Annotated in this window: 59 protein-coding genes (1 of these 59 only partly in view); 26 read left to right on the top strand and 33 right to left on the bottom strand. The window is 51.8% G+C overall.

Going from position 1 to position 54,936, the window contains the following annotated elements; genetic code table 11:
* Together PsAD46_RS21205 and PsAD46_RS21200 are read right to left on the bottom strand one after the other, a co-directional pair.
* Positions 1–466 carry the 5' portion of a glycerophosphodiester phosphodiesterase family protein gene (locus PsAD46_RS21205; protein WP_063307815.1) on the bottom strand. 302 nt of this gene lie to the left of the window's left edge, so the window shows 466 of its 768 coding nt (coding positions 1–466); the start codon lies at positions 464–466; its stop codon lies off the left edge, out of view.
* A 59-nt stretch (positions 467–525) separates the two neighbouring features.
* Entirely contained in the window at positions 526–993 is a 468-nt protein-coding gene (locus tag PsAD46_RS21200; RefSeq protein ID WP_063304126.1) for a RidA family protein, read from the bottom strand.
* Between the two features lie 306 nt (positions 994–1,299).
* Here PsAD46_RS21200 and PsAD46_RS21195 point away from each other — a divergent pair, with 306 nt between their 5' ends.
* Complete coding sequence (locus PsAD46_RS21195; protein WP_159096806.1) at positions 1,300–2,229, top strand: DUF1849 family protein; 930 nt, start codon at positions 1,300–1,302, stop codon at positions 2,227–2,229.
* A 1-nt stretch (position 2,230) separates the two neighbouring features.
* Here the strand turns inward: PsAD46_RS21195 and PsAD46_RS21190 are convergent, their stop codons facing one another.
* From PsAD46_RS21190 to PsAD46_RS21175, 4 genes are read right to left on the bottom strand one after another with little or no spacing between them, the layout of a single operon-like run.
* Positions 2,231–3,529 (bottom strand): DNA polymerase IV, encoded by a 1,299-nt coding sequence (locus PsAD46_RS21190; RefSeq protein ID WP_063291720.1) that lies wholly within the window; start codon positions 3,527–3,529, stop codon positions 2,231–2,233.
* A 55-nt stretch (positions 3,530–3,584) separates the two neighbouring features.
* On the bottom strand, positions 3,585–4,004 hold the full coding sequence (locus PsAD46_RS21185; RefSeq protein WP_063291719.1) for a hypothetical protein: 420 nt from the start codon (positions 4,002–4,004) through the stop codon (positions 3,585–3,587).
* Between the two features lie 46 nt (positions 4,005–4,050).
* Positions 4,051–4,731, bottom strand: a complete 681-nt coding sequence (locus PsAD46_RS21180) for a hypothetical protein (protein ID WP_063307814.1) — start codon at positions 4,729–4,731, stop codon at positions 4,051–4,053.
* On the bottom strand, positions 4,718–5,023 hold the full coding sequence (locus PsAD46_RS21175) for a DUF3572 domain-containing protein (RefSeq protein WP_057463369.1): 306 nt from the start codon (positions 5,021–5,023) through the stop codon (positions 4,718–4,720). The genes PsAD46_RS21180 and PsAD46_RS21175 overlap by 14 nt, the downstream gene beginning before the upstream one ends.
* 153 nt (positions 5,024–5,176) lie before the next feature.
* Here PsAD46_RS21175 and PsAD46_RS21170 point away from each other — a divergent pair, with 153 nt between their 5' ends.
* Positions 5,177–5,548 (top strand): response regulator, encoded by a 372-nt coding sequence (locus PsAD46_RS21170; RefSeq protein ID WP_057463368.1) that lies wholly within the window; start codon positions 5,177–5,179, stop codon positions 5,546–5,548.
* A 994-nt stretch (positions 5,549–6,542) separates the two neighbouring features.
* Here the strand turns inward: PsAD46_RS21170 and rpmG are convergent.
* From rpmG to topA, 6 genes are all read right to left on the bottom strand, one after another.
* Entirely contained in the window at positions 6,543–6,710 is a 168-nt protein-coding gene (gene rpmG / locus PsAD46_RS21165) for a 50S ribosomal protein L33 (protein ID WP_008552972.1), read from the bottom strand.
* 165 nt (positions 6,711–6,875) lie between these two features.
* The gene (locus PsAD46_RS21160) at positions 6,876–8,057 is read right to left on the bottom strand and encodes an MFS transporter (protein ID WP_063307813.1); all 1,182 of its coding nucleotides are present in this window, start codon (positions 8,055–8,057) and stop codon (positions 6,876–6,878) included.
* Between the two features lie 224 nt (positions 8,058–8,281).
* Positions 8,282–9,043, bottom strand: coding sequence for a hypothetical protein (locus tag PsAD46_RS21155; protein ID WP_063291716.1), 762 nt, complete (start codon positions 9,041–9,043; stop codon positions 8,282–8,284).
* 3 nt (positions 9,044–9,046) lie between these two features.
* The gene (locus tag PsAD46_RS21150) at positions 9,047–9,463 is read right to left on the bottom strand and encodes a DUF983 domain-containing protein (RefSeq protein WP_057463365.1); all 417 of its coding nucleotides are present in this window, start codon (positions 9,461–9,463) and stop codon (positions 9,047–9,049) included.
* A 49-nt stretch (positions 9,464–9,512) separates the two neighbouring features.
* The gene (rnr, locus tag PsAD46_RS21145; RefSeq protein ID WP_063307812.1) at positions 9,513–11,780 is read right to left on the bottom strand and encodes a ribonuclease R; all 2,268 of its coding nucleotides are present in this window, start codon (positions 11,778–11,780) and stop codon (positions 9,513–9,515) included.
* A gap of 141 nt (positions 11,781–11,921) precedes the next feature.
* A complete protein-coding gene (topA, locus tag PsAD46_RS21140; protein ID WP_063307811.1) occupies positions 11,922–14,717 on the bottom strand; it encodes a type I DNA topoisomerase in 2,796 nt (931 codons plus the stop codon).
* Positions 14,718–15,102: 385 nt separating this feature from the next.
* Here topA and PsAD46_RS28200 point away from each other — a divergent pair, with 385 nt between their 5' ends.
* Positions 15,103–15,240: a hypothetical protein gene (locus PsAD46_RS28200; RefSeq protein WP_193776983.1), complete on the top strand. Its 138-nt coding sequence runs from the start codon at positions 15,103–15,105 to the stop codon at positions 15,238–15,240.
* A 12-nt stretch (positions 15,241–15,252) separates the two neighbouring features.
* Here PsAD46_RS28200 and dprA read toward each other — a convergent pair whose 3' ends face one another.
* The 4 genes from dprA to PsAD46_RS21120 form a co-directional block, all read right to left on the bottom strand.
* Complete coding sequence (gene dprA, locus PsAD46_RS21135; RefSeq protein ID WP_063307810.1) at positions 15,253–16,446, bottom strand: DNA-processing protein DprA; 1,194 nt, start codon at positions 16,444–16,446, stop codon at positions 15,253–15,255.
* Between the two features lie 5 nt (positions 16,447–16,451).
* Positions 16,452–17,069, bottom strand: a complete 618-nt coding sequence (plsY, locus tag PsAD46_RS21130) for a glycerol-3-phosphate 1-O-acyltransferase PlsY (RefSeq protein WP_063289430.1) — start codon at positions 17,067–17,069, stop codon at positions 16,452–16,454.
* A gap of 126 nt (positions 17,070–17,195) precedes the next feature.
* The gene (locus PsAD46_RS21125; RefSeq protein ID WP_063307809.1) at positions 17,196–18,497 is read right to left on the bottom strand and encodes a dihydroorotase; all 1,302 of its coding nucleotides are present in this window, start codon (positions 18,495–18,497) and stop codon (positions 17,196–17,198) included.
* 11 nt (positions 18,498–18,508) lie between these two features.
* Positions 18,509–19,468 carry an aspartate carbamoyltransferase catalytic subunit gene (locus PsAD46_RS21120; protein WP_082596876.1) on the bottom strand — a complete coding sequence of 320 codons (960 nt, stop codon included), beginning with the start codon at positions 19,466–19,468 and terminating at the stop codon, positions 18,509–18,511.
* 134 nt (positions 19,469–19,602) lie between these two features.
* Here PsAD46_RS21120 and PsAD46_RS21115 point away from each other — a divergent pair, with 134 nt between their 5' ends.
* Positions 19,603–21,258, top strand: coding sequence for an acyl-CoA dehydrogenase family protein (locus PsAD46_RS21115; protein WP_084404504.1), 1,656 nt, complete (start codon positions 19,603–19,605; stop codon positions 21,256–21,258).
* Here the strand turns inward: PsAD46_RS21115 and PsAD46_RS21110 are convergent.
* Positions 21,243–22,181, bottom strand: a complete 939-nt coding sequence (locus PsAD46_RS21110; RefSeq protein ID WP_063291712.1) for an AEC family transporter — start codon at positions 22,179–22,181, stop codon at positions 21,243–21,245. The two genes, PsAD46_RS21115 and PsAD46_RS21110, sit on opposite strands and share 16 nt — an antisense overlap.
* Positions 22,182–22,349: 168 nt before the next feature.
* Positions 22,350–22,847 carry a Holliday junction resolvase RuvX gene (gene ruvX / locus PsAD46_RS21105; RefSeq protein WP_063291711.1) on the bottom strand — a complete coding sequence of 166 codons (498 nt, stop codon included), beginning with the start codon at positions 22,845–22,847 and terminating at the stop codon, positions 22,350–22,352.
* A gap of 145 nt (positions 22,848–22,992) precedes the next feature.
* Here ruvX and ung point away from each other — a divergent pair, with 145 nt between their 5' ends.
* Together ung and PsAD46_RS21095 are read left to right on the top strand one after the other, a co-directional pair.
* Positions 22,993–23,670, top strand: a complete 678-nt coding sequence (ung, locus tag PsAD46_RS21100; RefSeq protein ID WP_063291742.1) for a uracil-DNA glycosylase — start codon at positions 22,993–22,995, stop codon at positions 23,668–23,670.
* Between the two features lie 132 nt (positions 23,671–23,802).
* Positions 23,803–24,540 carry a metal-dependent hydrolase gene (locus PsAD46_RS21095; protein WP_063291710.1) on the top strand — a complete coding sequence of 246 codons (738 nt, stop codon included), beginning with the start codon at positions 23,803–23,805 and terminating at the stop codon, positions 24,538–24,540.
* A gap of 169 nt (positions 24,541–24,709) precedes the next feature.
* On the opposite strand, the gene PsAD46_RS21090 is transcribed toward PsAD46_RS21095, so the two are convergent.
* From PsAD46_RS21090 to PsAD46_RS21075, 4 genes are all read right to left on the bottom strand, one after another.
* The gene (locus PsAD46_RS21090; RefSeq protein ID WP_063291709.1) at positions 24,710–25,183 is read right to left on the bottom strand and encodes a YHS domain-containing (seleno)protein; all 474 of its coding nucleotides are present in this window, start codon (positions 25,181–25,183) and stop codon (positions 24,710–24,712) included.
* Between the two features lie 393 nt (positions 25,184–25,576).
* Positions 25,577–26,050: a YHS domain-containing (seleno)protein gene (locus PsAD46_RS21085; RefSeq protein ID WP_057463357.1), complete on the bottom strand. Its 474-nt coding sequence runs from the start codon at positions 26,048–26,050 to the stop codon at positions 25,577–25,579.
* A gap of 189 nt (positions 26,051–26,239) precedes the next feature.
* Positions 26,240–26,791: a helix-turn-helix domain-containing protein gene (locus tag PsAD46_RS21080; protein WP_063291708.1), complete on the bottom strand. Its 552-nt coding sequence runs from the start codon at positions 26,789–26,791 to the stop codon at positions 26,240–26,242.
* Entirely contained in the window at positions 26,791–27,756 is a 966-nt protein-coding gene (locus PsAD46_RS21075; RefSeq protein ID WP_063307808.1) for a helix-turn-helix domain-containing protein, read from the bottom strand. Before PsAD46_RS21075 ends, PsAD46_RS21080 begins: the two co-directional genes overlap by 1 nt.
* Before the next feature lie 81 nt (positions 27,757–27,837).
* Here PsAD46_RS21075 and PsAD46_RS21070 point away from each other — a divergent pair, with 81 nt between their 5' ends.
* The 3 genes from PsAD46_RS21070 to gatA all read left to right on the top strand — a co-directional run bounded on the left by PsAD46_RS21070 (position 27,838) and on the right by gatA (position 30,999).
* Positions 27,838–29,055, top strand: coding sequence for an MFS transporter (locus tag PsAD46_RS21070; protein WP_063291706.1), 1,218 nt, complete (start codon positions 27,838–27,840; stop codon positions 29,053–29,055).
* A gap of 147 nt (positions 29,056–29,202) precedes the next feature.
* Positions 29,203–29,490: an Asp-tRNA(Asn)/Glu-tRNA(Gln) amidotransferase subunit GatC gene (gatC, locus tag PsAD46_RS21065; RefSeq protein WP_057463353.1), complete on the top strand. Its 288-nt coding sequence runs from the start codon at positions 29,203–29,205 to the stop codon at positions 29,488–29,490.
* A 27-nt stretch (positions 29,491–29,517) separates the two neighbouring features.
* Entirely contained in the window at positions 29,518–30,999 is a 1,482-nt protein-coding gene (gatA, locus tag PsAD46_RS21060) for an Asp-tRNA(Asn)/Glu-tRNA(Gln) amidotransferase subunit GatA (protein WP_153040801.1), read from the top strand.
* Positions 31,000–31,119: 120 nt separating this feature from the next.
* Here the strand turns inward: gatA and PsAD46_RS21055 are convergent, their stop codons facing one another.
* The 3 genes from PsAD46_RS21055 to PsAD46_RS21045 all read right to left on the bottom strand — a co-directional run bounded on the left by PsAD46_RS21055 (position 31,120) and on the right by PsAD46_RS21045 (position 33,475).
* Complete coding sequence (locus tag PsAD46_RS21055; RefSeq protein WP_063291704.1) at positions 31,120–31,614, bottom strand: hypothetical protein; 495 nt, start codon at positions 31,612–31,614, stop codon at positions 31,120–31,122.
* 86 nt (positions 31,615–31,700) lie between these two features.
* Positions 31,701–32,174 carry a DUF2269 domain-containing protein gene (locus PsAD46_RS21050; RefSeq protein WP_063291703.1) on the bottom strand — a complete coding sequence of 158 codons (474 nt, stop codon included), beginning with the start codon at positions 32,172–32,174 and terminating at the stop codon, positions 31,701–31,703.
* Positions 32,171–33,475, bottom strand: a complete 1,305-nt coding sequence (locus PsAD46_RS21045; protein WP_063291741.1) for an SDR family oxidoreductase — start codon at positions 33,473–33,475, stop codon at positions 32,171–32,173. The genes PsAD46_RS21050 and PsAD46_RS21045 overlap by 4 nt, the downstream gene beginning before the upstream one ends.
* 338 nt (positions 33,476–33,813) lie before the next feature.
* Here PsAD46_RS21045 and PsAD46_RS21040 point away from each other — a divergent pair, with 338 nt between their 5' ends.
* The 4 genes from PsAD46_RS21040 (at position 33,814) to PsAD46_RS27980 (ending at position 38,162) form a co-directional block, all read left to right on the top strand.
* On the top strand, positions 33,814–34,491 hold the full coding sequence (locus tag PsAD46_RS21040) for a cysteine hydrolase (RefSeq protein ID WP_063307807.1): 678 nt from the start codon (positions 33,814–33,816) through the stop codon (positions 34,489–34,491).
* 327 nt (positions 34,492–34,818) lie between these two features.
* Positions 34,819–36,033 carry an NAD(P)/FAD-dependent oxidoreductase gene (locus PsAD46_RS21035; RefSeq protein ID WP_063307806.1) on the top strand — a complete coding sequence of 405 codons (1,215 nt, stop codon included), beginning with the start codon at positions 34,819–34,821 and terminating at the stop codon, positions 36,031–36,033.
* A gap of 91 nt (positions 36,034–36,124) precedes the next feature.
* Entirely contained in the window at positions 36,125–37,645 is a 1,521-nt protein-coding gene (locus PsAD46_RS21030) for a multicopper oxidase family protein (protein WP_063307805.1), read from the top strand.
* A 121-nt stretch (positions 37,646–37,766) separates the two neighbouring features.
* On the top strand, positions 37,767–38,162 hold the full coding sequence (locus tag PsAD46_RS27980) for a hypothetical protein (RefSeq protein ID WP_153040800.1): 396 nt from the start codon (positions 37,767–37,769) through the stop codon (positions 38,160–38,162).
* A gap of 102 nt (positions 38,163–38,264) precedes the next feature.
* On the opposite strand, the gene PsAD46_RS21025 is transcribed toward PsAD46_RS27980, so the two are convergent.
* The gene (locus PsAD46_RS21025; RefSeq protein ID WP_057463343.1) at positions 38,265–38,588 is read right to left on the bottom strand and encodes a metalloregulator ArsR/SmtB family transcription factor; all 324 of its coding nucleotides are present in this window, start codon (positions 38,586–38,588) and stop codon (positions 38,265–38,267) included.
* A gap of 36 nt (positions 38,589–38,624) precedes the next feature.
* Between PsAD46_RS21025 and PsAD46_RS21020 the strand changes: the two genes are divergently transcribed.
* On the top strand, positions 38,625–39,443 hold the full coding sequence (locus tag PsAD46_RS21020) for an alpha/beta hydrolase (protein WP_063307804.1): 819 nt from the start codon (positions 38,625–38,627) through the stop codon (positions 39,441–39,443).
* Between the two features lie 60 nt (positions 39,444–39,503).
* Here the strand turns inward: PsAD46_RS21020 and PsAD46_RS21015 are convergent, their stop codons facing one another.
* A complete protein-coding gene (locus tag PsAD46_RS21015) occupies positions 39,504–39,761 on the bottom strand; it encodes a YjhX family toxin (RefSeq protein ID WP_054667435.1) in 258 nt (85 codons plus the stop codon).
* Between the two features lie 425 nt (positions 39,762–40,186).
* Between PsAD46_RS21015 and PsAD46_RS21010 the strand changes: the two genes are divergently transcribed.
* The 3 genes from PsAD46_RS21010 to gatB all read left to right on the top strand — a co-directional run bounded on the left by PsAD46_RS21010 (position 40,187) and on the right by gatB (position 43,015).
* Complete coding sequence (locus tag PsAD46_RS21010) at positions 40,187–40,933, top strand: hypothetical protein (RefSeq protein ID WP_063291696.1); 747 nt, start codon at positions 40,187–40,189, stop codon at positions 40,931–40,933.
* Positions 40,934–40,997: 64 nt separating this feature from the next.
* On the top strand, positions 40,998–41,294 hold the full coding sequence (locus PsAD46_RS21005; RefSeq protein ID WP_057463341.1) for a hypothetical protein: 297 nt from the start codon (positions 40,998–41,000) through the stop codon (positions 41,292–41,294).
* A gap of 233 nt (positions 41,295–41,527) precedes the next feature.
* Positions 41,528–43,015 (top strand): Asp-tRNA(Asn)/Glu-tRNA(Gln) amidotransferase subunit GatB, encoded by a 1,488-nt coding sequence (gatB, locus tag PsAD46_RS21000; RefSeq protein WP_063300673.1) that lies wholly within the window; start codon positions 41,528–41,530, stop codon positions 43,013–43,015.
* 66 nt (positions 43,016–43,081) lie between these two features.
* On the opposite strand, the gene PsAD46_RS28460 is transcribed toward gatB, so the two are convergent.
* Together PsAD46_RS28460 and PsAD46_RS20995 are read right to left on the bottom strand one after the other, a co-directional pair.
* Complete coding sequence (locus tag PsAD46_RS28460; protein WP_208981964.1) at positions 43,082–43,342, bottom strand: hypothetical protein; 261 nt, start codon at positions 43,340–43,342, stop codon at positions 43,082–43,084.
* A gap of 3 nt (positions 43,343–43,345) precedes the next feature.
* Positions 43,346–44,197, bottom strand: a complete 852-nt coding sequence (locus PsAD46_RS20995; RefSeq protein WP_208981963.1) for a Gfo/Idh/MocA family oxidoreductase — start codon at positions 44,195–44,197, stop codon at positions 43,346–43,348.
* A gap of 532 nt (positions 44,198–44,729) precedes the next feature.
* On the opposite strand from PsAD46_RS20995, the gene PsAD46_RS20990 reads away from it, so the two are divergent.
* The 7 genes from PsAD46_RS20990 (at position 44,730) to PsAD46_RS20960 (ending at position 52,052) form a co-directional block, all read left to right on the top strand.
* Entirely contained in the window at positions 44,730–46,337 is a 1,608-nt protein-coding gene (locus PsAD46_RS20990) for a glucan biosynthesis protein (protein ID WP_063307803.1), read from the top strand.
* 5 nt (positions 46,338–46,342) lie between these two features.
* Entirely contained in the window at positions 46,343–46,546 is a 204-nt protein-coding gene (locus PsAD46_RS20985; RefSeq protein WP_063297864.1) for a hypothetical protein, read from the top strand.
* A 3-nt stretch (positions 46,547–46,549) separates the two neighbouring features.
* Positions 46,550–48,301 (top strand): glucans biosynthesis glucosyltransferase MdoH, encoded by a 1,752-nt coding sequence (gene mdoH, locus PsAD46_RS20980; RefSeq protein WP_063307802.1) that lies wholly within the window; start codon positions 46,550–46,552, stop codon positions 48,299–48,301.
* Positions 48,302–48,425: 124 nt separating this feature from the next.
* Positions 48,426–49,985: a glycosyltransferase family 39 protein gene (locus PsAD46_RS20975; RefSeq protein WP_063307829.1), complete on the top strand. Its 1,560-nt coding sequence runs from the start codon at positions 48,426–48,428 to the stop codon at positions 49,983–49,985.
* 18 nt (positions 49,986–50,003) lie between these two features.
* Positions 50,004–50,456, top strand: a complete 453-nt coding sequence (locus PsAD46_RS20970) for a GNAT family N-acetyltransferase (RefSeq protein WP_063307801.1) — start codon at positions 50,004–50,006, stop codon at positions 50,454–50,456.
* Between the two features lie 126 nt (positions 50,457–50,582).
* Positions 50,583–51,296: a glutathione S-transferase N-terminal domain-containing protein gene (locus PsAD46_RS20965; RefSeq protein WP_063307800.1), complete on the top strand. Its 714-nt coding sequence runs from the start codon at positions 50,583–50,585 to the stop codon at positions 51,294–51,296.
* Between the two features lie 213 nt (positions 51,297–51,509).
* The gene (locus tag PsAD46_RS20960) at positions 51,510–52,052 is read left to right on the top strand and encodes a TlpA disulfide reductase family protein (protein ID WP_208980809.1); all 543 of its coding nucleotides are present in this window, start codon (positions 51,510–51,512) and stop codon (positions 52,050–52,052) included.
* Positions 52,053–52,138: 86 nt separating this feature from the next.
* Here the strand turns inward: PsAD46_RS20960 and PsAD46_RS28455 are convergent, their stop codons facing one another.
* The 4 genes from PsAD46_RS28455 to PsAD46_RS20945 form a co-directional block, all read right to left on the bottom strand.
* Positions 52,139–52,276 (bottom strand): hypothetical protein, encoded by a 138-nt coding sequence (locus PsAD46_RS28455; protein ID WP_208981962.1) that lies wholly within the window; start codon positions 52,274–52,276, stop codon positions 52,139–52,141.
* A gap of 76 nt (positions 52,277–52,352) precedes the next feature.
* On the bottom strand, positions 52,353–52,775 hold the full coding sequence (locus PsAD46_RS28450) for a hypothetical protein (protein ID WP_208981961.1): 423 nt from the start codon (positions 52,773–52,775) through the stop codon (positions 52,353–52,355).
* A 259-nt stretch (positions 52,776–53,034) separates the two neighbouring features.
* A complete protein-coding gene (locus tag PsAD46_RS20950) occupies positions 53,035–53,475 on the bottom strand; it encodes a DUF2147 domain-containing protein (RefSeq protein ID WP_063291690.1) in 441 nt (146 codons plus the stop codon).
* A gap of 100 nt (positions 53,476–53,575) precedes the next feature.
* A complete protein-coding gene (locus PsAD46_RS20945; protein ID WP_244271769.1) occupies positions 53,576–53,935 on the bottom strand; it encodes a DUF2147 domain-containing protein in 360 nt (119 codons plus the stop codon).
* Between PsAD46_RS20945 and PsAD46_RS28685 the strand changes: the two genes are divergently transcribed.
* Entirely contained in the window at positions 53,871–54,038 is a 168-nt protein-coding gene (locus tag PsAD46_RS28685; protein WP_244272073.1) for a hypothetical protein, read from the top strand. The two genes, PsAD46_RS20945 and PsAD46_RS28685, sit on opposite strands and share 65 nt — an antisense overlap.
* Before the next feature lie 304 nt (positions 54,039–54,342).
* Positions 54,343–54,612, top strand: a complete 270-nt coding sequence (locus tag PsAD46_RS20940; protein WP_063291688.1) for a hypothetical protein — start codon at positions 54,343–54,345, stop codon at positions 54,610–54,612.
* Positions 54,613–54,936: the final 324 nt, after the last annotated feature.

Genomic DNA, 54,936 nt, shown 5'->3' with positions numbered 1-54,936 from the left:
CGACGTCCTTCATGGTCCGAAGCATCTTCGGGTCAAAGGATTTTATTGCTGCCGGACCTTTATAATCGCTGAGGATTGTGGCGATGGTTTTAATGAACTCATCCTGACCTTCTGTAAGGTTCAGGGTTTTGATTTCAATAACCAGCGGCACTTTGCCATCGACCAGGTCGAGCAGTTCTTGCAGGGTCCACATTGGATCAGTGGAGCCGCGCATGGAGAGCTTGCGCAGGTCAGCCAGATCGAAGTCGATGACTTTGCCTTCGCCGTGTGTCAGGCGCTCAAGGTTCGGGTCGTGAAATACAATGACCTGACCGTCTTTGGTTTCCTGAAGGTCGACTTCAATGGCGAAGTTGTTCTCAATCGCGGCTTTGACAGCAGACGGGGTGTTTTCAAGAATGCCTGCTTCTTTGTTATGGAAGCCGCGGTGAGCGATCGGGCGGGCGGTGAGCCAGGAGAGATCTTGCATGGATTATTCGAACTTGCTTCTTCAATAAATGGGAGGTGTTTTGTGTGATCAGAACACAATTAGTCAGCAACTTCGAAAATTGCTTCGATCTCAACTGCTGCGTTGAACGGGAGTGAACCAGCGCTGACAGCAGAGCGTGCGTGACGGCCAGCATCACCCATTGCGGCAACCATGAAGTCAGATGCGCCATTGATGACTTTTGGCTGGTCGCCGAAGTCGCCATTGGAGTTGACGAAGCCAACGATCTTGACGAGGCGGACGATTTGGGAGAGGTCACCGGTGGCAGCTTTTGCCTGTGCCAGCAGATTGATTGCGCAAAGACGTGCTGCTTCCACACCATCTTCGATGCTCAGGTCAGCGCCAACCTTGCCGGTTTTTGTGATCTTACCGTCCTGCATTGGCAGCTGGCCGGAGATGAAAAGCTGGTTTCCGGTTTTTACGAAAGGCACGTAATTGGCAGCAGGAGCAGCAGCTTCCGGCAGTGTGACACCAAGCTTTGCGAGGTTTTGCTGGATTGTATCAGACATTCGTTTTCCCTCCGGTCGGAATGTTCTTTTGCAATAAGTGATGCAAATCCACGAAAACTCAAGAGTTTATCTCTTCACGAAGCCGTGGTCTGCAAGGTGAGGCGCAGACTCACATTAGAATCACTATGGTTGCAAGAGTGCAGGGGGCGTTGTCTACGTGGGAAACGTGTATCTAATTTGAAAGATTTACCCTAGCACCGATTTCCTTGGTGGAATGTTTGCGTTGGCGGTGGCGTTTATGCACTCTTTGAGGCTGGAAGAGAGGCATGCCCACGTGTCTTTTGTTCCGACATGATCGGAGGTTTTATGCTGAAACTACGCTTGAGACATGGTCTTCGCGGGATTGCAGGTTCTTCCCTCTCTATGAGTTTTCTACTGTTTCCCTCGTTAGGCAGTGCTGCCGATCTTCAGCCTCACAAAGCCGTTTATGACATGCGATTGTCGAGCGCCCAAAATGGTGCGGACATTTCTGATGTGAACGGGCGCATGGTCTATGAGCTTTCCGGTTCTGCCTGTGATGGATTTACTGTGGACCTGCGTTTTGTGGTGATGAGTGTTGATGACGAGGGGCAGGAGACTATCACTGATCTGCGCAGCACCTACTTTGAAGCACCAGATAATTCTCAGCTTTCGTTTGCCTACAAAACCTTCATTGATGATTTTTTAGCCGAGCAAGCACAAGGTACAGCGGAGCATCAAAGCTCCAAAGTGGACGTGGATTTGAGCGGACCAGATGAGAAGACGCTGAGCTTTGATGGTTCCATCATGTTTCCGCTGCAGCATCTGCACAGCGTGATTGATGGTGCAGCTGGTGGGCAGCACTTTATGGTTTCCAAGCTGTATGATGGCAGTGTTACTGGTGAGCAGTTGTTTGAGGCCACCACTGTTGTTGGCCGTAAGCTGGCTGATCCTTTGGCGCAGCGTTCCGATCAGCTTTCCCTGCCGAATGCTTTGGGACATGCAGATGCCTGGCCGGTTTCTATCGCTTATTTCAATTTAAGCGATGGTGCGCGCGGTGAGCGGACACCGGACTATCAGCTACGGACAGTGCTTCATGAAAACGGCGTTACCAGAAGCATGAACCTGAATTACGGGGTGTTTGAGCTGGAAGGTGCTTTGGTTGAGCTGGACCTGAAGCCTATAGTGCATGTCAGCACATGTGGAAGCTCCGTGGCGCTGGAGGAAGAAGTGAGCGCACCGTTTGCAGGGGCGATCAAGAAAGAGCAGCTGCGGTAGCTCAGCGTTTGCTCGGTGATTTTATGGAGCGGCCAAGAGAGACGACTGAGCTGTCTTTGAATTTTCCACGCAAGGCATCCATTGCCCGTTCTGCTTTGGCACGTTTTTCGGCCTGTTCGTCCAGTAAGTCTTCCGGGTCGGCCTGATCTGCCGGGCCTAAATCTCCAATCCCTACGCCGATGAGGCGGAACCGCATTTTACCGTCGGCCACGTTGTGCAGCAGATCATCTGCTGTGCGGAAGATCTTGTCGGCCAGTTGGGTTGGATCATGAAGCATGCGCGAACGGGTGATGGTTTTGAAGTCGGCTGTTTTGAGTTTCAGCGTGACAGACCTGCCAGATTTTTCTGCCTTCTTGGTGCGGTAGGAGACTTTTTCAGTCAGTGCCCAAAGGCTTTTTGAAAGCTGAGTGACGTCAGAGACATCCGTGTTGAATGTGGTTTCGCCGCTGATGCTTTTTGCGCCTCTGTTTGAGGAGACGTGCCGGTCATCTTCCCCCTGACACAGTTTTGCAAGGCGCAAGCCCATGGCGCCGTATTTGCGCGCAAGGTCTGTCGGGTCTTTGAGTTGCAGCTGGCCGATGGTTTTGATGCCGTCCCGTTCCAGCTTGCCCTGAAACACCTTGCCAACGCCCCAGATGACGCTGGTTGGCTGTTTGGCAAGGAACTCTTTCTTTTCTGCATCCCCAATGACTGAAAAACCGCGGGGTTTGTCCAGGTCTGAGGCGATTTTGGCGAGGAACTTGTTGGGCGCGAGGCCGACGGAGACTGAGAGCCTGAGCTCTGTCTGGATCTTGTTCACGAACTGGACGAGTAGTTCTGCTGGTGTCGCGCCATGAAGTTTCTGCGTGCCGGAAAGGTCTAGAAAGGCTTCGTCAATGGACAAGGGTTCGACAAGCGGGGTGAGTTTTTCCATCTCTTCGCGAATTTGGCGGCCAACCTGAGAGTACAGTTCCATACGCGGTTTGATCACGACTGCGTCCGGGCAGGCATCGAGTGCTTTGAACATGGGCATAGCCGAGCGCACGCCGTAAATGCGGGCAATGTAGCATGCTGCGGAGACAACGCCGCGCTGGCCACCGCCGACAATGACAGGGCGATCTGCCAGCTCCGGGTTCTCACGCTTTTCGACGGAGGCATAAAATGCATCGCAGTCGATGTGAGCGATTTCGAGTGTATCCAGTTCTGCGTGGGCAAGGATGCGCGGGCTGCCGCATTTGGGGCATCGCGTCAGGTCTGCCCGAAACCTGTGTGTACAGTCCCTGCAGAGTGCTTTGAGGGGGGTGGTGGCCTCAGGTGCCATGGAAGCCAGACCTTAGATTATTTTTGGAGTTCCAGTGCAGGGTCTGTAGCATGACCTAGTCCTCAATCTCCCAGGAAATTCGTGCGCCGCCCACATAAAACACGGAATTGCGCATCTGGTCTTTATCCCATTCCTCAATCGTCCAGTCTTTTGAGTTGACGGGATCAAAGTTCAGGAAAAACTTGTCTTGCAAAAACATGCCGACAATAGGGTGTTTGATCGTGGTGTAGGCGCCGCCGCCCGGTTCGTGGAGTTTGAACTCAAGACTCTCTTCGACCCTGATCTTCAGCGTGCTGATGGCGCCTTGTGGCGATGTTGCCGGGCGCTGACAGTCATGTGCGGCAAACTCCAGAAGCATGGAGCCGGGGCCGCCGGATACACCGGAGGTGAACAGAGCGCTTTGCAATATCGCCCCGTTTAGATGTCCAAAACGCTCCAGAAAATACTGAAGGGTCGTGCTTGAAAGTTGTTCCACGCTTGGATTCTCTGGTTTTGTGAAAGGTGCACTTACAGCTGTGAGCTTACCTTACCGCAGCGACCAACAGATTTTCAATAAAATCGCCTGTTTCTTTCCAGCAATTGCTCTTCAGGGCAACGTTGGGCAGATCTCCGGCGGTTGCGAAGAAGCGTGAGTCAGCAATGAAATGTACGAGCTGTACGTGAGGGGTGCTTTTGCCGACGGAGATAATGTTGGTTGGGCTATCGTCAATGAAAATAACCGGGTGATGGCCCCGTTTAGCGCACAGAGCCGCAACGGCTCCGCCTTTCGGGCCTTCGTTGGTGACGAGCGGGTAGTCCATGCCAAGACGTGCGAGCAGATTTTCACGGGCAGATTTGTTGTGGCTCCCGGGCAAGTTAGTCAGGATGACGATGTCACAGAGCTTCGACAGGCGCTCAAGCTGTTCAGCTGCATGTGGAACAGCTTCCTGCTTGCCGACCTCGCTTTCGAAGAAGTCATGAATGACTGCCATGCAAGCATTGTCTGTCAGGTTCTCGCCAGTCTGCGTGCAGACCATGTTTGCCTTGAGGCGGTATGCGGTTTCCTTGAAGGCGACGCCTTGATCTTTCATGAAACGCTCAAGGTGCGGGATGAATTGCAACAGAACTTCGTCCACGTCGCAGATGAGGAGCGGATGGGCGCGTTTTTCGATCTCTTTGATTTGCTGCAATGCGTTGGCGTTTGCGGTCTCAATGTTGGGCAAGGAAATCTACGCCTCCAGCAAGTTTAAGATGAGCTGCGGCAATCATGGTCGGGCGAACGCCGACACTTTCTGTGTAGGCGAGCAGTAGTTGCTCGTCCTGCATCAGGAATTCAAGGACGCCAGCCAGGAAGCCTGGTTCGGCTGCTGCGTCGCGAATCTCTTGAGGCCCAATCCCGGCTAAAGACAGGAAGCGACCGAGCTGTTCGGGCTCGCTGCCAAGAAATGTAAGGGCACCAATTGCAATTTCCTGTGCAGTATCTTCGGTCAAACTGCCGGTTTTGCCTAAATTCATTGGTGTTTGCCTTTCTGAAACGAATCCGAATTAACTATGTAGCAGGAAATTTAGTGTGGGACTTGTCCCAATGCCAGTCGCAACGCGGCTGCATCACACCTTTATTTATGGCTAAACCATTTTTGGGGCGGCATTCTGTGCAGGACTGAACTGATGCAAAAGACCGTGCTGATTGTTGAAGACAACGAACTCAACATGAAGCTGTTTAACGATCTGCTTGAAGCTCATGGATACGCGACCTTGCAATCTCGCAATGGCATGGAAGCGCTTGAGCTTGCTCGTGCACATAAGCCGGATCTGATCCTGATGGATATCCAGCTGCCTGAAGTTTCAGGGCTTGAAGTGACCAAATGGATCAAAGAGGATGATGACTTAAAGATCATTCCTGTGATTGCGGTGACTGCTTTTGCCATGAAGGGGGACGAGGAGCGCATTCGCCAGGGCGGATGTGAGGCCTACATTTCCAAGCCAATCTCTGTTGGCAACTTCCTGGAGACAGTCTCAGGGTTCCTGAAGGACACCTAATACAACCGTGATTAGTTGTGATTGTGGTTAATTGGTAAATTGTGCTCAGCTAGAAGTTGTGGGTTTACCGATCCTCAGAAAGCAAAGCTTTAGTAACCTGTTTGATCTTACCAGTTTTCATTGAGTGAAAGACTCTCATCAAAAGTCGTAGGTCTTTGAAACTAGATGAAATCACCGAGTGAGTCTTGCGGGGACTATTGGGTTTCTGTGCGTATGCCTCTTGATAATCGGCGGTTTCTTTCCTTTTGTTGTGTATAGGTGAAGAATCCCCTCCATTTTCAGGAGCGCAATTACCTTAAAGCTTTACTAAAGTCGTAAATGTTGCGATGGTGATATACGAAATCATCAGCTTCATGAAATTATTGACTGCAAAATTGCAGTATTGGCCTTTGGTTGATTGAATAAGTCCCGGCAATACTGCTTCATAGTTTCCCTACGGAGCGCTCAGGTCCGCCGCATCTCCTGGGTCCGTGGGGTTGGCCGGCGAGTAAGCGGGTTCTGAGTGGCCTCCTCGTGTCATCCGGTTCTCGCCGGCCACCACTTCCTTCCAATAGTAGAGGATTGACGCTCACAGGCATGGGCCTGTGCATCTGGTGCTGTTTGCGCTGGATTCTGCGCGTCTATGCCAGAGTTGGTGCGTGGAAGGCTTGCAGGAGGCGTGAGGCTGGTGTGATCGGTCATTCAGTCAGGGCGATTTTCTTATGTGTCAAAGTGATCGTGGTGGCCAATTCTCATTGAATTTGAAGCGGAATTGACCGTATTGACCGGACTATACTCAGTCCAATTCCTCTTGTGTGAGGAAATGTTGTCCACCCCTGACAATTGAGTGGTTCGAGCGTGCGGGCGAATTGTCTGAGGAGTGCTCAGTTGGCGATTCTTGTTTGCGCTTGAGTGCTGGAGGGGCTGTCGTGAGAACGCGCGCTTGAGAGCGCATACAAAAAAGGCGCTTGCAGACTGCAAACGCCTTTTTTGAAAATTCAGATGAAGCCAAGACTTACTTGATCTTGGTTTCCTTGAACTCAACGTGCTTCTTTACGACTGGGTCGTATTTACGCTTCACCATTTTTTCGGTCATGGTGCGGGAGTTCTTTTTGGTCACGTAGAAGTAGCCGGTGTCCGCAGTGGACTGCAGCTTGATCTTAATGGTGGTCGCCTTGGCCATCGCTAAGGATCCTGTCTGTTTTCGGCCTTTTTTAAAGAAGTGGCCGGTTGTTTTGTTTGTCCCGGTGGCACCCTCACACCTTCGCTTCGGGTAGGGTGCGCTTCCGGGGAAACTTTGGGAATTCAGCGCGCACATTACTAATCACAGGGCTAAAGTCAAGATGCATTAGGGCGCTGAGCCGAGTCTTGTCCCCCTTATCAGGCATATAATTACATATGCGCCCAAGAATCCTGCAAATACCAGTGGTAGTCCGTCCGCACCCCACGCAGAAAGAGCAAGTCCGGTGCTGGCAGGACCCACCAACTGGCCAATGGAATACATGAGAACGAAGGCCGCATTGGCGGAAGCCAGATTAGCCCCGTCAAAGCGTGCACCAAGGTGTGTGAGGCCAACTGTGTAGAGCCCGGCCACGACGCCGCCCCAGACAAAGAGAAGAGCGCAAATGCCATAAAAACTGCCGGAGAGCGGGATCATAAGCAGTGCGCCGATCACACCAAAGGCTCCGCAATAGACCAACAGATGACGGCGGTTCATGCGATCAGAGAGCATTCCCAGCGGGATCTGGAGTACCATGTTGCCGGCAGCCATTGCAGAGACAAGCAGGGTCGCAGTTTGCGCTGTCAGGCCAATCTTGAGGCCGAACAAAGGAAGCAATGATATGCCTGATTGTTCCACAGCTCCGAAGACAAATCCGGCGAATGTGGCAGCTGGAGCTATCCACAAAAATGCATAGAGCTTTGAGGTCGCTTCACTTTCGATTCTCGGTGCAGCGTTGAAGCCGATCAACACAGGTAAGGCTGCAATAATGATGCCTGCGCTTGCCAGCAAGAATGGGAGTGCGCCTGTTGTGCCCGCAAATGCAAGTACCAGAGGCCCTGAGGCAAAGCCAAGGGCCAGCACAGTGGCGTAAACGCCCATGAGGAAGCCTCTGTGCTTTGAAGGTGCCAGTGCGTTGATCCAGAACTCGGAGAGGATGAAGGCAGAGGTTGTTGCTCCGTGGAACAGCAGACGGAGTGGGAACCATGCCCAGAAGTTTTCAAACACAAAAAAGAAGGGCAGGGAGAAGCCAGCGACCAACAGGCTGATCAGGAGCGCCTGAGGTGTGCCCAGTTTGCGTGCAAGGTAGGGGCCGACTGGAGTCGCAACAATGGATGCAACGCCGGAGAATGCGGTGTTGATGCCGATCCATGTGTCACTGACACCGCGATACTCAAGCGTGAGTGCAAGCAGAGGCAGGCTTGCGGACAGAGAAAGGCCAACAGCTGTGATCGCTGCGATGGCTGCAATGATGCCGCGAATCTGTTTCGGTGAGAGGGAATTGGCTAAAGTGCCCGATGTCTGAAGCATTTACACAACTGCGTTTCAAGCTCGTTACGAGCAGGTGCTTTCGTCCATATTGCGCTTATATACATTCACGCGTCATGTTCTAAAGCCGTGTTTCATGCGTGTTCTTGTCCGAAAAACAGATCTGCTTTCGGGGATACGCTCTAAATGCTTCTATCAGGAAAAGTGCAAGGCGCAACACATAGTATCGTGGCGATATATGTTTGTTGCGCCTTGGATAATCAGAATTAAATTTCTTCGCGCGCGAAGCCGTCATTCTTCCAGTAGTAGTATGGCACAGGGCCATCTGGAGAAAGATCCGGGTCTTTGGCAAGGCGATTTTCAAGATCTGTCAGGACAGCCAGAGTGATGCGTGGCAAGTCCAGCTCTTTGCACTGCTCAATTGGCAGCCACTGGAGCTCTTCCAGCTCTTCTGTTGGTCCAATGCCGGTTTCCAGCTTGTGCGCAATCTGGTCCGCCCATACAGCGAAGAAACGTGCATCAAAGCGGCGGGTCCTGCCTGGAGGGGTGATTGCACGGGCAACGTAGCGAAGTGGCTCAAGATCCGGCAGGATGCCCAGTTCGTCAAAAGCTTCAAAGCCTGGACCTGCTGGTTCGCTTGGGCCTTCGGTTTTGCGGCCAACAAATAGGCCTGCTTCCTCGTAGGTTTCGCGAATGGCAGCAATTGCCAATGCACGCAGGCGGCTTTCTGTCTTGATCTGCTTTTTGTCGTAGTTGAGCTTGGCGAGAACATCCGGATGATAGTCGCGTACATATCTGACGCGGCTGTCTTCAGAATCGACACGGCCACCCGGGAACACGAATTTGCCAGGCATGAATTTGTGCGCCATATGACGCTTGCCCATCAGCAGATGCAGGGAGCCATCGTCCTTGCGATCCAGAATAAGCAGTGTGGAGGCGTCTTTTGGCCTCAAAGGCTGAGCGGCCGGGTTGTTGTTTTCTTCCGCTCGCTCAACTTTGACTTCTTTCGTCAGGTCTTCCGTGGACATTCCTTACCTCTGATTGGCGCGTGTTGGGCCAAAACTAGGTGCTTTGCCGGCAGTTGCAAAGCCATCCATACGTAGTGCCCATTGCAAACCAACCAAGGCGCCCTTGATTGGGCGCAGTAGAGACAGAGACATGATGATGGTTAAAGGCAGCCAGACGGCCATGTGGAGCCACATAGGCGGTACGTAGGCCATCTCTACCCACATGGCCAGCGCAACGACGACGTGACCAACGATAAAGATTGTGAAATAGGGCGGAGCGTCATCTGCGCGGTGGTGGTGAAGTTCTTCACCACAGTTGTCGCAGGACTGTTTCACGCTCAAGTAACCGTCGAAGACAGAGCCAATGCCACAGGAAGGGCATTTGCAGCGCATGCCACGCAGCACCGCTTCTCCGGTATTCCGATCTTGATGGGTATTCATTTATACCTGCCTTTTCCGTCCCGTAAATGCAGGGGAGCGCACGGTTTTTTTATGTGCGCTTCCGCTTATTTCCGTTTTTTGACCGGCGTAAACCTTTTGGCTTGCTGTTGTTTCTTGCTTGCCAACCCTTGTGCTTAGCAACCCGTCCCGCTGCTTCGCCCTTGGATTTGCCTTTTGTGAGCATTTCAAACCGTAAAGAGCCCGCAAATGGGGCGGCTTCCACCAGTTTGACCTGCACTGCGTCACCAAGTTGGTAGGTTTCACCAGTTGCTCTGCCCAGAAGGGCATGAGCCGATTCTACATATTCGTAGTAATCCATACCAATGGTAGATGCAGGAATGAAGCCGTCTGCGCCATTTTGTAGCAGTTTGACGAACAGGCCAGATTTGGTCACTCCGGCAATTCGCCCAGAGAATTCAGCCCCAATTCTCTCGCAAAGGTACAGGGCAATCAGTCGGTCAATGGTTTCGCGTTCAGCCAGCATTGCCCGTCGTTCTGCCGCAGAAATCTCTGCTGCAATGGCAGGTAGCTTCTCTTCGATGCCGTATGGCAGGCCATCGTCCCCGAGGCCGAGTGCACGAATGAGGGCGCGGTGCACTATCAAATCTGCATAGCGGCGAATAGGGGATGTGAAGTGTGCATAACGTCGGAGGTTCAAGCCGAAGTGTCCGATGTTCTCGGCATTGTACTCCGCTTGTGCCTGCGAACGCAGCACGACCTCTGACACCATGGTTGCGCTTGCGGTGTCTTTGAACTTGTCGAGAATGTTGTTGAACACAGAAGGACGCAGGCCGCCAATGTGAGGCAGTTTGACGTCCAGCGTGGAGAGAAAATCTCTCAGGTTCTCCAGCTTTTCCGGTGTCGACGCATCGTGCACACGATAGAGCAGGGCAGAGTTGCGTTTCTCAAGCTCTTCTGCGGCTGCGACGTTCGCCTGGATCATGCACTCTTCGATGAGTTTGTGCGCATCCAATCGGTCAGGAACGACGATCTGGTCAACGGTGCCGTCTTCTTTGAGCAGAATACGACGTTCCGGGATGTCGAGTTCCAGTGGCTGCCGTTTGTCTCGGCCACGCTTCAGGATCTCATAGGCAGCCCACAATGGCTCAAGAACCGGTTCCAGCAGTGGGCCGGTTTTGTCGTCTGTCACGCCTTCAATGGCTTTTTGGGCCTGTTGATAGGAGAGCTTAGCCGCGCTGCGCATGATGACGCGATGGAACGAGTGGGATGTTTTCTTGCCGTTCTTGTCAAAGACCATCCGTGTTGCGATGGATGGGCGGTCTTCGTTCTCGCGCAAGGAGCACAGATTGTTAGAGATGCGCTCAGGCAGCATCGGGATTACGCGGTCAGGGAAATAGACCGAGTTGCCGCGTAGCAGTGCTTCCTTATCCATCGGAGAGCCCGGTGTGACATAGGCTGCCACGTCTGCAATTGCGACGTAAACGATGCAGCCGCCTTCGTTCTCCGGGCTGTTGTCCAACTGAGCATAGACCGCGTCATCGTGATCTTTTGCTGTCGCAGGGTCGATGGTGAGAAGCGGGATGTCACGCCAATCTTCACGGCCCTTGTGGCCAACAGGCTTGATGTTTTCCGATTCAGCAATGACAGCTCCTGGGAACTCATTACGAATACCCTGTGTGTGCAATGCGATTTCGGAGACAGCCATTTCCGAAGTGGTGGACCCAAAGCGTTTGACGATGCGGCCACGTGGTGTGCCGTATCGTCCGACTTTGTGGACTTCGATCTTTACGAGGTCACCGTCTTCAGATTCCATCAGCTCACGCGGATCCAGATCGACAGCGCGCTGCTTGCGGTCAACTGGTTCCAAAGTTGCTGCTTTGGTTGCCTTGTTGATGCGCAGGATGCCAAGGACGTCGGTGTCCTGGTTCTCCAGGCGCTTCATCACGCGCACGACGTGTTTGGCTTCGGGGGATCCATCCTGATCGTCCAGCAGTTTCACAAGGGCGCGGTCGCCGATGCCTGGGACGGGGTTGAATTTGTTTTTGTTCTTTTGCGACAAGACGAGAACGTTCGGTGGCTCTCCATGCTCTTCATCCCAGTTCATCGGGATGCCGAGGAGCTCACCGTCAGCAGTTCTGCTTGTGATTTTTACAACAAAGACAGGAGGAAGATCGCCTGGACGCAACATGCGTTTCCGGCGTTTTTCGAGATGACCAGCTTCAGTCAAATCTCTCAGCATTCGTTTGAGGGGGATGCGCGCTGCGCCGACGATACCAAAATGGCGGGCGATTTCGCGTTTACCAGCTTTGCCGGGATTGTCGGCAATAAACTTCAGAATGTCTTCGCGGGATGGCATTTCTGCCGGTCCCTTGTGTCTTTTTTCAGTGGCCTTTTTTCGGCTCAATGTATCTCATCCAGTGCGGCTTTTATGCCGCGAAAAGGGGCTCCCGATGAACGGAAGCCCTTATGTTTCGTTGTCCGGAGAGTAACGGGGATCTTAATCCTTCTTCGCGTTGATCAGCTCGATTGCCTGTTCGCGGGTTACCGTCTCCGGGTCTGTTCCTTTTGGCAGGGAGGTGAACTCCTTGCCCCATTTGATCCGAACGCCGAGGCGGCCGCTGTCGCGCAGCTCCATCGCTCCACCATCCGGATGATCGCCAAGTTCTTTCAGTGCCCCTTTGGGCGCTGCTTTCTTGGCCGTTGTTTTCTTTGCAGCTGCCTTTTTGGCAGGCGCTTTCTTCTTACCTTTTGTTGCTGCCTTGGCGTTTACAAGCTCTGTTGCCTGTTCCAGCGTGACAGCTTCTGGTGCAACGTCCTTTGGAAGGGTTGCGTTGATCTTTTCCCACTTCACGTAGGGGCCATAACGACCGCTGTATACGTTGATGGCGCCGCCATCGGGGTGGTCACCAAGTTCTTTGAGAGGTTTTGCGGCAGCTCCGCGGCCTCCGCCCTTGGCACGCTTTTCTGCCAAAAGGGTTACGGCGCGGTTGATGCCGACGGAGAAGACTTCGTCCGGGCTGTCCAGGTTGGCATAGGTGCCATCATGTAGCACGAACGGTCCAAAACGGCCCAGACCTGCGGAAATGGTCTTGCCATCTTCTGGATGAGTGCCGACTTCGCGTGGCAAGGAAAGCAACTGAAGGGCTTTCTCCAGATCCAGATCGGCAGTGCTCCAGCCACGTGGCAAGGACGAGCGCTTTGGTTTGGCTTCTTCACCTAGCTGTACATATGGGCCGAAACGGCCTGTGCGCAAGGAGACTTCCAAACCGGTTTCCGGATCAATGCCCAAAACCTGAGGTCCGTCTGCTGCTGCACCCGCATCAGATGTGCCGCCTGAGGTGAGCTGACGTGTATAATCACAATGTGGCGGATTTTCGTTTGGTTCTTTGCCGTCTTTCTTGTTTTTGTTGTAGTTGGAACAACCAACAAACGCGCCGAATTTGGAGACTTTCAGTGACAAGCGACCGGTTTCACATTTCGGGCACTTGCGTGGATCAGAGCCATCTTCCTTGTCTGGGAAGACGTGTGCTTTGAGGGTTTCGTTCAGGGCATCCAACACTTCTGTGTTGGAGCGCTTAATCACCTCATCACAAATTTCGTGGAACGGGTTCCAGAAGTCACGCAAGACGGCCTTCCATTCCAGATCGCCAGCTGAGATCTTGTCGAGCTGGTCTTCAAGGCTTGCTGTGAAGTCATACTCCACGTAGCGATTGAAGAAGTCTTCAAGGAATGCAATTACCAGACGACCTTTGTCCTGTGGGATCAGGCGTTTCTTGTCCAAATCTACGTATTCGCGATCGCGCAGAGTTTGCAGCGTTGCGGCGTAGGTGGACGGGCGACCAATCCCCAGTTCTTCCATCTTCTTCACCAGTGTTGCTTCGGTGAAGCGTGGTGGAGGTTCAGTGAAGTGCTGATTGGCTTCAATGCCTTTACGGCCGAGGCTGTCGCCCTTCGTCATTGGTGGCAGGCGTTTGCTTTCCTCGTCTTCCTCATCATCTTTACCTTCCTGATAAAGGGTGAGGAAGCCGTCGAAACGGACAACAGAACCAGATGCACGCAAGGCAGCTTTCTTGGCGCCGTTTGCAGCTTCGATGTCAACAGTTGTGCGCTCCAGAACAGCAGATTCCATCTGCGAGGCGATGGTACGCTTCCAGACCAGCTCGTAAAGGCGTGCGCCGTCCTCGTCGAGGAACTTTGCCATGTCCCGTGGGTGACGGGACAAGTCAGTCGGGCGGATCGCTTCGTGCGCTTCCTGAGCGTTTTTGGCTTTGGATGTATACACCCGTGGCTTTTCAGGAACATACTCATCCCCATAACGGGAGCCGATGACGGCGCGCGCGCTTTGAATTGCTTCTGGAGCGATCTGCACACCATCGGTACGCATATAGGTGATCAAACCAGTGGTTTCACCGCCGATGTTCGCGCCTTCATAAAGCTTTTGCGCAACCTGCATGGTGCGTGCTGCTGCAAAGCCGAGCTTACGGGAAGCTTCCTGCTGAAGGGTCGAGGTGGTGAATGGTGCATATGGATTACGTCGTTGTGGCTTGCTCTCAACATTGCTGACAGAGAAGCTCGCGCCTTCAAGCATCTGCTTGATCGCTGTGGCTTCCTGCTCGTTCTTAATGTCGAGGCGCGTAATCTTCTGACCGTCAAAATTAGTGACGCGTGCCTGAACCGGCGCGTTCTCCGGTGTGTTCAGGTTTGCCAGAATGGACCAGTATTCCTGAGATAGGAATGTCTCGATCTCGCTCTCGCGCTGACACACAAGGCGCAGCGCAACAGATTGCACGCGGCCTGCGGAGCGGGCACCTGGCAATTTGCGCCACAGAACCGGGGAGAGCGTAAAGCCCACGAGGTAGTCGAGTGCGCGACGAGCCAGATAGGCGTCGACAAGCGGCACATCCAGTTCGCGCGGATTTTTCATTGCTTCCAGAATGGAATTCTTGGTGATCGCGTTGAATACCACGCGCTCGACCTTCTTATCCTTCAGGACGCGTTTCTTTTTCAAAACTTCCAAGACGTGCCAAGAAATGGCCTCTCCTTCGCGGTCGGGGTCAGTTGCGAGAATAAGGCGGTCAGCCTCCTTCACCGCGTTGGCGATATCCGACAGGCGCTTTTGAGATTTGGAATCGACAGACCAAGACATGGCAAAGTCGTCGTCCGGCAGCACGGAGCCGTCCTTTGGAGGCAGATCGCGCACATGGCCGTAGGACGCCAGAACTATATAGTCCTTGCCCAGATATTTATTGATGGTCTTGGCTTTCGCCGGTGATTCCACAATGACTACGTTCATTGATTTCCTGGCTTTCGCGTAAATCTCGTCTTGGAATTGATAAATCAAAAACCGTTTTATGAGTCGAACCGACACAATCTCGGATGACTTCGCGGCTGTCAAATGGCCTTTTCAGATCAATTGGTCAAGAGCGGAAAAGCCACTCCCTTAATTTTCCTTGGGTCATATTTTGGTTGCGCTTGCTAATTTACGCAACCTAAGGTAATGGCTTTACTTGCTGTAACCCTCAGATTGCAAAGCGCTTTTTACCATCTGAGGCTTGTGTCATGGTTGCATAAGAAGGTTAAAAAGCTTGCGTAATTACCCGTTGCCGAAAAATGACAGAACAATTGAAACACGTGACGTAGCAGAGTACTGCGCCAAAATGTGTCGTGAATTGAGTGACATGGCGCGATCGCAGAGGCTCGACCTGCTGAGGTACTTATTGCTTCTGGCTCAAAAAGAAGCGGAAGCTCAAGTCGGTGGATTACCGGACCCTGTTGAGGTTGAGGACCTGGATCTGGAAAACAACGAAACCGACTAAGACGCAAAATTGTCACGCTCTGTCAGAATGTATCAAAGAAAGCTTGTTGGGTTTGTGGCGCTCCAAGCGTCCGGCCAGTTCGATCTCCAGCAGGATGAGTTGAAGCGTCTGTAAGGTGACACCGGTAAATCGCAGGAGCTCATCCTGATCTATGGGTGTCTCACTCAGTGCATCGATGACGGCCTGTCTGTCCTGTTCTTTGGCATTGAGTGGGTTTGAGGTCTCGTCTGCATCTGCCTGCTCCAATGCTGGCCAGCCCATGGCAGGTTCATCAATCCCCTGATGAAGTGGCAGGGACATAGAGGTTTTGGGTTCCATGATCTCCAGAATATCGTCAGTCGATTGAATGAGCGCAGCGCCTTGCTGAATAAGTTTGTTGGCGCCGACTGACCGAGGATCCAATGGAGACCCCGGGACTGCCAATATCTCTCGGTTCTGTTCCAGTGCGTATCGGGCGGTGTGCAGAGATCCTGATTTTTCTGCGGCTTCAATTAAAATAACACCCAATGACATTCCCGAGATTAGGCGATTGCGGCGGGGGAAATCCCGAGCTCTCGGGTTCCAGCCCATGGGCATTTCGCTGATGGCTGCTCCGTTGGCTGCGATCATCTTTGCAAAAAGCTCCATATTTTCTTTTGGGTAGATGGTGTCGATGCCTCCGGCAAAGGCGGCGATGGTGCCAGACGTGAGAGCGGCCTGATGCGCTGTGCTGTCGATGCCTCGTGCCAGACCTGAGATGATGGTGAAGCCTTCTGCTGAAAGGTCTCCAGCCAGTTTTGTTGCAAACTTTGCTCCGGCGGCCGAGCAATTGCGGGCGCCGATGATCGCAAGCGTCTTTTGCGTGCCGGTGAGTTCCTGTTGCAATGGCTCTCTGGCCCGAACTGCGAGCAGGGGTGGCGGTGCATCTATATGCCTGAGAAGGGGAGGATAGGCGGGCTCACCCATGGCGACGAGGCGTGCACCCATTTTATAGAGGGAAGCCAGTTCTGCTTCGGCCTTGTCCATAGAAAAAAGGCGATAAGTTTTCTTACCGCCTCTTCGGGATAGCTCTGGCAGGGCATCAAGTGCCGCTTGTGCTGAGCCAAAATGATTGAAAAGCTCCCGGAATGTTCTTGGCCCGACATTCTCAGAGCGGATAAGGCGAAGCCACGCAAGCCGTTGGGTATCACTTAGGTGTGGTGCCCGGCTTTTGGTGGCTGTCTCCATTTACATCATCCCTTGGAACCGATCTTGCTTTCCTTGCCTTTCAGCAGGCGGGCAATGTTTTCGTGATGTTTGGCCCATAGCAATATGCTGAGTAATCCCATCATTTGCGCAATTTGCCACTGATCGAAAGCCAGCAGAATAAAGGGAGTGACAAGACTTGCGACCAGTGCTGACAGGGATGAGAACTTGGTGATGTAGGCCGTTGCAATCCAGATGGCGATGAAGATGACGCCTACTGGCCAGAAGATGCCGAGTAGGATGCCGATGTAAGTAGCAACGCCTTTGCCGCCTTTGAATTTGAGCCAGACCGGGAAAAGGTGACCAAGGAACGCGCCTAGGCCTGCAATCAATGCTGCTTCACCGCCCATGTAAAGAGCTACAAGTACGACTGCAGCAGTGCCTTTGAGCGCATCACACAGCAGAGTGAGGGCTGCGAGTTTTTTGCTGCCGGTGCGCAGGACGTTGGTGGTGCCAATGTTGCCGGATCCGATGTTTCGGATATCGCCGTGACCTGCCATTTTTGTAAAGAGCAGGCCAAACGGAATGGAGCCTAACAGGTAGCCAAAGGCCAATGCAGCCAGATAGTAGGGTAAATCAAGGGACCAGCTGATTGGATCAGGCACGGGTGTTCTCCAGTAGTTGAATATTAAAGCAGTATGCCTGTCCTCGCGGATGAGCATACTGCTTTAAAATTTTATCGTATCGCGTGCATTGTGCCAAAGCCTCGTGGGCTGGTTCAGAGCTACACGTTAAATTGCGTCGTGATCTAGGATGCGGCCTGCAACGATGGTTGTCAAAACCCGGCCTGTCAAAGTTTCGTCCTCAAAAGGGGTGTTCTTTGAGCGGGAGCGGATTTTATCTTTTTCTACGATCCATGGTTTTTGCGGGTCGAACACGATCAGGTCTGCTGGAGCGCCTTTTGAGAGGCGGCCAGCAGGAAGACCAAGACGGTCCGCTGGATTGCAGGTCATTGTTGCAAGCAGTCTGGAAAGTGAGATGTCCTCATTCAGAACGAGGCGCATTCCAGCTCCAAGCATTGTTTCAAGCCCTAAAGCACCATATTCGGCTTCTGCAAAGGGGTGACGCTTAGTTTCCACATCTTGTGGGTTGTGATCGGACATAATGATGTCGATTGTGCCATCTGCCAGTGCTTTTACCATGGCCTGACGATCATCTTCCGTGCGCAGCGGTGGCGACATCTTATGGAAGGTCCGGTAGGGGCCGATGTCGTTTTCGTTGAGCGTGAGATGGTTGATGGAGATGCCTGCGGTGACATTGAGTCCGTCGTTCTTCGCTTTCTGGATGGCTTCAGCGCTTTGTGGGCAGGAGATCAGGCGTGCGTGATACTTGCCTTTTGCCATGGCAACGAGGCGCATATCGCGTTCGATTGCGACGAACTCAGCCTCACGTGGGATGCCGCCCAGACCTAGCCACGAGGCCCTCAGACCTGCGTTCATGACGCCGGAGCCTGCCAGATCCTTATCCTGTGCCTGATGAACCACCAGCGCGTCGAAGTCACGAGCGTAGGTCAGCAGACGGACCAGAACGGAAGAGTTGGTGATTGGCAGTCTGTCATTGGAAAAGGCGATGGCGCCGGCTTCTTTGAGCAGGCCAATCTCGCTCATGTCCTTGCCAGCCAGGCCCTTGGTGAGGGCGGCCATCGGGTGCACGTTGACGATCGCTGTGTCGCGGGCGCGGCGGAGCATGAAGTCCACCAGTGCAGGATCATCAATCACCGGGTCCGTGTTGGGGCTGGTGAGGATGGTGGTTACACCGCCAACGGCTGCTGCGCGTCTGCTCTCCAGCGTTTCTCGGTGTTCTGCACCGGGTTCGCCTACGCTGACGCCCATGTCGATGAGACCGGGCGCAACGACGGCTCCGTGGCAATCAACGGTTTTCGCGCCATCTGGAGCACCTTGATTGAGAGCCTCTGCACCTGCGGCGAGGATGGTGCCGTCCTGTACAATCACTGCACCTGCTTCATCAACATTGTTTGCTGGGTCGATGATGCGGGCGTTTGTCAGGACCAGCGGGTTTACATTCTTGTACATGCGCGTGTCCTCTAGTTGTTGTCAGGAAGGTTTTGAGCAAGAGCTTCAAGCACTGCCATACGTATGGCGACGCCCATCTCCACTTGCTCGCGGATAAGACTTTGTGGACCATCTGCAACTTCTGCCGAGATCTCGACACCACGGTTCATAGGGCCGGGGTGCATGACCAGAGCATCAGGTTTGGCGTAGGAGAGTTTTTCGGAGTCCAGACCGTGATAACGGAAATACTCACGAACAGATGGTACAAAGGCACCGCTCATACGTTCGCGTTGCAAACGCAGCATCATGACGATGTCGCAGCCTTTTAGTCCTTCGCGCATGTCTGTGAATACTTCGACGCCCATACTATGAATACCAGAGGGCAGTAGTGTAGAGGGAGCTATGACACGCACGCGGGCTCCCATATTGGAGAGAAGGATGATGTTGGAGCGGGCTACGCGGGAGTGGCGGATGTCGCCGCAGATGGCTACTGTCAGGCCGCCGAGGGTTCCTTTGTGGCGGCGGATGGTCAAGGCATCCAGCAGAGCCTGAGTTGGGTGCTCGTGAGGGCCGTCGCCGGCGTTGACGACCGCGCAGCCGACTTTGCGGGCCAGCAGGTGGACTGCTCCAGCGGCGTGGTGGCGAACAACCAGCAAATCAGGGCGCATGGCGTTCAGGGTTGCTGCGGTGTCGATCAGAGTTTCACCCTTTTTCACCGAAGAGGTGGAGACCGACATGTTCATAACATCCGCGCCCAGGCGCTTGCCTGCAAGCTCAAAAGAAGATTGGGTGCGGGTGGAAGCCTCAAAGAAGAGGTTGATTTGCGTTCGCCCACGCAGAACAGCTTTCTGCTTTTCTACCTGTCTGGAGACTTCGACGGCTTCGTCGGCAAGGTCCAAAAGGTAATTAATGTGGGGAGGCTGCAATCCCTCGATACCGAGGAGATGGCGATGCGGGAACGCTGAGGATCGATGTGTGGTTTTCTTGCTCATCGAAGACCCTTCTATAGGCAGAAACACCGAGTTCGTAAAGAGCTCAACAGATGTATAGTTTTTATTGTGCAAATCGCAGTTGCAACGTGCGCGCTAACCTATCAAAATCGCTGGGGCAACTCGCGGGAGGAAAAATGGATAAAGTTTCACAAGCCACTATGACGACAGGGGTAATTAATCAGGCCCCGCCATATTGTGGGTATAACCTTGCCGAGAGTGATCCAATTCTCCTTGCTGATCTGGGTGGCACGGGAACCAACGATTCTGCACGAGAAGAGCTTATCAAGTTTGGCGAGCAGTGTGGAGCCGCAGATGCACTGGATCTGGGGAGATTGGCAAATGTTAATGAACCGGTGCTGAAAACACACGATCCGTATGGTCGCCGTCTGGATGTTGTTGAATTTCACCCGTCCTATCACGCGCTGATGCGCCGCTCGTTTGAAGCTGGCCTGCACAGTGCGTCCGTTGAATCCATGGAACCGGGGGGGGAGCGTGCGTTTTATAATCGTGCGCGCAAGTATTTTTTGATGAGTCAGGTGGAAGGTGGACACCTTTGCCCAGTGACCATGACCAATGCCTCTGCCATGGCCCTCACTCAGGCGCCCGAGCTTGCCAAGGTGTGGAATGAGCGCATCCTGAGCCGTAAGTATGATCAGCGTTTTCGCCCTGCCAGCCAGAAGATGGGTGCAAGCCTTGGTATGGGTATGACGGAGAAGCAGGGTGGGTCCGATTTACGTCAGATCATCACTCGCGCTGAAAAAGTTTCTGACGATACTTATGTGATCAATGGACATAAGTGGTTCTTCTCTGCGCCAATGTGTGATGCGTTCCTTGTGTTGGCGAAGTTGGAAGAGGGGCCGACCTGTTTCCTCGTACCGCGTATTTTGGAATCTGGCGAAGTGAACGGGCTGGATTTCCAGCGCCTGAAAAACAAGCTGGGTAACAAATCCAACGCTTCTTCCGAGGTTGAGTTTAACAATGCTGTTGGCTTCCTTGTGGGGGAAGTGGGTAAGGGCATCAAGACCATTTTGAAAATGGTGACGCCTACCCGTGTGGACTGTTGTATTGGGTCTTCTGCCCTGATGCGGGCGGCGATTTCCAGAGCGGTACATCATACCTCCAACCGCAGTGCATTCGGTGCTCGCCTTATTGAGAAGCCACTGATGCAGCGGGTTCTTGCGGACATGTCTCTGGATATGGCTGCAAGTGAGGCACTGGCGTTGAAACTGTCGCATTGCATGGATTTGGAAGGTGAAGACAGTCAGGCTGCTGACTTCCTGAGGATCATCACGCCTGCTGCGAAATACTGGATCTGTAAGAGTGCAGAGAACGTTGCCGCTGAGGCGATGGAGTGTCTGGGTGGCAACGGGTACGTGGAAGACCACGATATGGCTCGTATCTACCGCGAAGCCCCAGTCAACAGCATCTGGGAAGGCTCAGGCAACATCATGGCGCTGGACCTGCTGCGTGCCATGCACCGCACTCCAGACAGCTTCATGAATGTGCTTGGCATGCTGGAAGCTGATCTTGGCCCTGCGGGCAAGGTGTCTGTTGAAGTGTTGCAGGCTGCCGCGCGCACGTGTCTGGAAGATGAGGGCGGTGCCCGGTTGCTGACGGAACAGCTGGCGATCACAGCTGCGGCTGCGGCGCTGAAAGAAGTTGCTCCTCCAGCGATTGCCAATGCGTTTATTGAGACCCGTATGGCAGGCCAGTGGCGTTCAAGCTATGGCATGCTGGATGCACGCTATGATGCCAAGGGCATTTTGGAGTGGCTTTACCCAATCAAGTAAGCCACGACCACTAACCACGTCGGAATAGTGATTGCGGCGGCGACTGTCTGAAGGGTCAGAATTTCGGCCATCAACTTGGCGTCGCCGCCCATTTTTCTTGCCAGAACAAAGCTTGCACCTGCTGCTGGAACAGAGAACACCAGCGTGACGATGGTTGCCGAGATTTCGTCAAGCCCAAGTGCAAGCGCGAAACTCAAGGCAATGCCCGGTGCAAGTACGTTGCGCAAAAGCAGAGCTGATGTGAGCGCTGGGCCCGGGCGACGTAACGCTCCCAAATCCAAAGCTGCGCCGACGCACAGAACTGCGATTGGCAGGGCGGCACTTCCCAAAAATGTCAGATAGTTTGCAATAACTTCCGGGATATAGCCACCGGAGGCGTTGATGAGGCCACCTGCTGCAACGCTGATGATGAAGGGGTTCTTGATCATCTCTTTTGCAAGCGTCTTTGGTGAGGGGACGGACCCTCCTGCATAGATCGACAATACAATCACGCAGAGCAGGTTTGCTGCTGGGATCATGATTGCCATGATGACCGCCACCAGTGCCACGCCTTCCTCTCCAAAACTATTGGCTGCAATTGCCATGGCGACAAAACCATTCCAGCGCACGACACCTTGAAAAATGGACGTGAAGCGTGGACCTTCGATTGCAAACTTCTGTTTTAGAAAGGGCTGTAAGACGAGGCAGAGAATGGCCAGAAGTGAGAATGTTCCCAGTACTGATATGGTGATTTCCATGACTGGCATTGCCGAGAAATCTGAGGTGCCCACATTGATCAGGATGATCGCGGGGAAGAGAACCCAATAGGCGAGATCTTCCATGCCACTCCATCGTTCTCTTGGGATGAGATTGCGATGACGGAGGAACCATCCTGTGGCTGTGAGGAGCAAGACAGAGATGATGGCTGACAGGGCAGAGAACATGCGTGTGCTTTTCAGGCTGTTGCACAGACAGGAAAGTGTCTTTGCAGGTGGAGGGACAAAGTGCGCATTGATGCGCGTATCCGTCTATTCACCTAGCCTGAAAAAAGCTGAATGGTAAAGCGCAGAGCGCCTTAAATTTTCTCAAGTGTTGTTGCTTGGGAACTGGGTCTACTCGTCTTCAAAGAGAGAAGTGCCGCCATAGTTGATGCGGTCCAGAAAGCCTTGCAGAATGTAGGACGCGGCCATCTTGTCGACCAGTTCGGCACGGCGGGCGCGGGAGCGGTCTGCTTCGATAAGTGTGCGTGTGACGGCAGCGGTGGAGAGACGTTCATCCCAATAGGTGATCGGGATTTCCGTTTTCTGGGCAAGGTTGCGCACGAACGCTCGGGTCGCCTGACAGCGCGGGCCCTCGGTGCCATCCATGTTGAGCGGCAAGCCGATGACGAGGCCAAAGACACTGTGTTCCTGACAAAGATCCAGCAGACGTTCTACATCCTGTGTAAACTTCTTGCGTTTGATGGTCTCCAATGGAGAAGCGATCTGTCGTCCAGAATCAGTAAGTGCCAGACCAATGGTTTTGGTGCCAAGGTCGATACCGATCAGGCGATCATCATCATAAAGCGCGTCGCAGAAATCTTCGAGAGAAAGAGAGGGATCATTTGCCATGGCGGCGGGTTAGCACGGCTTGAGAGCAACGCCAAGCAAGTAATCTATATTTTTTTCTCGGGGACATGCTGTTTCCTGCTGAACTGTACGACGGCTGTTCTGATAAAGGTAAGGGTGCAAGAAGATTGAGCAGGTGGATATAGGCGTGACGCAAGTGCAGTTTGAAGAGGGATGGCAGGGCATTCTGGCTCCTGAAATGGATAAACCCTACTTTCAGAAACTCCAGGCCTTTCTGGATGCTGAGGAAGCGGAAGGAAAGACCATTTTTCCTCCGACAACTGACTGCTACGCTGCCTTTAATGCTGCTGCTCTGAGTGATGTACGTGTCGTCATCCTTGGGCAGGATCCCTACCATGGGGAAGGGCAGGCACATGGACTTTCCTTCTCAGTTCGCAAAGGCGTGAAACTGCCGCCGTCGCTTCGCAATATCTACAAGGAGTTGGAAAGTGACCTTGATTTAGCACCAGCAACTCATGGGTGTTTAACGCATTGGGCGGAGCAGGGTGTTTTGCTGCTCAACACGTCTTTGAGTGTGGAGGAAGCCAAGGCCGGGTCTCATGCCAAGAAAGGGTGGGCGCCGTTTACGGATGCGGCGATCAAGGGCTTGTCCGAGGCACGGGAGCATCTGGTGTTTATCCTGTGGGGCGCACATGCTCAGAAGAAGCTGGATCTGATTGATGAGAGCAAACATCTGGTTTTGATGAGTGCCCATCCATCGCCGTTGTCGGCACGGCGCGGTTTTATCGGGTCGGCTCCATTTTCCAAAACCAATGCCTATCTGAAAGAACATGGTATTGCAGAGATTGACTGGAAGATCTCCTAGGGCATTACCGGAGTTTTGCCTGTGCCCGGTTACATTTAAGGGTTGTGTAACCAAATTCCTACTAGTTTAGATAATATTTTCGGTATCACGGATGTGCCGCGTTTCGGCGCTCCGCATTGGGGGATTGGTAGTATGGATTTACAGTTTCTGGGCCATTCTGCTTTCAAGGTTTACATTCCAGGGGCAACGCTTCTGATTGATCCGTTCTTGTCTGGCAACCCGAGCTTTCCGGCAGAGATGAGTGTGGAGCAGGTGAGTGAAGGTGTTGATCATGTTCTGCTGACTCACGGCCATGATGATCATGTGGGCGATACCATCGATATTTTGAAAGCGACTGGTGCAACGCTTACGGCGAACTGGGAAATCTGTATGTGGGCGCAGGACAAAGGTATTGAGAAGATCAATCCTATGAACCATGGCGGCTGCGTGAACATGGGGGCGTTTGGTGTGGCGCTTACCAATGCAGTGCACAGTTCTGCCTGTTCGTTTGATAGTGAAGGCTGCGTTGCGGATGTGTATCTGGGCAATCCGGCGGGTGTTGTGGTGATGGCTGAGGATGAGCCAACACTGTTACATATGGGTGATACGGATATCTTCTCTGATATGGAGTTGATCAACGAGATTTACCGGCCCCAGATTGGGATTGTGCCGATCGGGGATCGGTTCACCATGGGCGCTCGCACCGCATCGATGGCATGTCAGAGGTTCTTCGAGTTTCAAACCATCATTCCGTGCCACTACGGTACCTTCCCAATTTTAGACCAAAGCGCAGATCAGTTTACCGAATGCATGGAGGATGATGCGTTTCGGGTGGCTAAACTGAAGCCAGGGGAGACGGTGACAGTCAATAACAGTGTTGCTGCTTCATAGCTGCGTCGATTTTTGTTACTGGGACAAGAAAAGGCCTCAGCATGAACTGAGGCCTTTAAAGTTTGAAAGGGACACATTCCGCGTTTTTTTGCTTTCACCGCGGGAGCTACGCTTAGTTGGGGGCACGCGTAGCTTGAATGGCCTTCAAGGGAGCTTGGGTGGGGTTCGCTTAAAGGTCTGCTTCTGGCGTGTGTATGATTGTTGGCCAGTTTTCATTTGCCCGGGCGATGGAAGCGTTCGGGTCTTTCAGGAAGTGACGCTGTGCACCTGCATGGGCATTCAGGTAAAGTTTGCCGTCAACGATCTTCCATTGCTCTGGCTGGATCGGAATTTTTACTCCGAAGCTCACACCAGTTGCACACCAACCGCCATACTGAGGCGCGTACTTGGTTGGATCCTTTTTGAACTTGTCGAGATTTTCAGCAGAAGAGAACAGCCACGTCACGTCCTGATACTGCGTGGAATACTCTTTTTTGCCTGGGACTGGCTTGCCTTCAGTGAAATAAGCGACCGGATCAGTTCCTTTGATTGCGTAGCCTTCTTCAACGAAGTTGGTTACGTCATCGGCCATTGCCGTCATCGGAACAGTTACAAGTGCTGACAGTGCTAGTCCAACTGCAAGAACTGAAGATTTGATCGGCATGGGCAACTCCTTCGGACTGATCATTGAAGCCAAGTCTGGCTTGTTTCGTTTACCAGTTGATTAGGGGGAACCACTGGTTTTTATCTATGTTCTGAAAACACTATGCGTGAATACCTATCTTAAGGCCAATAACGCTTCATCACCGTTTTGAGAACTGGTTGTGAGGGGAAGGTTTACTCGCTGCAAAGTGCATTTGAAGATGCGTAACTTGTTGTAGATGCAGCGTTAGTTTTGTTTATGTGTGCTTTGAGCTAATGGGTGCCATAAACGAAAGAAAGCCGCAGATTTCTGCGGCTTTCTCTAGGGCTCAATGCATATGCCACCATGAGATTTGGGGAGATGTCGGAATAGGCGCTAGGCATCGCCTATTGCAGCATATGCACTGAAGGAAACTTAGAGTTTGTCTGCTGGTACGTCGCGGATCTCAACCCAGTTTGTGTCTGCATTGGTGATCGTTTCGATTGTGCGGGACTGCATGCGCTTTACTGCACCATCGTGTGCGTTGAGGTAGAGCTTGCCGTCGACGATGTCCCAAAGCTCAGGCTTGGTTTCCAGCTTGCTGCCGAAGGATGCACCAACTGCACACCAGCCACCGTACTGCGGAGCGAACTTTGCTGGCTCTGCAACGAATTTGTCACGGTTTTCAGCGCTGGAGAATTTCCAGGTTACGCCGTCGTACTGAGCGGTAAATTCAGCTTTACCCTGAACAGGCTTGTTTTGTGTGAAGTATGCAACAGGATCGGTACCACCAATCGCATAACCACCAGAGGTGTAGGTCGAGATTTCATCAGCGAATGCGCCGAATGTGCTTGCGGACAGGGCGGCACCTGCAATAGCCGCTGCAACAGCGATAGATTTGATTTTCATTATATTACCCTCAATGAAACAATGAATTTCGCCGGACAAACAAAACCAGGTCAGGAAGAATGCTTTGTTTGTTCGACAACCTCGGCCTGCGGAAATTGCCCGTTCTTGCGAGGCCCAATCTTCTTGCCCCAGGAGGGTGTACAAGTGCCAATCAAGTGTCTTCACCAAGAGGAGAGCGGCTTTGATTTTTTATGATCGACTTGTAATGCTTTGAATTAACTCGGTAATTTCCCGTAGTGCCGGTTTTCTCCTACGAACGAGGCTGGTGAAAAACACAAAACCGAGAAGTTGGTCGATGCTTGTCTCCATGGTTGCAGTGGTATTCCAGTAAACGAAAACCTGTCTGAAGTGCGTGCGCTGTTCACCTTCAATGAGGGAAAGTTCCTCCACTAACGAAGGCTCTGAGAGCAGGGCAAGCCATGCGGTGCCTAACGGAGTGTCGTGCAGGGCGTTGAGGATGCCTGAAGTGGCGTCCTGCAAGTCATTATGAAAAGAAGACATACCGGGGTAGATGGGGGGAACCTGGCGGAACCCGTAGCGCAGGGCTTCGAGAGCCAGACCTGCTTTGTTTGGCCAGCGGCGATACAGCGCTTGCTTGGACGTGCCTGCTGTCTGCGCAATTTGCTGGGTTGAGGTGCCGTGATAGCCATCCGTTGCCAACGCTTTGAGCGTTGTGGTCAGGATCAGACGGGTGAGTTCGTTGTTTTGTGGGCGGCCTCTTGGTGTGGTCGGCTCAGGCATCAGGAAAATCTCTCTGCATACTCAGAGGGTGTGATGCCAAAGTTTCGCTGGAAGGCACGGCGCAAGTTTTGGATATGCCCGAAACCGGACAAATGAGCTGCCTGCTTGATGGAGCTGCGTTTGAGAAGGGCTGTTCTGGCAAGATCCAACCGAAGACGCTCTACGAACTGAGCTGGGGTTGCGCCAATATCTTCTTTCAGGCGGCGGTACAGAGTGCGCGTGGAGACTCCAGCTGATTTTGCCATGTTCTCGATGGTCCAGTCTGCTTCCGGCTCTGACAGAATGATCTCAGAGAGTTTTGCGATGTTGGATTGACCGGCGGCTTGCAGGGAAAGGGCGGAGGAGAACTGGGCTTGTCCTCCGTTGCGACGCAGATAGACCACCAGCTCCTGCGCGGTCTTCAGTGAGATCGCTGCCCCTAAATCTTGCTCGATGAGGTGCAAGGTCAGGTCTATGCCCGCAGTGACGCCTGCAGAGCTGTAGACATTACCTGCATTGACGAAGAGTTGGTTGAGCCGCCAGTTCACATTGGGGAATTCTGTTTGTGCTGTTGAGGCGCGGCTCCAATGGGTGCTGGCTTGCTTGCCATCTAAAATGCCAGCGTCGGCCAAAATAAGTGCGCCGGAGCAGATGGAGATGATGCGCTCTCCGTTCGTTCTTGCCGCGGCTTTTTGAAGAAGCGAGCGAAGGGTATTGCTGCCCAGCTCTTTATCGACACGTCCTCCGGGGATGAGAAGATCAGCGGCTGGGTTCCAGTCGGATATCTTGCCATCAACGGCGATTTTGATCCCAGGCTGGGTTTCTACCGGCTGAGCATCAACAGAGAGAATTCTGAGCTTATACTTGGGATGATAACTGTCTGCCGTCCAGAAAGCCTGCATCGGGCCTGCCAGATCCAGAAGGTTGATCCCGTGATACACGAGTGCATCGATATGACGGTAATGCTCGATTTGCTTATTTGGCATGATTTGAAGCTTTAATGTCCTAACTGCCAAATGTTGTAAGCGGTAATTTGAAGGAGGTCAAAGTTTCTTCGAGGAATTACTATGGGACTTTCAGAGGTGGCGGAGCCGGGAGCAGCCTACAGGGCACGCAACTTTCCGCTCATTTTAGTTGCAACAGCAATCCTTTCTATGCAGATGCCAATCCTGATTGCGATCAGCGCTTTGGCAGGGTCTTATCTTGCACCCCATCCCATCATGGCAACTGTGCCGCTTGCCTTGCAGATGTTTGGTAACTTTCTGTTTGCTACACCAATCTCGCTGTTTATGGGGCGGTATGGGCGTCGGAACGGGATATTGTTGGGTGTAGTCCTGAGCATTATCGGTTCGTTGCTCTGCGTTTATGCGCTTTATTCCAATCAGTTTGTTGTGTTGCTTGTTGGACATGTTCTTTTAGGCATTGCCACGGCGGCCTACACTTTTATGCGGTTTGCTGCGTCTGATAGCGCCAGCGAAAAGTGGAAGCCCATGGCGATCTCGCTAAGCATGTCTATGGGGTTGCTCTCTGCGCTGCTTGGCCCAAGCCTTGTTGGTGTGGTGAAAGATTTCGGCGGAGTCATTCCGTTTGTGGGCAGTTATCTGGCGTTGGCAGGTGTTGCTGTTGTGGGCGCATTGCCTGTGCTTGGTTTGAGCCTGCCACCTGCTTTGAAGAAAGATCAGACTACCAAAGGGTTTGTCGCGTCCTTGAAGGTGCTGCGCCGACCAGCGGTCTGGAGTGCGACAGCGTGTGCCGGGCTCTCTTTTGGTTTCATGACTATGCAGATGTCTCCGACACCGCTTGCGATGGACTATTGTGGGTTCTCTGTCGGTCAATCCAGCGATGTAATCCGCTGGCATTTGGTTGCCATGTTTGGTCCGAGCTTTGTTACTGGCTTTATCATCCGCCGGATTGGCACGACCTCGGTTATGGTGCTGGGTTTGTTGATGCTTGCTGGGGCTGGTGTGATTGGTGCGCTGAGTGTTGAGATTTGGGCCTTCTATGTGGCTTTGATCCTGTTGGGGGTTGGCTGGAACTTTGGTTTTATCGGCGCGACGTCTCGTTTGATTGAGGTTGTTGCACCTGAAGATGCGCCGCTTGCTCAAGGAGCCAATGATTCAGTCGTGGCGTTGGTTTCTGCAATCTGTGCGCTTTCAACGGGCATTTTGTTCAGCACTGTTGGTTGGGCAGGGCTTTCACTCTCGGCACTTCCCCTCTTGCTGGGGCTGGCGTTGTGGTTGGTGGTGTCGGGTGTTCGTAGCAGATCTCTGGAATATGCTTCTTAGTAATCGGTACTGAATGGTTCCGTAATTTTGAGAATATGAGGGATGAACAGCAGAGCAGTGATTGTTCTGCTGTTTTTTTGTGTTTATAGCTCTTTGCCATGAATTCGAGGCGGGCAGTCTTTTGCCCCCGTAATTTCGGAGTGAAACATGTCGGTTGATCTAAACACCGTAAAACGTGTTGCCGGTCTGGCGCGCATCAAGGTTGATGACGCGCAGGCGGAGAAAATGACTGGTGAGCTGAACACGATCCTTGGTTTTGTTGAGCAGCTGGATGAGGTGAATGTTGACGGCGTTGAGCCAATGACCTCTGTGGTTGAAACCACCATGAAGAAGCGCGCTGACGGCCAGAGCGATGGCGGTTATGCTGACAAGATTGTTTCCAACGCGCCGGTGCATGAAGACAACTTCTTCACCGTGCCTAAAGTTGTTGAATAAGCGCCCGATTTCACAAGGATAATGACTGTGACTGATCTTACCAAACTGACGATCGCTGAGGCGCGCGACAAGCTTGCTGCCCGCGATTTTACTGCAACTGAACTGACTGAGAGCTATCTTGGTGCCATCGAGTCCGGTAATGAGGCGCTGAACGCTTATATTGCTGTAACTGGCGATATTGCCCGTGAGCAGGCCAAAGCGTCTGACGCAAAAATCGCTGCTGGCGAAGCGCGTCCACTGGAAGGTATTCCTCTCGGCATCAAAGACCTTTACGCGACGAAGGGTGTTCACACTCAGGCGTGTTCTCACATCCTCGATGGCTTTAAGCCAGAGTATGAGTCCACTGTCACACAGAACCTGTTTGATGACGGTGCTGTGATGTTGGGTAAGTTGAACATGGATGAGTTCGCGATGGGCTCTTCCAACGAGACTTCCTTTTATGGTGACGTTGTGAACCCTTGGCGCCGCAATGGCACTGAGACTGCACTGGTTCCTGGTGGGTCTTCCGGTGGTTCTGCTTCTGCCGTTGCTGCTCATCTTTGTGCTGCGGCGACAGCATCTGATACCGGTGGTTCCATCCGTCAGCCTGCAGCGCTGACCGGTACTGTTGGCATCAAACCAACATATGGCCGTTGTTCTCGTTGGGGTATGGTTGCGTTTGCGTCCTCATTGGATCAGGCTGGCCCGATTGGCCGCAGTGTGCGTGACAACGCGATCCTGCTGAAGTCCATGGCTTCTGTTGATGCGAAAGACACCACTTCTGTTGATGCGCCTGTGCCGAACTATGAAGATTTCATCGGCAAGTCCATCAAGGGCATGAAGATCGGTATTCCTAAAGAGTACCACATGGACGGTATTCCAGAGGAGATTGAAGCACTCTGGCAGCAGGGTATTGCATGGCTGAAGGAAGCTGGCGCTGAGATCGTCGAGATTTCTCTTCCACACACCAAATACGCTTTGCCTGCTTATTACATTGTGGCACCAGCGGAAGCGTCTTCCAACCTGGCGCGTTATGATGGTGTTCGTTACGGTCTGCGTGTGCCGGGCAATGACATTGTAGAGATGTATGAGAACACCCGTGCAGCTGGCTTCGGTGATGAAGTGAAGCGCCGCGTGATGATTGGCACCTACGTTTTGTCTGCAGGTTATTACGATGCGTACTACCTGAAAGCGCAGAAGGTTCGTACCCTGATCAAGCAGGACTTTGACAATGCATGGGCTGACGGTGTGGATGCAATCCTGACACCGACCACTCCTGATGCAGCATTTGCTCCGGGCGAGATCACTGATCCAGTGACCATGTACATGAATGACGTGTTTACTGTGACAGCCAACATGGCTGGCGTTCCGGGCATGTCCATCCCAGCTGGCCTCAACAAAGACGGCCTGCCACTGGGCCTGCAGCTGATCGGTAAGCCATTCGATGAAGGCACCCTGTTCCAGGTTGGTGAAGTTATCGAACAGGCCGCTGGCCGCTTCGAGCCTTCCGCCAACTGGTGGAGCAAGTAAGCCTCAGCGCTGCTGCTATGAAATGAGAAAGGCCTCGGAGAGATCCGGGGCCTTTTTTGTAAGCAAAACAACTCCCCACCTCTGGTGGAGGTCTTTGACTTGTTGCTTTTGATGATCTGCTTATTTGCTTTGCTTAGGAACAACGTGTGCCTTCATGTAATCTGCCATTGCCGGTTGGGCTCTTTTGCCCGCCCTCATTCCACTTTGCACGCTAATCATTACGAGCTTTTGAACGAGCATTTCTTGTTTTTTCTGAAAGCGCTGGCCTTCAGGTGTTCTCAGTAACTCAAGAGCTTTCTTAAGTTCTTCAACCGTATAGGTCTCAAGTGAGAGAGTGCGGATTTCTTTCATCAGTTCTGGGAGTTCTTTTTTGAATTCGTCAACGAAGATTTCTTCAATCACTTGAAGGTGCTCATCCCCTAATTTTACATTTTTAGCCTTAAATGATGCTTCAATCTGTGTTCTGAAACCCTTCCCTGTTCGTGCTAGTATTGCTTCATCTGTTGCCTCTGTCAGTTGGAACAGTTCCTCCAGTAAGGCTTCTTTTGTGGGTTCTTCTGCATTAGCTAGGCTGAGAGAGAAAATGACAAAAAGTAATCCTAAAAGTAGGCGCATGAGATTTCCAATAGCTGTGTTTATTTAGTTCATGGTCGTATAGTTTAGCTAAGCTCAATTGGACAAGAGAAATCTGGGCCATTTGATCAAAGCGATAGCGTTGGCCTCACAATCATCAACCAAACAATCCCTAGTATCGCAACGAAAGCGGGGAAGCCGCAGGCGAACCAGATGCGGTAGAGGGTGTGGTAGCGGGGTGGTAATGGCGTGCATGTTTGGGCGGCTGATGCGGCGAGGTTTCTGAGTTGGATTTGTATCCAGACCACTGGGAGCCAGAATGCGCCAATAAGCACGTAAAGTGCGAGTGAGAGTACGATCCAACCTTCGGTCAAAGACCAACCAACTTCTCTTGCCAGCAGATATCCGGTGATGGGTTGAACGATCACAGCTGTGGCGGTGAAAAGTGTGTCAGCAATGACGACGGTTCCGGCTGTATGAGCGATGGCCGCAGCGTTTAACGTTCTGGCGGCTATCACCATGAAGAACGCAATGCCTGCCCCAGTTCCGATGAGGACACAGGCGCCGATGATGTGCAAGAACATGAGAAACTCGTAGGTCATCTTTCCTCCAGCAGCAGAATGGGAAAGAGAGCAAGGATCATGGCGGGGATTGTTTTCAGATAAGGGCCAAGCGGATCACCCCAGAGGTCCGTTGCCCACAATGTGCCGGCACCTAAGTAGCCAAGTGTCACCGCGATCATGCCAAGGCAAGCGAGGCGGGTGTATCTTCTAAAGAGGATGAGGCTGCCAAGCGTGACGTCTGCGATGCTGCCTGCAAAGACAAAGAGCAGACTTAGTGTTTGATCCATACCGCGTTCGGTCAGAACTCTCTGTGCATCGCTAAACTGGATTGCTCCGATGATACCAGAGGCAAGCCAGAAGAGAGAAAGGCAGGCGATGGTGAGGGGCAACAGAAGATAAAGTCTGGCAAACCAGCGCTCCTGCGTTGAGCTTGGTAGACACCTCAGTGTTTCATCCAGTGACTTGCATCGGAACCCACCTGCCTTTTGCCATGTGGACGTATCCGCGGTGATGCCGTTTTGCAGGGTTTCGATGGATGTGGAGCGCAGGGGAGCGCGCCATCCAAACGCACCAAGAGCATCCGCCAGTTTGCTTGTCGCAGTTAGGAGCCAGTTTGGTGTTGTGACGGCATAGCGCCATTGCGGGAAGCCTTGCCATGCTCTTATTGCTTTTGTGAGTTGCCAGAGGGATTGAGGTGTTTCTTCTGCGAGGTCTGCCGTTGTCCCTGTCGGTATTTTGCCAAGCGCGCAGTGTGTGACTGCTTGTGCCAGGTCGTCCAAGGCTATGGTTTGAATTTGGCTTTTGGGGAATACCTTAAAGCCGATGAGCGGCATCGCGCTGGCTGCTCGTAGAAGTGCTGTTCCGCCATAGGCTTGTGGTCCAAGAACAAGGGCAGGGCGCAGAATGATTGCATGCTCAAGCTGTTGCTTAATGATTGCATCGCCTTTTGCTTTGGTGCGGAAGAAATTGGTGGTTGCGTCAAGCGCGACGCCTGCAGCTGAGATTTGGATGAACAGCTTATCTGAGTTGATCAAAGCCTCGCACATATGTTCGACGGCTTGCACATGGATTGCTTCCAGATTGTCTTTGGCAGAGTCTTGCAGGGCGCCGGATGCGTTTATGACAACATCTGCTGCTTCAAAGATTTTGCTCCAATCCTCAGTGGTTGCTGTGGCGATATCCAGAAAGCGCCACTGTAATTCAGGAAAGCATTGTCGGGCGGCTGATTGGGAACGCCCAACCCCCGTGACATGAAATCCTGAGTGTTGGAGATGTTTGACGCAGGCTGCGCCGATGAAGCCATAAGCGCCGAGGACAATTGCTGATTTGCGGTTACTCATAAATTGAACTTTAAAAACAAAGACCAGACTCACTTTAATGCCTCAATCTAACACGAGGGCGTTCAGTTGAATGTATCATATTTGTCAACTTAGTTGACAAATATGCCGTGCAGTGGTTTTGTGCGGGTATGGAAGAGCGGGACATGCAGAGAGATTCTAAACTGGCGGATCCGCTTTTTGAGGGGATACAGATCGCACAGCCTTTGGCGCAGTACGGTCTATTCCTGAAGGGCTTTTGCAGTGCCTGAGTGCTGATGAGGTGCAGGTGCACCTGAAAGTGCCGCGGGCGGTGCTTGGTTGTTTTTCCTCACTGACACAGTCGTAACTTGGAGGCATTGATGAGTATGTGGAGTGTTGTTGGTCTTGTGGTTCTGGTGCTTCTGATTGGTGCGGGATACACCGCGCAGCGCTTGATGCAGTTGCAGGGGCCGACGCAGGGAGACGTGATTGATAAGGCAAGCCGCAGTCAGTCTGCGTTACTGGTGCTGGATGTGCAGGAAGACTTTACAAAGGATACTAAGGCACGACAGTGGCCTGCTGCTTTTGTGGAAGAGCGGATTGCGCGAATTAATGCGTTGGCGGCAGATGCACAGGCGCGCGGGGAACCGGTGATTACCACACGGTTGATCTATGAGGGAGGCTATACGAACTTCCTGATTGGATTGCTTGGCGAAGGGCTTGGGACAATGGGCTCTGATGGGCTTGAGTTGGATAAGCGGCTCGGGTTTCCGCCGGACATGGATCTTGTGAAGAGTGTGGGAGATGCATTTGCCAGTGAAGAGCTGGAAGCTTTCCTGAAGAAACACGGCGTTGGACGGCTCAGGATTGCCGGGCTTGATGGATGTTACTGTGTGAAGAGTACGGCGCTTGGTGCGCTGGGGCGTGGATATGCGGTGGAGCTGGCAGAGGATGCTGTGCTTTCCATTGATCCGAAAGGCTGGACGCAGTGCCGGGCAGAGTTGGTGAGCAAGGGCGTGCAGCTGGTGAAATCGGCAGAGCTGGCTGTGGCTCAGTAGGTTCTGATCTCAACTGCATTGTGCCGGTTGCACATTATCAACATGCACCCTACATGGGCATGGGAAAAGTCTGCGTCTGACGCAGGCTTTTTGCTTGTGTATCTGCGCGATGCATCTGGCTGTGGATCAATTTGAATGAGCTGAACCCTGGTATATTAAGCTGCCTACTAGATGTTGGGTGTTTTGCCGTTTCAAGACATACTGCCTCAAAATCTACACATTTGCCTTGGGGATTAATGCGGGAAAGGCTGTGGGTATATTGTTTAGATTGCTGCGTAATGTGCTATGGGTCTGTCTCCCAACAATAAAAGAGCAAACAGGAATAGCATGGCAGACGTTGAGTGCATCGTAATCGGTGCAGGAGTTGTGGGCTTGAGCGCGGCTTATGAACTGGCGCGCAGGGGACGTGAAGTTATTGTGCTTGAACAGCACGAAATCATCGGCTCCGAAATCAGTGCTCGTAATTCCGAAGTTGTCCATGCCGGAATTTACTACGCAAAAGATTCATTGAAATCAAAAGCTTGCGTGCAAGGTAAGGAGATGCTGTATTCCTTTTGTGAGGAATTTAGCGTGCCGTATAAGCGCGTTGGTAAGCTGATTGTAGCGACTGATGAAAGCCAGGTTTCCATGCTGGATGGCATTCGCGCACGTGCTGCTGCCAATGGTGTTGATGATCTTTTGATGCTCAATGAAGCACAGGCGCGGGGCTTTGAACCGCATCTGGCGTGTAAGGGCGCTCTGTTTTCTCCTTCCACAGGCATTGTGGATAGTCATGCGTATATGATGGCGCTGCAAGGTGGACTAGAGGCGCATGGCGGGCTTGTTGTTGTTGGGACAGAAGTCACCGAAATCGAAACCGGTATGCGCCCAAGTGAGTTGATGGGTGCTGACATTCTGGTGGAAGAGGATCTGGAAGCGGCTGATCATCACTTTGATGATGACGAGCATGAAGAGTTTGCTGCCAAGAACTTCAAAGGTGACGGCTTTACCGTTGTCATGAAAGATGGCTACGCGATCACCTGTCATGAGCTTGTGATCGCTGCGGGTCTTCACTCCAATAAGATGCTCTCCAAGCTGGCCGGGCACATGTCATGTAAAGTGCCGAAGCTTTACTATGCGAAAGGCAACTATTTCAGCCTTGCCGGAGATGCCCCGTTCTCGCATCTGATTTATCCTGTGCCAGAGCCGGGTGGGCTTGGTGTTCACCTCACGCTGGATATGGGCAATCAGGCACGCTTTGGTCCTGATGTGGAGTGGATCGACGAGATCGATTACGAAGTGAATGAAGCGCACGGCGAACGGTTTTATTCGCAGATCCGTAAATATTATCCCGATCTGGCCGATGGCAGCTTGCAGGCTGACTATTCTGGTATTCGTCCTAAGCTGGTTCCTGCGGGTGCTGAAGCGGCCGATTTCGCGATTTGGGGTGAGGAAACGCACGGCATTCCGGGGCTGTTGACTTATATGGGTATTGAAAGCCCAGGCCTGACCAGCTCTCTTGCACTGGGCTCCATGGGCGCTGATCGTTTGATCGGCGCGTAACCTATTCCTTATAATCCTCTCGATAATGCTAGGGAAATGTAGGGTTTCCCTGCCTAAGCTGCTCTTTTCGTCTGGAAGAGCAGGTGCGCTTATGAAGCTGAGCCGTCGAGACTTTGTGAAAACCAGCGCAAGCGGCGGGCTTGCCGCAGGTGCAGCTACATTCATTTCCGGCAGTGCTGGCGCACAGCAATCTCAACCTGTTTTGCCTCCTGCTTCTGTCCCACAGGAAACAGCTTGCGCGCAGTCACTCCTTGGCGCGGGTGTTGCTAAGCCGGATTTTACGCTGGACGTGGATGAGAAACCTTACTCTCAGTATGGTGTCGATCTCAAAGGCATGCTTGTTGGTGGCACATGGCCGGGTACTCCTATCCGATATACGGAAGGGGATATGTTCCGGGTGCTCATCAATAACCGGATGAAACAGCCCACCTGCATTCACTGGCATGGAATCCTGTTGCCGTCTTTACAGGACGGTGTCCCCGAAATTGCGCAGTTGCCCATTGAAGCGGGAACCTCTCAGTATTACGAGTTTCCGCTGGTTCAACAGGGGAGCTATTATTACCACTCCCATCTTGGATTGCAGGAGCAGTATGGTCTTCTGGGAGCTCTCATTATTGATCCTAAAGACAATCCATATTCCTATGATCATGATGAAGTGCTGATGTTTAGCGACATCCCACCAGCCGAAGGTGGAGAGATCATCAAAGGCTTGCGTAGTGGCAGGCATCGGCCCGAGATCAAAGATGCTTATGAGCCTCCCAAGTCCAAAGACTTTGATATTGATGTTGTGAATGCTGGTTACACCCTGAATGGACAACCCAACTCCAAACCGTGGACGTTGACTGTCAAAAAAGGAGCGCGTTTGCGGCTGCGGTTGATCAACTCGTCCGGCAGCACCTTCTTCAGAATTTCTATTGATGGACTGAAGCTCTCAGTCATTGAAGTTGATGGCAACCGTATGCAGCCTGTTGAGGGGCAGAATGTGATTGTCCCGACATCAGCCCGTTATGATGTGCTGGTGGATGTGCCGGACAGTGGTAGTTACACAATCCATGCTGCCGCGCTTGGTGATGATAAGCAATGTCTGGGTGTAATCCATACCGATGATGTGAAGGCCAGTGTGAATGACAAGCGGCCTTCCTTTGATGGGGTTACTGTTGATTTCAGAAGCCTGAAGTCGCTTGAGGCATCAGGGTTTGGCCGAAAAGTTGATCGTGTTTATGATGTGCTGCTTTCTGGAGATATGAAGGCCTATGAGTGGATGATGAACAATCACTACTGGCCTGAGCCCTATGCGGGGCCTGATCCGCAAAAGACGTATCTGGATGTGAAACAGGGTGAAGTGGTTCAGTTGCGGATGATCAATCGGTCTCCCATGTCTCATCCCATGCACCTTCACGGCCATACATTCCGCGTACTTGGTGGTCCTGATGACGACTATGCGCCAGTGATGGATACGGTTTGGGTGCCTAAGAAGCAGACGGTGACCATCGAATTTCTGGCCAACAACCCCGGCATGTGGGCCTATCACTGTCACAACATCTGGCACTTGGCTGTCGGGATGATGCAGCCCGTGCGCTACGTTGTTGGTGAGCGTGAGATGCTGCGGTAGATCTACGATTTTTCAGGGATACTGCTTCAGATGTATTTTACGCTGTAGCCGGATTTAGCTGCGTAGAAAGGGGGCTGCTGCGTCTTCCTTTTGCCCGAAGTTTCGGGGAAAGGAAAAAACAATGAAAATCAGAAAATTTATGGGTGTCTGTTTACTGGCGTTGAGTGTTGGTCTGCCGAGTGCTCAGGCTGACGTTTATTGGGCAGATGAGCCTGATACCCTTGTAGGTAATAGAACTTTGGACTCGCGCTCAAGTTTTACAGGGCCAACTGTTCGGCAGGTGCTGAGTGAATCATCTGATCGCGATATCCAGCGTGCTTACCAGAATCCGGCAGGGACTGATGGTCTGTACTTGCTCCTGCGTGATGAGAGTGGTGTTTGGCATCGTGGCGGACGCCCTCCGGCTACCCATGTGACTGTCGAATTATGGGATCGAGGGCGATATCAAACGACCTGTCATGTCTATTCATATCGCGAGGACCGGGATCGAAGGTTCTTTTACACGACCTGTAACTGATGCTCGTGCTAATCGACCTCGCAGAACGCTGCTGCGAGGTCTCATGATGCTATGCGTTTTTTCCCAGTATTGAGTAAATGTGAGATTTGAGCATCAGATGATCTAGTTTGGCGAGATTTCTATGTTGAGCCAATGCAAAAACTCTTTGATTTCAGGTTCGTTGCGTTTGCAGTAGGACCATTTCAAATGCTTCTGTGCAGTTATAAAGCCAGCTTGTTTTAAAATATCCAGATGCCTGCTGGCCGTGGGTTGGGCAACGCCAAGCGCCTCTGCAATCAAAGTCATGCAAACTCCAAACTCAGAAGGATCAGCTGATTGCTGATGGCTGAAGTGTTTTTGTGGGTCTCTCAGAAGGCGCAGGACCATTAAACGAGGCTCACTGGAGATGGCTTTAATTTGTATTGCTCTATCCATGTAAATATTCATATAGTCATTTAGCTAAATGTCAATGTGAGTCGTGCTATGCTGGAACTTCCAAACACCTCGGTTATTAACGGAAACGCTGTTTGCTGGGGAACGATGGGGGATGGACCGCCACTGGTTGCCATCCACGGCACACCTTTTTCTTCGCAGGTCTGGCGCAGGATTGTGCCGCATTTCTTCGATCACAGGAGGGTCTACTACTTTGATCTGGTGGGTTACGGGCACTCTGAAAAACGCGAAGGGCAGGATGTTTCCCTCGGGGTTCAAAATGAGGTGCTGGCTGCGTTGTTTCAGGAATGGGAGTTAGATCGACCTGATGTTCTGGCTCATGATTTTGGAGGCGCGACAGCTCTGCGGGCCTATTATCTGAATGGTCTGCGTTACGGTTCTCTGACGATATTTGATGCGGTTGCTTTGGCTCCATGGGGATCGCCGTTGGTGCAACATGTGCGCGAACATGCTGAGGCCTTTGCTGGGATGCCGGAGTATATGCATAAAGCGATGTTACGGGCTTATTTGCAGACGGCTGCTTATAGCGAGCTTTCCGAGGAGGCTTTGGAGATTTATGCCGCTCCTTGGATTGGACCCGTTGGGCAACCAGCATTTTATCGTCAGATTGCCCAGATGGACCAGAAATACACTGATGAAGTACAGGGGAGTTATGGGGCTCTGGATTGCCCGGTCTCGGTACTTTGGGGGGCGTGTGATGAGTGGATCCCCTATGAGAAGGGGGAGGTTTTGGCTGGTCTGATTTCCGGGGAAGATTGTATTCCAGTTCCTCAAGCAGGTCATTTGGTTCAGGAAGATTGCCCTGAGGCTATTGTAGCTGCGGTTTTGAAGCAGAATTTGGGTAGATGACATCCAAGCTTTGCTTGATTGAAAACCACCCCGCAGCATGGTGCTGCAGGGTGGTGTTGGTCAGCGATTGTCGAGCTGGCTGCGGACGCGGGTCAGGCCCAGTTTGGTGATGCGATAAGGGCGGCCTCCTTTTGAGGAGATCAGGCGTCTGTACTTCAGTTTTCTGAAGATGTGCTCGGAAAGACCGGCATAATACCAGCCGTCCCGGGTGACGCAGTTCATTTCTTCCAGAGTGCCATCGTCGTCACGGCGCAATTCAATGCAGCCGCCTTGTGCCAGCACATGCAAAATGCGCTGTTCAGCTTTCGAAATATCCATGGATGTCTTTGAGTTTTAAAGATGCACTTGTCTCGTCTGCCCGCTCATGCGGTCAGCGAGATTGTTTGGATTGTGCATGCCCTGTCTATCTTCGACAGGGCTTTACCGGGACTCTTGTCGAGCTCGCATCAAAACTCCATTGATTGATGGCTGCCTTTACGTAGTTTGCTTGTGCTCTGAAGACAATTGTTTTCTAGTTGAAGAGTATTGTAATAGCTCCATTAAGAAATTGGTGACGAAAAAACTCTGAGTTTATTTGTTGGTATATTATTGTTTTTACGGTGTAATTTGGAATATTTATCACAATCAGTGAACGCGAAGATTATGCTGGATATGTGAGGGGATGATATCTGCAAGATTTCACATATTGAATATAGAACTGTATAAGGAGAGGAAATAAGAATATGAAATTCAAAGGAATGTAAATGAGCCCTAGTGATCCTGATGTTACGCTATGCATTACAAGCTGTGGCCGACTAGATCTGTTAAGAGAGACTTTAGACAGTTTTATGCCCAGACATGTGCAGTTCTTTGCAGATGCGTTCTTGACTGAAGACGCTAATTCTCAAGCAGTGAGAGAGTGGCTTCAAGAAAACTATCCTCAGTTCAAAGTGTTCATGAATGCTCCAAAGCTGGGACATCTTCGTTCGGTCGATACAATGTATCAAGAGGTAAGAACTCCTTATATCTTTCATGGCGAAGATGATTGGTTATTTGAGGATGTTGAAATTATTTCAGCCTGCAAAAAAATTCTTGAAAGCGATAGCAGCATAAGTGTCGTATGTGTTCGTCAGTTCTCTGACTTAAGTGAAAATCAAGTAAAGAATTTTCAGATTAATGAAGTCGATGGTATTAAGTTTGGGTGCCATCCTGTTGAGCGTCATGCTAAATGGGGAGCCTTCACTTTCAATCCTTCTTTGCTGAGACGTAGCTTGTGGGAACAATATGGCCCTTATGTGCAGTATGAAACGGAAGCCGGTATTAGTATCCGAATGAAGCAAGATGGCCTTAAAATTGCTTTTCTTGATCCTGGTTCTTGCAAACATATTGGTTGGGACGCTCATGTGGATGATCCCTTTCAAGGGGGGAAAAGTAGCAAGCTCATCAAAAAGTTAATGAATTCAATTAAGAAACGGAGAACAAAATTTCTAAGTATTCTCGGTTGTCGTTGATTGGGAAATACAAGTTAACACCTAACAATTATTAGTCATGTACTGATGGGACATTTAGACTTTAATGACAGACGATATCTCTGTAATCCTGCTGTGGCCGGGGCTTTTGAATCCGTTTGCCATATTGATCGCCGCCTATATGGGCTACTACGCCAATCAGCGGGGGAAGATCTTTATTGCAGGATTTGCTGCAGCTGCGCTCAGCCTGTTTCTTGAAGGGCTTATCAAGCTTGTTGGGATACCTTTGCCGTGGAACCCTGAAGTGGGGCCGCTGGCGTTGTTCCCGTTCCGCTTTGCGACGGGGCTGATTGTAAGTGCTATTGCTATGAAAATCGGGGCAAGTCGTCGCCGCGCAAAGTGAGTGCTGAGGGATTGTTGTTCAGCGTGGGTCAAGCTCCAGATGCTTCTGCGCGACTTTCTACAAGCTTCTCCCCGAAATTTAGGCACTCTGGTTCAAAAACCCCCGAAGATTCACTTGCCATTGCGGGGTTGATGGCCTACCCAACACCATTGAGAAATTAGGTGGTCTTCGTGGCTGTGCATCGCGTGGCCGGACTTCCGTGAAGACTTATACGAACACAGGATATTGATCGCATGACGCTGCTTGTCGATACGCGCACTCCGGATCCGAAGAAATTCATCAAGGGCGCAACTGGCGACTGGGAAATCGTAATCGGCATGGAGGTTCACGCTCAGGTGACCTCTGAAGCCAAACTTTTCTCGGGCGCTTCTACCAGCTTTGGCAGCGATCCGAATAATAATGTGAGCTTGGTTGATGCGGCGATGCCGGGCATGCTGCCAGTGATCAACGAAGAATGTGTTCGTCAGGCTATTAAGACCGGTTTGGGTCTGAAGGCCGAGATCAATCTGAAGTCCGTTTTTGATCGCAAGAACTACTTCTACCCTGATCTGCCGCAGGGCTATCAGATCTCCCAGTTTAAACAGCCGATCGTTGGTGAAGGTATCATTCACCTTGATATGAAGAGCGGTGAGCAGGTTGAAGTGGGCGTTGAGCGTCTGCATCTCGAGCAGGATGCCGGTAAGTCCCTGCATGACCAGCACCCGACCATGTCATTTGTTGACCTGAACCGTTCCGGTGTGGCGCTGATGGAAATCGTTTCCAAGCCAGACATTCGCTGTGCTGATGAAGCCAAGGCTTACCTGACCAAGCTGCGCACCATTTTGCGCTACCTGGGCACCTGTGACGGCAACATGGACCAGGGTTCCATGCGTGCTGATGTGAACGTTTCTGTTCGCAAGCCGGGTGGTGAGTTTGGTACGCGTTGTGAGATCAAGAACGTGAACTCCATCCGTTTTGTTGGTCAGGCGATTGAATATGAAGCGCGTCGTCAGATCGGCATCTTGGAAGATGGCGGCGAGATCGATCAGGAAACACGCCTGTTTGACAGCGTGAAGGGTGAGACCCGTTCCATGCGTTCTAAAGAAGAAGCGCATGATTACCGTTACTTCCCGGATCCAGATCTGCTGCCGCTTGAGTTCACTCAGGCGCTGGTTGATGAGATGGCTGCGGACCTTCCGGAACTGCCGGATGAGAAGAAGGCGCGTTACATTAAAGACTTCGGTCTGACCCCATATGACGCTGACATTTTAGTTGCTGAGCGTGTCTCCTGTGACTTCTTTGAGGAAGTTGCGAAGGGCCGTGATGCGAAGCTGGCTGCGAACTGGGTGATCAACGACACCTTTGGCCGCTTGAATAAAGAAGGTCTGGATGTGACCTCCAGCCCGATCTCTTCTGAGCAGCTGGGCAAGATCATTGATCTGATCAAAGCAGGCACCATTTCTGGTAAGATCGCGAAAGATCTCTTCGAGATCGTCTGGACTGAGGGTGGTGATCCAGCGCAGATCGTAGAAGATCGTGGCATGAAGCAGGTGACTGACCTTGGTGCGATTGAAGGCATCGTGGACGAAATCCTTGCAAACAACACCGACAAAGCAGAGCAGGCGAAAGAAAAGCCGGGCATGCTTGGCTGGTTCGTTGGTCAGGTGATGAAAGCCTCCAAGGGTAAAGCAAACCCGCAGGCTGTGTCTGACATGCTGAAAGCGAAGATCGGCCTCGAGTAAGTCGTTCTTACAGCTTTATAGAATTCGAAGGCCTGCCAGTTTGGTGGGCCTTTTTTCTTGGTGAGGCTAGGTCACCTCAACCCACCCTCCTGATTTGTGAGAGCGGCGGGCAGCATCGACAACTTTTGCAACTTCGAGGCCGTCTTTGAAGACTGGCCAATCCGTGGTTCCTGTCGCAATGGCTTCCAGAAAGTCACGAGCCTCGATGATCAGCTGATCCTGATAGCCGGTTCCGTGACCGGGACCGAGGCAGAAGGCTGCATAATCCGGATGGTGAGGATTGGTCAGGATCTTTCTGAAGCCGGATTGCTCTGGTTCATCTTCCATTTTTTAAAGCCAGAGGGCGTTCTGGTCTTCCTGATCAAACCGCAGTGCGCCTTTGGTGCCGGTGATCTCGTAGATAATGCCCATCTTCTTGCCCAGTGCGACACGGCTGAAGAGGAGGTGACCTGTCGCTCCGTTTTCAAAAGTGCACATGAACTGAGCCACATCATCATTGGTGACTTGCTCGACGATGTTTGGTGCGCATTCTGACGGGCGTGTTTTGAAAACGGTCTCAATCTGTGCACTGACTTTCCTGATTGGGCCAACCAGAACATGGGCGCAGTTGATCATGTGAGGGGCGAGGTCTCCCATAGTGCCGTTGGAGTCTCCGCTGGAGCGCCATGTGGCTGGGGCATTGGGGTTTGCGAAAAAATCCTCGGTATGTTCTCCGCGAAAGAAAGTGATGTCTCCGATTACACCTTCTTTGATGAGCTGATGGGCCAGTTGTGTTGCGGGTGTGCGGATGTAGTTGAATCCCACCAGATTGACTTGCTCTGAGGCTTGCGCTGCCTGTGCCATTTCGGTTGCGTCTGCAAGGCTCGCGCCCAATGGTTTTTCGCAGAGCACGGGCTTTCCCAGTTTGAAAGCTTCCAGAGCGATTTCCCGATGAGTGGTTTGTGGGCTGGCAATGACTATGGCTTCAACCCGCGGATCGTTGACCAATGTGCTCCAGTCACTGGTGGATCTGGCAAAGCCGAATTGTTCGGCCTTCTCCTGAGCGCCGTTATCTGTGGTGGTGCAGATCATCTCAAGTCGGGCACGGAGTTTGGTGTTGAACACTGCGGGGGCTGCGTTGAATGCGACGGCGTGCAGTTTTCCCATATACCCTGCACCGATCAGGCCAATGCCAATTTCCATAGGGCGTCCTTTTATAGATGAGGGAGGGTATGTCGGGGGGCTTAAAAACTAATCAGGGAAACCGATAAGAATTGGAAATGTTCGGTTGCTTGATCCCTTCAAAGGGACTAGGGAGAGGCATCGACCCCAAGAAAAGTTGACTGGATATCATCTCATTTTGAGTGCGCGTCCCCAGCTGGGTTCAGATTGGTTCTGCGGGTGCGTGTAAAGAAGTTGACGAACAGAGGCGATTGCTTTTGGTGGGTTTGGGGTTAGAGCGTGGTGAAAACGTGTCTCTTGAATGAGTGACCCCTAATATCTCAGTAATCCTAATAGCTTAGAGATGTTTCACAGGGTTAATTTTCGCTGTGAATCATCATCGCTCTGCCTAGCCACGACCATATCTCCGCCTTATTACGCTACGATAAACTTCAGGTGATCGGGCGTTATGGAGACTTGTCTGGTCTGGGGTCTAAGCTCTGCTAGAACTTATAGTTGCGCAGTGTATGCGAACACTGCACTTTGTTGTATTTGAAACCTTGGGGGCGTCTCGTTGCTTAATCAACGAAGTAGTTTTCTTTCCAATATCGCTGTATTAGGCGTCATTTGCTCCAGTGTTGGACTTGGGGCTTTTGCTTCTTCTTCAGTGACTGCTGCAAGCGAAAGCTCTCAATCTCAGGTGCCATTCACCTTTGGCGCACTCGTGGCAAAGATGAAGGCACAGGCGCAAGACGCCTATGTTGAACCAACCAGCGAACTGCCGGAAGCACTGGCGGCCTTGAAGTACGATGGCTATCGGAAAATTGGCTATAAACGTGACCGTAGCAAGTGGAAGGACACCGAGAACTTTCGGGTTCATGCCTTCCATCCGGGCTGGTTGTTTAAAAATCCTCTGAAAATTCATGAGGTAAGCGAGGGCGCTGCTCAACCATTCGTGTTTGAAGCTGCTGACTTTGACTATCAGGATGCGGAGCTGACCGCATCGCTGAGCGATGTTTCTTTTCCCGGTGTTGCCGGATTCCGCTTGCTAAATCCACTCAATGTGGAAGGGCGGATGGATGAATTGGTGGCGTTTCTGGGCGCCAGCTATTTCCGTGCTTTGGGCGCGGGCAATGTTTATGGCCTGTCCGCACGTGCGCTTGCCATTGACACAGCCAGCGGTAAGCCGGAGGAGTTTCCGAACTTCACTGCGTTTTATCTTGGCAAGCCAGTAGATGGCTCTGACAAGGTGACGGTTTGGGCTGAACTTGATAGCCCGAGTGTGACCGGAGCCTATCAGTTTGTCTTTAAGCCAGGCCAGCAAACAGAAGTTGATGTGACTGCACATCTGTTTTTCCGCAATGATGTGGAGCGGCTTGGCATTGCACCCCTGACTTCCATGTATCTTTACGGTGAGAATGACCGTGTCGGGTTTGATGATTTCAGACCAGAAGTGCATGACAGTGATGGGCTGAAGCTGCGCTTTGCCAATGGCAAGACCGCGTGGCGGCCACTTTCCAACCCGGATAATCTGCAGCTTTCCTTTATTGGTGCCAGAAGTCCAGCTGGGTTTGGCCTGATGCAGCGTGACAAAGATCTTGAGAATTATCAGGACCTTGAAGCTCGCTACGACAAGCGTCCAAGCCTTTGGATTGAGCCTCTTGGTGATTGGGGTTCTGGTGCCGTCATGCTTGCAGAAATTCCAACAGATCAGGAAATCAACGACAATGTTGTTGCCTTCTGGTCTCCGAATGAAGCGGTGAAAGCGGGTGATGAACTCTCATTCCACTACAAGATGTATTGGGGTGATGAAGTTGGTCGTACTGAGCAGATGCTGATGCCTGTGGTCCAGACCCGTTCTGGCAAAGCCGGGCATTCGGCTTCTGAAGAGAGCTCGCTGACCCGTAAGTTTGTAGTGGACTTTGATGCTGAGTTGTTTGCTGAGAGCGGATTGGATGGGGAGCAGCTTGTACGCGCAAAACCATTTATTGAAAACGCTGCTTTAAACGGCACAGTAAACTTTGCTGACGTTCGCTACATTGAAGAGCTGGGTGTTTATCGTGTGTTTCTGGATGTTTCCCGCGATGACATTGAAGTCCCGGTTGAGTTGCGCCTTCAGCTGACTGATGGCGAAAAAGCAGTTTCCGAAGAATGGCTTTACCAGTGGGGGTGGAGCTCATGAGGCCTATGACATCTAATCTATTTTCGACAAATGTTGACTTGAGCAGCGGTCCAGTTGCACCGCTTGCCATGCCAGTGCAGGATCTTTCTGCAGATGATAGCTGGCTTGTTCTGATCTGGCGTCGCATGCGGTTTGGGCGCAGCTACTCTGCGCTTCCTTCCAAACGGACGCGCTTGCAAAAAGCCATCTCTACCTTTTCGGAGCGGTAATCCATGGATAAGCCGTTTCGCGACGGGGTAGGGCACCGCCGGACTGCGGCTTTCGTCTTCTGTCTGGCGTTGTCCCTCAGCTTTACAGGGCTGTTTTATGCAGCCTTGAGTGCTGACTATCTTAATATCTATGAGGTTGTTCGGATTGTGCTGCTGTTTGTCAGCACCCTCTGGCTTTCCTGGGGTGGAGCGACCGTTCTGCTGGGTTTGCTTTATGGTCGCTCTGTTCAACCTCTTGAGGCTGATCCGCGATCTTTGCCTGCTGCTGGCACCGCAATCCTCATGCCGATCTATCATGAAGATGCGCTGGTCGTTGCCGCTCGTCTTGCTGCGATGATGGATGATCTGCGCGCTAACAATGCAACACACCTGTTTCACTGGCATGTGCTTTCTGACAGTCGTGATGAAGAGATTGCGGCAGTGGAAGAGCAAGTGGTGCGCCAGTTGGTTGCCCGCTATCCGGAACAGAAGATTTTTTATCGTCGCCGGACTGACAACCATGGCCGCAAAGCAGGCAATGTTGCCGAGTTTGTGCAGCGGTGTGGTGGTGCCTACCGTTACATTGTGGTGCTGGATGCTGACAGTCTGATGCGTGCCGACACATTGGTGCACATGGTTGGACGCATGGAAGCCGAGCCCAACCTTGGGCTGTTGCAGACCGTGCCGATGCTTGTTGGTCTGAAAAGCTATTTTGGCCGCAGTATCATGTTTGCTTCTGGCATGTTTGGCCGGTCCTTTGCTTTTGGCCTTGCTGCGATGCAGGGCGAATGCGGGCCATTTTGGGGGCACAACGCGATTATTCGCACACGTGCATTTGCCTCCAGCTGTGGTTTGCCGGAGTTGGATGACACCGCGGCATTTGGCGGGCACATATTGAGCCACGACAGTGTTGAATCTGTGCTGTTGGCGCGTGCGGGCTGGCAGGTAGAGTGTGATCCACGGATTACTGGCTCCTATGAAGCTGCGCCTGAGAATATTTTAGGGTATGCCGCGCGTGATCGGCGTTGGTGTCAGGGCAACTTGCAGCATTCCCGTGTGGTTGGGGCTCGTGCTCTGAAGCCTTGGGGTCGGTTCTCTCTGATACTTGGCATAATGTCTTATCTGAGCTCTCCGGTTTGGGCTGCGTTTCTTCTGGCAAGTTTGTTTGCGCCTTTGGATCTTCCTGTGCTGCAGGCCTATACCTTCCAGAACCACCTTCCGGTTCTTGGCCACATTCCGATGAGTGCGGCTTATGAAGGGGCTGCTTTGCTCTTTGGCGTGGCTGCCTTGCTGGTGCTGCCGAAAACACTTGTTGTTTTGAAAGAAGTATTTCTGGGTGTCGAAAACACCTCCCGCAAAGGTATACTAGGCGGGCTTGTGGAGCTGATCAGCTCTGCTGTATTCGCGCCGGTGTTGATGGTGTTTCAGTGCCGTTCTGTCTTTGAGGTTCTGATGGGCCGGGACAGTGGCTGGACTAATGCGCACCGCGATGCGGGTCGCTTGCCTTTGCTGGACTGCCTCAAATCTGTCTGGTGGGTGAGTGTGATTGGTGCGATGGCTATGGGATTGAGCTGGATTGGCGAAGCCTCTCTCTGGCTTTGGGTGATGCCGGTTGCTTTACCGATGTTGCTGGCGCCGTTCATCATCTGGGCAAGCTCTTACAATGTGGGCAGCCGGGCCGCTGAACGTTTGGGCTTTGTGCTTTCCTCTGATCAGGAGGGAGCCGCGCAATTGCTCGCTCATGTGGAAAAATACTCCGCAGATCTCAGGGTATAGACGGCTAATTTGTGCTTTGAGGGCCACATCCACCAGCTGAACCGCTGGGATGTGGCCCTTCTTATATCTGCTGGTGTCTCTCCGATTTAAGCTTTCGGTCCAAGCCTCTGATGGGGATGCAGTGATGCCGGAAGAGACAGTTTCAACCCGATTTTGGTGGCGTCCCGCAGGCGTCTTTGTTCTGATTGCAGGATACTTGCTTCTGCATCTGGTTTTGCGCGGTTATTTCTCTCCTACACTCAGCACGGATGACATGTTTGAAAACGTGTTTGTGCAGGAGTTGAAGCTTGGCTACCAGGTGCGGCAACCTCCGCTTTATGAGTGGATGCTTTATGGGGTTCAGAAGATCTTCGGGCCGACGATCTGGAGCTTTCTGGTTCTCAAGTACGCACTGGTGTTGTGTTTTGCGCTGTTCCTTTACGCTGTTGCCCGGCAGGCGATTGCCAATGCAAAACTGGCTGCGCTTGCCGTGTTTTCCTATGTGGCGCTCTATCAGATTGGCTTCAACCTGCATGAGGGGGTGACGCATACTGCCGTGCTGATGGCGGCTTCTGCGGCAACGGTTTACTGCTTCCTCTGGCTTTTGAGGGAGAAGACGGTGACTGCGGCTGTGTGTTTGGGGCTCGCAGTTGGGTTTGGAATGCTTTCCAAGCACTCTTACGTGCTGGTGCCGGCTGCTGTTTTTCTGGCAGCACTCAGTGATCGGCATTGGCGCAGGCAAGTGCGGCTTCCAATGTTGATCGTTGCCGGTGTGATCGCGGCAGTAGCGTACTCGCCCTATCTTTACTGGGTCATGACTGGCGAACAGGCCCTTGTCGGTTCCGCGTTGACTGTGATGCGCGAGGGAGAGCAGGGGGGCGGACTTGCCCGCGTTGTGACGGGTGAGCTGCGATTGCTGGTGAGTGTGCTCGGGTTTTCCGTGCCGTTCTTGCCGCTGGTGTTGCTGCTGTTTTTCCCCGCCCTGTTTCGCGGCGAAAGAGCGAAGGCTTCAGATCCTGACGTTCGACTGGTCGGTAGACTGCTTCAACGAGCACTGGTTGTTTCTCTGGTGCTGGCGTTTGTGGGCGTGTTGGTCAGCGGGGCACAATACATCAAGGAACGGCATATGCACCCGGTGCTGCTCTTACTGCCCATCGTGATGTTCACTCTCATTTCCCAGCGGCGCTATTCACCGAGATCGGTGAAGATCTACAGCAGTGTGCTGGCCCTGCTGGTTCTTGTGGTGCTGGGCATCCGCATCTCCGGATTTCTCGCCCCGGACAAAAGGATGTGTGGTGGTTACTGCCGGCACATGAAGCCCTATGAGGACCTGGGCAAGCAGCTCAAGGCTCAGTTCCCTGAGGCAGAACAAGCGACGATCGTTTCGCTGGATGAATACACTGGCGGAAACCTGAGGGTTACTCTGCCAGATGCGCGACATATCATCCAAAGCTTCCAACCTAGCACTCAGCAACGGCAAAACTGCTTTGTTGTCTGGGACATGGGAGACAACGGCGCGCAACGCGGTCTGAAGGCAGCGTTGACCAGCGGTGGTTTTGGACCCGGCAAAGCACCTGTTCGCGAAGATACTTTACATTCAAATCGGATAGATGTGAGTTGGCCTCATTTGTGGAAGAAGGATAACTTTCGTAAAACCACATTCGGCGTCGCGAAGATTGACCGCGATTCTGAAATTTGCCGCTAACTCATATTGGGTGTTTTGATGCTGAAGATACGCGTTGCCAGAGACGAAGACCTTGAAGCTGTGGTTCAGATGATGAATGGGGGTGCATCCTCGCAGCGGATTCATTTGGAAAACGGTGCGACTGACACATACAAGCCTGCGTTTCGTGCAATCCAGCAATGCCCTAATACTGATATTTATGTGGGCGAGACAGAAGCCGGCGAGGCGGTTGCAACTTTTCAGCTAACCTACGTGAAGGGCCTCGCCTTCAACGGTAAACCACGCGGTCAAATTGAAAGCATGCACACTCGCGCTGACATGCGTGGCCAAGGGGTTGGTCAGGAGATGCTTGCCCATGCGATCAAGTTGGCACGCGATGAAGGCTGCTGTATGGTGCAATTGACCTCAAACAAAGAACGCGATGGTGCACATCGCTTCTATGCCAGTAATGGATTTGTGCCGACGCACGAAGGCTTCAAGCTGATTTTCTAAGTGTTAACTGGCATAAAAGCCGGAACTTTCTCGCTGCAGGGTTCTGGAATAACTTGTACCCTCGAACAGGGCGCATGAAACGCTCCTCCATCCTCGCAATCCAATTGTTTTCTCACAGGTGATCAAATGGCCGTATCGCAGACCAAGCCGATTGAACTTTATTATTGGCCAACACCGAATGGTTGGAAAATTTCCATCATGTTGGAGGAACTTGGCGTTCCCTATGACTTGAAGCTGGTAAATATAGGACGCGGTGAGCAGTTTGAGCCAGACTTTCTCAAGATAGCGCCAAACAACCGGATGCCTGCAATTGTTGATCCTGAAGGGCCGGGCGGCGAGCCGATCTCTATTTTTGAGTCAGGTGCTATCATGCAGTATCTGGGGCGGAAATTTAACCAGTTTTATCCATCAAAAGAACGCGCTCGTGTTGAAACGGAAGAATGGTTGATGTGGCAAATGGGCGGGTTTGGCCCCATGCTTGGCCAGAACCACCATTTTCGTGTCTATGCGCCGGAAAAAATTGAATATGCCATGACCCGTTACTTCAATGAAACGCATCGGTTGTATGGAGTGCTTAATAAACGGCTTGCTGATCGGGCTTACGTTGCTGCTGGGGAGTACACGATTGCGGATATGGCTATATTTGGCTGGTCGCATCGTTGGGAACGGCAAGGAATGGATTTGGAAGAGTTTCCGCATGTAAAAGCCTGGCGTGAACGATTGTTGGCTCGCTCTGCAGTTGTGCGAGGGCTTAAAGTGGGTACGGCTGAAGCTGAAACCTCAAACATTGCAGAGGACAAGCAGGCTCAATCCGTTCTGTTTAATCAACGTGGGTCATAACTTGACGACATAATCGATACTTCCGGCAGGCTTCCATATGTTTGTCCTGACAGATGCATGTAGCGGTGATTGTCTCCCTCGATATCTGTTTGTTGCCGTGCTAAGTATTCATCACGCCTACGGCACTTTAAGTTGATTTGAACCGGAGGCCTTGCAAACCTAGGCTCACGCAGAATGATAAATAGAAATCACTTGCGAATGGACCTTGGAACTATGCGGGCTCATAAATTCTTCCTGACCTCTCTTATTCTGGCTGTTTGGGCGTTTGCCTCGCCTGTCTCAGCCGCTTCTTTTGAAGACCCTAAGTACAGTCTTGAAGTGAAAGACGAGGCAGGTACTAAAACACTGCGCGATGCTTTCACCAAAGGACCTGCTATTTTGCATTTCTGGGCAACATGGTGCCCGAACTGCCGTGTTGAACTGCCAGCAATGGAACGGTTTGAAGATGAGTTGAAGGCGCAAGGTCTGGATGGTCAATTTGTTGTCGTAGCATTGGAAGATGTTCCGTATGGCCGCATCCAAAGTTTCCTTCAAGATCGTTTGGAACTGGAGCGCTTCACCAGCTATCAAGCCGTTGATATGCAGGCGGTTGGAACCGCATTTCAGGTTGCGGCGATGCCTTACACGCTCTTTATCGATGAAAACGGGGATGTGCTTGGCGGAATTCCGGGATCTCTTGAATGGGATGCCCCACAGATCAAAGAGACCTTTATTGGCCACCTTCAAGGCAAAGGTACGATCGCCTCTGGTAACTGAGTCTGTTTTCCGGCTTTCTGCAGTTTCGAACTTGGAACCCAGGGAAAGTTGATTATCCTTTGATACATGAGAGCCCTCTTGCCGGACTACTTAAGTCCGGGCAAGTTTGGGCTCTTTTTCATACGAGTTGAAAGAGCTTCCATGGTGATGTCGATTGCAGGGAAAATCTGATCCAGTGGAGTTTCGAACTTGACCATCTGGATGATCCCTTCAAAAGCCATCATAAAATAATGCACCAGATGGTCTATGTCCTCTGGTGCTTGCAGATCGCTTTCAAACTTTACCAGGCGCCGCCGGATCTCAGCTGCCCATTGGAAACGCAATGCGAGGTAATCTTGATCCCAGCTCCGGATCAAGCCGACCAATCTCGCCAATGGTGGACCAGTAAAGGCTACCTTCGGTACGGTTTTGCTCCTCGCATAGCTCTGCAAAATCAGTCAGCATCAGGTACATGCAGGAATAAATATCAGCGTACATCGCGGAGCTTGAGCTAACTTGCTGGCTAAATCGCATGAAGTACCAGCGCATAGCCGGGGCGATGAGATCCCGTTCCCCCTCAAATCTTTGGCGCAATAAGTCAGGAGCAATCTGTGCTGCTTCAGCAACTGCGTCGATGCTTGCAGCTTGTCGACCTTTTTCCAAAAGAAGTTGGAAAGCTATTTTGAACACCTGTTCCAACCTGTGAGGCGGAATTAAGTCGTCGGGATTTTTGTTGCTGATCATAAAACTACAGACTCATCCTTAGCACTTCAACCTTAGCAAATTGCGATAATTGTTGTGCGTCTTCCTGAGCGTCTTCGAGTTCAATTTAGCCTTCGAAGCGAGTATCCAGAGTGCCTGAGCTGTAGCCGATAGCATAAAGCCGAAAATGATCCGGAAAGTAATGCAACGAGATATGTTTCAATTTGTTGGGGTTGTCCTAATAAGGCAGCTCTTTAAGATGTTTCATCGCAGGGGGTGGCAAGCAGCAGGATTGATTTTATTATTTGAGTTTAGGGCGTTGCCAGATCACATTTTCACAAAAATTCAGGAGGATCTTTTTGCAGCCTGTCATTTTTAGAAGGCCACTGGGCAACAGGTGAATATTGATAGCAATTTCGTATCCACGCCGAGGATCATAGCCTTCTGCGTGCCATTTGTTTTCTCCAGCTGCCTTTATATTCCAGAGTACCTTTAATCCAAGGACTTTGCGCTCCCGTTTGGTCGTATCGTGATTTCGGAGGTCCAGAATATCTTGCTGACGTTTACCGTCGGGTGGTTTGAAGGACTGAAGCTGCCCACACATGGTCGAACCACATTGTGAGATACTGATAATTGCACCCTTGGTTGTTCGCCACAAACCGTGCAGGTCAGAGCCTTTGGCTGTTGTCACCAATGAAGTTGAGAGAAAAATAAAGCCAAAGATGAAACCAGAACGGACCATGCCAACCAGCTTGCTTGATCACCTGCTCAATCTCAGGAGCAGGTGACTAGCTATCATAACAGGCCAGTTTCGGCTTGCTGCCTCTGGGCTTAAGGTAAATTTACTTTGTACGGGTCCAGGTGTCGCCTTTACAGAAGATCAGCACGCAACCCTCAAGTTTCAATTTATCGCTGGAAACCAGTTCCATTTTGCCGGAGTATGTTTTGCCATCTTCCGCATTGTAAACCTTGCCCTTCCAGCTGTTTTTTCCGCTGGGTTTCATACCAAGAATGGTTCTTGAGCCAATTAAGGACCGATCGCGGAGCTTGGGATCCGGGTTCTCTGTATCCTTACGTGGTTTTTTTAACCAAACAATGTTGCCGCAAAGATTCCCCCCGCACTTGGAGATCTTAATCTTGGCGGTTCCGTTTGCCCTCAGCCAGGTGCCGGTTGCATCAGCGGCAAGGGCTGATGTGGCCAAGCCAATTGAAAGTATCGCTGCCGAGGATGATTTCAATAAGGGTGCTTTCATGGTTCCTCCCAAAACACTGAAGCTTGCTAATAATGGCTTTACCTTATCGTAAAGCTGGGAATGTGCAAGGCAATCAAACAGAGGACTGGACAAGCTCTCATTGATTTCGATTCGCACAACCCACCAATTCAATCAGTGCGATATCCCTTGGTTTACAGCGTGTCAGAACTGCGTAATTTTTGACTTTAAAGCAGCTTTTTTCGTTTCAATCATGGTTTTTAACCGCCTTTTTAGAGTGTCAAAATCTAATAGTCCGCGACGTCAATTAGATTTCGGGGAGGCGTCGGCTTCCTCTTATCTCATGAAAAATTACGAGCAAATCCACACGAGTTCACTGTGTTTAGGAGAGAGATTTAATGACTGTGTTGCAGTTTGATGGCGTAATTCATCGGCATGTGAAGCAAAACCTATGCGAAGTAGAGTCTCTGTTACGGCGTGGTCTGGATGCGGCATCTGGAAAAGCCGGTGCTTGCGATCTGATCGAAGCCCATAAGTGGTTTAACCTTGCAGCGATGCGAGGTAGCACGCAGGCAGTAAGATATCGTCGTGAGGTATCTCAGGAAATGTCGAATATAGAGATTGCTGAGGCACAACGCGCGGCTAGAGACTGGCTTTCTGTACACTGATATGAATTCTACAGCTTGTCGCGATTGGTATGCGGCAAGCTTATGATCCGAGGCTTTGGGAATCCTCTGCCAAGATAGAGCCGGGGACACTGGTTTGACCGAGAGTTGTTTTTGAACAGACAACGTATGAGTGTCTCCAACACCTAAAGTTAAGAACCTGTTTTTCGCGTTGGTTTTGCGATGTTCGCAGCAGAGCGCGATCTACTCAATAAGTTCATTATTCGATTATCAAAGAACTCGGGTTTTACCGATAGTCGGGTTGTCTGGTGTTGGCTTTGATAGTGTAGCTTGTTTTGATCTTGGTCTATTCCTGTAATGTTCTCC

The organism is Pseudovibrio sp. Ad46 (assembly GCF_001623065.1).
In the GTDB taxonomy this organism is placed as follows: domain Bacteria; phylum Pseudomonadota; class Alphaproteobacteria; order Rhizobiales; family Stappiaceae; genus Pseudovibrio.
Note: the sequence above shows the minus strand (reverse complement) of the source record. Positions and strands in the feature narration are given on the sequence as shown.

Bases quoted from the DNA above. Each gene is read 5' to 3' on its own strand.
- PsAD46_RS27980 (WP_153040800.1), top strand. From the start codon at position 37,767: ATGAAAATCAGAAAATTTATGGGTGTCTGTTTACTGGCGTTGAGTGTT.
- PsAD46_RS21045 (WP_063291741.1), bottom strand. From the start codon at position 33,475: ATGAGTAACCGCAAATCAGCAATTGTCCTCGGCGCTTATGGCTTCATC.
- PsAD46_RS21035 (WP_063307806.1), top strand. From the start codon at position 34,819: ATGGCAGACGTTGAGTGCATCGTAATCGGTGCAGGAGTTGTGGGCTTG.
- PsAD46_RS21025 (WP_057463343.1), bottom strand. From the start codon at position 38,588: ATGAATATTTACATGGATAGAGCAATACAAATTAAAGCCATCTCCAGT.
- PsAD46_RS21005 (WP_057463341.1), top strand. From the start codon at position 40,998: ATGACAGACGATATCTCTGTAATCCTGCTGTGGCCGGGGCTTTTGAAT.
- PsAD46_RS21150 (WP_057463365.1), bottom strand. From the start codon at position 9,463: ATGAATACCCATCAAGATCGGAATACCGGAGAAGCGGTGCTGCGTGGC.
- PsAD46_RS21155 (WP_063291716.1), bottom strand. From the start codon at position 9,043: ATGTCCACGGAAGACCTGACGAAAGAAGTCAAAGTTGAGCGAGCGGAA.
- PsAD46_RS21085 (WP_057463357.1), bottom strand. From the start codon at position 26,050: ATGAAAATCAAATCTATCGCTGTTGCAGCGGCTATTGCAGGTGCCGCC.
- PsAD46_RS21170 (WP_057463368.1), top strand. From the start codon at position 5,177: ATGCAAAAGACCGTGCTGATTGTTGAAGACAACGAACTCAACATGAAG.
- PsAD46_RS20985 (WP_063297864.1), top strand. From the start codon at position 46,343: ATGACATCTAATCTATTTTCGACAAATGTTGACTTGAGCAGCGGTCCA.
- PsAD46_RS21040 (WP_063307807.1), top strand. From the start codon at position 33,814: ATGAGTATGTGGAGTGTTGTTGGTCTTGTGGTTCTGGTGCTTCTGATT.
- PsAD46_RS21160 (WP_063307813.1), bottom strand. From the start codon at position 8,057: ATGCTTCAGACATCGGGCACTTTAGCCAATTCCCTCTCACCGAAACAG.
- gatC (WP_057463353.1), top strand. From the start codon at position 29,203: ATGTCGGTTGATCTAAACACCGTAAAACGTGTTGCCGGTCTGGCGCGC.
- PsAD46_RS21120 (WP_082596876.1), bottom strand. From the start codon at position 19,468: ATGAGCAAGAAAACCACACATCGATCCTCAGCGTTCCCGCATCGCCAT.
- PsAD46_RS20940 (WP_063291688.1), top strand. From the start codon at position 54,343: ATGACTGTGTTGCAGTTTGATGGCGTAATTCATCGGCATGTGAAGCAA.
- PsAD46_RS21020 (WP_063307804.1), top strand. From the start codon at position 38,625: ATGCTGGAACTTCCAAACACCTCGGTTATTAACGGAAACGCTGTTTGC.
- PsAD46_RS21190 (WP_063291720.1), bottom strand. From the start codon at position 3,529: ATGGCACCTGAGGCCACCACCCCCCTCAAAGCACTCTGCAGGGACTGT.
- ruvX (WP_063291711.1), bottom strand. From the start codon at position 22,847: ATGGCAAATGATCCCTCTCTTTCTCTCGAAGATTTCTGCGACGCGCTT.
- PsAD46_RS20960 (WP_208980809.1), top strand. From the start codon at position 51,510: ATGCGGGCTCATAAATTCTTCCTGACCTCTCTTATTCTGGCTGTTTGG.
- PsAD46_RS21090 (WP_063291709.1), bottom strand. From the start codon at position 25,183: ATGCCGATCAAATCTTCAGTTCTTGCAGTTGGACTAGCACTGTCAGCA.
- PsAD46_RS20975 (WP_063307829.1), top strand. From the start codon at position 48,426: ATGCCGGAAGAGACAGTTTCAACCCGATTTTGGTGGCGTCCCGCAGGC.
- rnr (WP_063307812.1), bottom strand. From the start codon at position 11,780: ATGCCATCCCGCGAAGACATTCTGAAGTTTATTGCCGACAATCCCGGC.
- PsAD46_RS21125 (WP_063307809.1), bottom strand. From the start codon at position 18,497: ATGTACAAGAATGTAAACCCGCTGGTCCTGACAAACGCCCGCATCATC.
- PsAD46_RS20995 (WP_208981963.1), bottom strand. From the start codon at position 44,197: ATGGAAATTGGCATTGGCCTGATCGGTGCAGGGTATATGGGAAAACTG.
- PsAD46_RS21095 (WP_063291710.1), top strand. From the start codon at position 23,803: ATGGATTTACAGTTTCTGGGCCATTCTGCTTTCAAGGTTTACATTCCA.
- PsAD46_RS21030 (WP_063307805.1), top strand. From the start codon at position 36,125: ATGAAGCTGAGCCGTCGAGACTTTGTGAAAACCAGCGCAAGCGGCGGG.
- PsAD46_RS21010 (WP_063291696.1), top strand. From the start codon at position 40,187: ATGAGCCCTAGTGATCCTGATGTTACGCTATGCATTACAAGCTGTGGC.
- rpmG (WP_008552972.1), bottom strand. From the start codon at position 6,710: ATGGCCAAGGCGACCACCATTAAGATCAAGCTGCAGTCCACTGCGGAC.
- PsAD46_RS21055 (WP_063291704.1), bottom strand. From the start codon at position 31,614: ATGCGCCTACTTTTAGGATTACTTTTTGTCATTTTCTCTCTCAGCCTA.
- mdoH (WP_063307802.1), top strand. From the start codon at position 46,550: ATGGATAAGCCGTTTCGCGACGGGGTAGGGCACCGCCGGACTGCGGCT.
- PsAD46_RS28450 (WP_208981961.1), bottom strand. From the start codon at position 52,775: ATGATCAGCAACAAAAATCCCGACGACTTAATTCCGCCTCACAGGTTG.
- PsAD46_RS28460 (WP_208981964.1), bottom strand. From the start codon at position 43,342: ATGGAAGATGAACCAGAGCAATCCGGCTTCAGAAAGATCCTGACCAAT.
- PsAD46_RS28200 (WP_193776983.1), top strand. From the start codon at position 15,103: ATGGCGCGATCGCAGAGGCTCGACCTGCTGAGGTACTTATTGCTTCTG.
- PsAD46_RS21070 (WP_063291706.1), top strand. From the start codon at position 27,838: ATGGGACTTTCAGAGGTGGCGGAGCCGGGAGCAGCCTACAGGGCACGC.
- PsAD46_RS21015 (WP_054667435.1), bottom strand. From the start codon at position 39,761: ATGGATATTTCGAAAGCTGAACAGCGCATTTTGCATGTGCTGGCACAA.
- PsAD46_RS21115 (WP_084404504.1), top strand. From the start codon at position 19,603: ATGGATAAAGTTTCACAAGCCACTATGACGACAGGGGTAATTAATCAG.
- PsAD46_RS21050 (WP_063291703.1), bottom strand. From the start codon at position 32,174: ATGACCTACGAGTTTCTCATGTTCTTGCACATCATCGGCGCCTGTGTC.
- PsAD46_RS28455 (WP_208981962.1), bottom strand. From the start codon at position 52,276: ATGATGGCTTTTGAAGGGATCATCCAGATGGTCAAGTTCGAAACTCCA.
- gatB (WP_063300673.1), top strand. From the start codon at position 41,528: ATGACGCTGCTTGTCGATACGCGCACTCCGGATCCGAAGAAATTCATC.
- PsAD46_RS21175 (WP_057463369.1), bottom strand. From the start codon at position 5,023: ATGAATTTAGGCAAAACCGGCAGTTTGACCGAAGATACTGCACAGGAA.
- PsAD46_RS21200 (WP_063304126.1), bottom strand. From the start codon at position 993: ATGTCTGATACAATCCAGCAAAACCTCGCAAAGCTTGGTGTCACACTG.
- PsAD46_RS21075 (WP_063307808.1), bottom strand. From the start codon at position 27,756: ATGCCAAATAAGCAAATCGAGCATTACCGTCATATCGATGCACTCGTG.
- PsAD46_RS21080 (WP_063291708.1), bottom strand. From the start codon at position 26,791: ATGCCTGAGCCGACCACACCAAGAGGCCGCCCACAAAACAACGAACTC.
- PsAD46_RS20965 (WP_063307800.1), top strand. From the start codon at position 50,583: ATGGCCGTATCGCAGACCAAGCCGATTGAACTTTATTATTGGCCAACA.
- PsAD46_RS21110 (WP_063291712.1), bottom strand. From the start codon at position 22,181: ATGTTCTCTGCCCTGTCAGCCATCATCTCTGTCTTGCTCCTCACAGCC.
- PsAD46_RS20950 (WP_063291690.1), bottom strand. From the start codon at position 53,475: ATGGTCCGTTCTGGTTTCATCTTTGGCTTTATTTTTCTCTCAACTTCA.
- topA (WP_063307811.1), bottom strand. From the start codon at position 14,717: ATGAACGTAGTCATTGTGGAATCACCGGCGAAAGCCAAGACCATCAAT.
- PsAD46_RS20970 (WP_063307801.1), top strand. From the start codon at position 50,004: ATGCTGAAGATACGCGTTGCCAGAGACGAAGACCTTGAAGCTGTGGTT.
- PsAD46_RS21195 (WP_159096806.1), top strand. From the start codon at position 1,300: ATGCTGAAACTACGCTTGAGACATGGTCTTCGCGGGATTGCAGGTTCT.
- dprA (WP_063307810.1), bottom strand. From the start codon at position 16,446: ATGGAGACAGCCACCAAAAGCCGGGCACCACACCTAAGTGATACCCAA.